Origin of the sequence: Rhodococcus sp. 1R11, from assembly GCF_004563845.1 — a bacterium.
Lineage (GTDB): Bacteria > Actinomycetota > Actinomycetes > Mycobacteriales > Mycobacteriaceae > Rhodococcoides.
In genome coordinates this window covers 1-57,671 of sequence record NZ_SPNG01000014.1, presented here as the reverse complement: position 1 = coordinate 57,671, position 57,671 = coordinate 1, and the positions used below count along the sequence as shown (strand labels likewise).

The window sequence follows — 57,671 nt, the reverse complement described above, 5'->3', positions numbered from 1 at the left end:
TTCGCGCCGGCCTTGGGGTGGCCGATCTTCTGTTCGAGCATGTCGTGCATCAGATCAGGCATGGCCCACATGCCCTTGCCGATCTGCGCCTTGCCCTGCAGGCCGGCCGCCAGCCCGGTGTCGACATTGAAGTCCTCGTAAGCGGCAATCCACTTCTCGCCCTTCATCACTCCCTTGCGAACGACGGGCCCTGCCTCCATCGAGGTGTGAATCTCGTCGCCGGTGCGGTCGAGGAAGCCGGTGTTGATGAACACGACCCGCTCGGACGCGGCCTGGATGCAGGCCTTGAGGTTGACCGTCGTGCGGCGCTCCTCGTCCATGATGCCGACCTTGAGCGTGTTGGTGGGCAGGCCGAGGACCTGCTCGACGCGGCCGAACAGTTCGGCGGTGAAGGCGACCTCGTCCGGTCCGTGCATCTTCGGCTTGACGATGTACAGCGAGCCCGTACGCGAGTTCGACAGCACGTTGTCCGGAGTCAACGAGTGCAGACCGGCGAGCGAGGTGAACAGCGCATCGAGAATGCCCTCGGGAACCTCGTTGCCGTCGGCGTCGAGGATCGCGTCGGAGGTCATCAGGTGGCCGACGTTACGGACGAACAGCAGCGAACGGCCGTGCAGCGTCAGCTCGGAACCGTCGACCGAGGTGTAGGTGCGGTCCTTGTTCATCGCACGAGTGAACGTCTTGCCGCCCTTGGAGACCTCCTCGGTGAGATCGCCCTTCATCAGGCCGAGCCAGTTGCGGTAGCCCAGAACCTTGTCGTCGGCATCGACTGCGGCGACCGAATCCTCGAAGTCCATGATCGTGGTGACAGCCGACTCGAGGAGCACGTCCTTGACGCCTGCTCCGTCGGTCTTGCCGATCGGGCTCTCGGGGTCGATCTGGATCTCGAAGTGCAAACCGTTGTTCACGAACAGGATGGCCGTCGGCGCATCGGGTGTGCCCTGGTATCCCAACAGCTGTGCCGGATCCTTCAGGCCCACGGTGCTGCCATCGGCCAACGTCACCGTCAGCGACGCGGCGTCGACGACGTATCCGGTGGTCCCGACGTGCGAGCCGGAGCTCAGCGGCAATGCCTCGTCGAGGAAGTCACGCGCGAACGCGATGACCTTGTCTCCGCGGACCTTGTTGTAGCTCGAGCCCTTCTCGGCTCCGTCGGTCTCGGGAATGGCGTCCGTTCCGTAGAGGGCGTCGTAGAGCGAGCCCCATCGTGCGTTGGAGGCATTGATCGCAAAGCGTGCATTGAGCACGGGAACCACGAGCTGCGGCCCGGCCGTGGTGGTGATCTCGGTGTCCACTCCGGACGTGGTGATCTGGAAGTCGGCGGGCTCGTCGAGCAGGTAGCCGATCTCTTTCAGGAAGGCCTTGTACGCTGCGCGGTCGTAATCGGCACCGGCATGTTCGCCGTGCCATGCGTCGACCTTGCCCTGGATCTCGTCGCGAACGGCGAGCAACGCCTTGTTCTTGGGAGCGAGATCGGCGATCACCGACGCGGCACCGGCCCAGAAGGTCTCCGAATCTACGTCGGTACCCGGCAGCGCCTCCTTCTCGACGAAATCGAATAGGACCTTGGCGACCTGAAGTCCACCAGCCTGCACACGATCGGTCATGAATTCCTCACTCTTTCCGGTCACGGACACCGGTGACGGTGTCCCCACGACAACGGTGTCGATGTTACTCGGCGGTAGGTCCGACGCCGAACCCGCCGCCGGTGAGCAGATTTCGACACCGATCCACCAGTGCCGAGCGTAGGGGAGCTGCCTTTTCCGACAGTTCTCCCTGAGCGCGAACGTACTCTGCTCGTCCAGCCGCAGTTTCGATTCGGATGGGATCGAGATGGTACTCGCTCAGGTCGTACGGACTTGCGCGCATATCGATCGTCCGAGCCTCCAACGCCAACTCGAAACAGTCGGTCACGAACTCGGAGTCGATCAGCGGACCCAATTTGTAGCACCACTTGTACAGATCCATCGACGCGTGTATGCAACCGGGCTGCTCGGACCCCATGCGCGACTCCGGGGACAACGCGAGTGCGTTACGCGGTACTGCATCCTCGGTGAAGAAGCGGTAGGCGTCGTAATGAGTGCACCGCAACGTCATCGAGTCCACCACGGCGTCGGTTCCCTCGTGACCGAGTCGCAGCGGGACCTGGCTGTGCCGCACTGCCGAGTCGCCGCCGCGGTAGACCATCGCCCATTCGTGCAGACCGAAGCAGCCGAGCAGGGGCGGTCGCTCCCGCGTAGCCGACAGCAGACCCAGAACGAACTCGATGCTGGGCCGGCGTCGCTCGAGCAGATCCGACCGCACCCTGAAGCCTGGACCGTCTGCAGTCTCGACCTGTTCGTACGAGGCGAACTCGGCGAAGTCACGCGCCCGATCGCCAGTCAGAACCGTGCCGTGGCCGGGGTTCCATCGGCGCAGCTGACCCGGGCGGTGGCTGTAGTAGGTGAACAGGAAATCCACCACCGGATGCACATTGCCGTGTCCTCGATCGACCAGATAGCTGCCGACGAGGTTCTCGACCCGCGCCGAGTGTGCGTCTCGCCGGACAGTCCACTCCGCCTCGGTCAGCGTTGCCGATTCGCCCATTCAGACGTTCCGCGGGGGACCGGCAGGTGCGGACTGACCGGGTCGGGGACCGGCAACACGGTGTGTCCCGTCTCGAACGGTGCCCACGAACTCCTCGACCAGATCCTCGAGCGCGACGATGCCGACCGTGGCGCCGGTCGCATCGTGCACGGCACCGAGGTGGCTGCTGGCGCGGCGCAGCTTCGTCAGCGCGTCGTCCAGCACGGTGTCGATGGACACCACGGGCAGGGCCCTGACGTCGCTGCGGGGAATGACGGTCTCCGGGCCGGCCGAATCGTCGGCCATGTCGTCGAGCACATCTTTCAGGTGCAGATAGCCCACCAGGGAACCGCTGGCATCACGTACCGGGTACCGGGAGAACCCGGTTTCGATGACCGCCCGTTCGACCGAACCGAGGGTCGGACCGAGAGTGTGATCCGGCCCGGACAGCTCGATACTCCGAACCTGATGCGAGGGAATCAAAACCTCGGCCACCGTTCGGCCCGATGTCTCGAGAGCCTGGCGCAGTCTGCGATGTTCCTCGGCGTCGATCAGTCCTTCCGAGCGCGATTCGCCGATCATCTGCGACAGCTCCACCGCCGACACCGACGAACTCAATTCGTCCTTGGGCTCGATCCGAAGCATGCGCAGCGTCAGGTTGGCACACAGGTTGTAGAACGAGATCAGGGGCAACGCCACCTTGATGAACATCAGGTGGATGGGCACGAGCACCATGGCAGTGTTTTCCGGGCCGGCGATGGCAATGTTCTTGGGCACCATCTCGCCGACGAGAATGTGCAGAACGACGACGACGGTCAGCGCTATGGCGAAGGCGATCGGGTGCAGGAACGAGCCGGGGATGCCGACGAGTTCCAAAGGCACCTCGATCAGGTGCGCGACCGCGGGTTCGGCGACGCGGCCGAGCAGAATCGAGCAGATCGTGATGCCGAGCTGTGCCGCGGCAAGCATCTGCGACAGATTCTGACCGGCCTCGATGACGCTCTGCGCTCGCTTCTTACCCTGTGCCAGCAATGCTTCGAGACGATCGCGGCGAGCTGAGATCAGTGCGAACTCGGCACCGACGAAGAAGGCGTTTCCGGCCAGCAGCAGTACTGCCAGGCCTACCCCGAGGAAGTCACCCATCGACCTCACCGTCCGATCGCAGACGCGCTAGTGCTTCTGCATCGACCGGGAGGATCAGGACACGATCGATTCGGCGGCCGTCCATTCGGATCACGCGCGCCATCCACCCGCCGTCGCCGTCGAGGACGTCATCCGTCGCCGGGGACGGTAGAAGCACGGCGTCCCCTTCTGTGGGAATCCGGCCGAGTTGCATCAATACCAGGCCCCCGATGGTTTCGTATTCGCCTTCCGGGGCCGAATAGCCCGTCGCCGACGCAACCTCGTCGATACGAAGCAACCCTGCACAGTCCCAGCCGTCGCCCGAACGAGCAACATCCAGTTCCGGCTCGTCGTGTTCGTCGCGCACGTCGCCGACGATCTCCTCGATCAGATCTTCCATCGTCACCATGCCTGCGGTGCCGCCGTACTCGTCCACCACGAGAGCCACCTGCATTCCGTCGGCTCGAACCCGTTCCATCACAGCGTCGCCGTCCAGGCTCGACGGAACGACCGGAACGTCGCGCGCCAGGGACTCGACAGTGGTGGACCGGCGGTCCGCCCCCGCCACCGTGAACGCATGCTTGATGTGTACGACGCCGACAGTGTCGTCCAGGTCACCGTCGACCACCGGGAACCGAGAGAAGCCCGTTCGCGCAGCGGTTTCGATCAGGTCGGCCACAGTCGCGTCGGTGGCGAGAGTCTCGATCTTGACCCGCGGAGTCATCAGTTCCTCGGCGGTGCGGTCGCCGAACTGCAACGAGCGGTCGACCAGTCGTGCGGTGTTCTCGTCGATCGAGCCCTGCTGTGCCGATGTTCGGACCAGCGATCCGAGCTCCTGCGGTGATCTCGCCGAACGCAGTTCCTCGGCCGGTTCGATGCCGAGCCGTCGGACGAGCCAGTTGGCGGACCCGTTGAGCCCGTTGATCGCCCATTTGAAGATCAAGGAGAACCCGGCCATCGCTCCTGCTGTGATCCGCGCGGTCGACATCGGTTTCGCAATGGCGATGTTCTTGGGGACCAGTTCACCGAAGATCATCGAGAACGACGTGGCCAAGATCAGAGCGACGGCGAGCGAGATGCCCGACGCGAGAGAGTCCGAGGCACCCAGCGCGGTGGTCACCGGCCTGATGAACCCTGCCAATACCGGCTCCGCGAGATAACCGGTGATGAGTGTGGTGATCGTGATGCCCAGCTGCGCGCCCGACAGCTGGAAAGACAGCGTCTTGTGAGCATGCAGAACCTGGCGCGAGCGTAGGTCGCCGTTCTCGGCCTGGGACTCGACCGCACTGCGCTCGAGAGCAGTGAGGGAGAACTCGGCCGCGACGAAGAGGGCAGTACCTGCCGTCAGGGCCACGAAGCCGATAAGGCTGACGATGGTGACAAGAGTGGCCACAGGTCAACGCCGCCGAAGTTGAGAGAGCAGTACCGCTCCGCTCGTATGCGGGGACCTGTCGAAATCGGTGTCGCCGGGTTTCTCTCCCGGCTCGATAGAGGATCCCTCCGATGTGGAACCGTCGTCGTGCTGCTCCGCAGTTGCCGAACCGGCAACCGAAATAGTGGGTGCCTCGGGCACCTGATTCCCTTCTGTCTGGTTCGCCTTGCGGCACACCGGCGGTGGGCCGACGCGTCGTCGCACCGCGCCGAGTCGTCCTTGTCGTCTCGGCGCGGGCAACGACAGCGAACGTCGTCGAACTCGTAGTGGGTGAGTCTAACCGTGTCGGTGCGTTACCACCCGGACGGCAGGGGGCGCCCTTCGGCAAATCCTGCGGCCGACTGGACCCCGAGGACCGCTCGTTCAGCCAACTCGGGCAGGGAACGGGCCCCGGCATAGGTGCATGTGCTGCGCACACCTGCGCAGATGTGATCGATCAGGTCCTCGACGCCGGGCCGATCCGGATCCAGTCGCATCCGGGAACTGGAGATCCCTTCCTCGAACAACGCCTTGCGGGCACGGTCGAAGGCCCCGTCGGTGGCAGTACGCGCAGCGACGGCGCGCTTGGACGCCATGCCGAAGCTCTCCTTGTATCGGTTGCCCGCCGCGTCGACGCGGAGGTCTCCGGGAGATTCGTAGGTTCCCGCGAACCAGGATCCGATCATGACGTTGGCGGCACCGGCAGCGAGCGCGAGCGCGACGTCGCGAGGATGGCGAACACCGCCGTCGGCCCAGACCGACGCACCGAGTTCGGCCGCGGCAGCCGAACAGTCGGCCACGGCCGAGAACTGCGGCCGACCCACGCCGGTCATCATGCGAGTGGTGCACATGGCCCCGGGGCCGACACCGACCTTGACGATGTCCGCACCCGCGGCCACCAGGTCACGGGTGCCCTGAGCGGAAACGACGTTGCCGGCGGCGAGCGGTACGCCGAGATCGAGCGAACGCACTTCGGCCAACGCTTCGAGCATTTTCTGTTGGTGCCCGTGGGCGGTATCCATCACCAGGACGTCGGCACCGGCCTCGACCAGTGCCGTCGCCTTCTTCGCCACGTCGCCGTTGATGCCGACCGCGGCAGCGATCCGCAGCCGTCCCGACGCGTCGACGGCAGGAGCGTAGATGCCGGTGCGGACGGCACCGGTGTTCGTCACCACACCGGCCAACGAACCGTCGTCCTCGACGACGATCGCGAGCTGGGCGTGGGCGGCCTCCATCAGCTCGAAGACCTCTTTGGGTGAGGCGTTGCGGGCCACCCGCACGAAGTCGGTCGCGGCCACCGAGCTGAGCCGAGCGAAGCGATCGACGTCCGCGCAGGCGCTCTCGGTGACGACACCGACGGGCTTGCCGTGCTCGACGATCACGACGGATCCATGAGCGCGCTTGTGCACCAGGGCGAGAGCATCGGACACCGAGGCGTTGGGCCCGAGAACGACCGGTGTGTCGGCCACGAGATCCCTGCTCTTGACGAACGCAACGGTTTCGGCGACGGCCTCGGTCGGCAGGTCCTGCGGAATGACGGCAATGGCACCGCGTCGTGCGACGGTCTCGGCCATCCGCCGACCCGATACTGCGGTCATGTTCGACACGACGATCGGAATGGTCGTTCCCGACCCGTCGACCGTACTGAGGTCCACGTCGAAACGAGAAGTGACATCGGTCCGGTTCGGGACGAGGAAGACGTCGTCGTAGGTGAGATCGTAGGGCGGCTGGTGACCATCGAGGAACTGCACGTTGATCGAGACTACCGGTCGGATGGACTTCCTGGGTTCGACGCCCCGTCCCGAGCGGTCGGTTCGGACGCGTTCGCAGCCTGCGTACGCGACAGCAGGACCGTCGTGACGATCATGACGGCCACGGCCACGACGATGACTGTCAGGGCTGCGCCCTCGGTTCTTATTCGCTCGTTCAGGACAGTGACTCCGACGAACGCCGCGCCGAGTGGTTCACAGATCGTCACGGCCGGCATCGACGCCGACAGCGGACCCACCTGGAATGCACGCTGCTGCAGGTAGAAGCCGACGACGCCGGATCCGATCAGCGTGTAGGTCTGCCAGGCCGTCAGCGCCTCGCCCGGGTTACCGTCGACGAGGTCGGTGACGTTCTTGGTCAGCGCAGCGGCCAGGCCGAACAACAATCCTCCCGCTGCACCGAGCAGTAGTGCCCGAACTCCCGGCGAGGTGAGCAGCAATCCGCCCGCGGCGGCGCAGCCGACCACGACGGCCACCGCGATCAGTGGAACGAGCCACTGCACGAAAGGCGCGTCGGTATTGCCCTCGCTCGGATCGCCCACCACGATGAAGACGGCAAGTGCCGCGGCCATCGCCACGGCGAGCGCCCAGGTGGTGGCGGGCAGTGTTCTCCCGACCAGCTTTGCCGACATCGGGAGGGCGAACAGCAGTGCTGTCACCAGCAGAGGTTGAACGATCAGCACCGAGCCGACCCACAGCGCGGCGATCTGAACCGCATAGCCACCGCCGTCTCCGAGGACGCCGACCCACCACCGCGGGCTGCGCACCAGTGCCGAAACGAGGGATTCACCTTCGGGGACGGACGCGGCCGCGCTCTGTTGCGCGACCGACGCGCAAGCGAACAGGAACGCCGAAATCAGCGCGAGTACGACCGCCGGCCAGGACGCGGTCACCCGCGTCGTCCTCTGCTACCGCCACTCCGCCGGCTCCCGGTGCCATCGCTCCGCCCACGCCTGCCCGGGGTACCCGTCCGGCCCGCACCACGCGCAGTTCGGGGGTCGGCCGCAGCACCGCTCGTCGTCGGTACCGGGGCAGGTAGCGGTCGACCGATCGGGGCGCGTGCGCCCGTCGGTCGACGCCACGCGGACTGGTCCAGATCGGTATCGACGACCGTGGCGGCAACTCCGGCCTCGTCGGCCATCGATCGGACGCGATCCAATTGGTCGTCCGTTGCCAGCGTCACGACGGTTCCGCGGGCACCGGCACGTGCAGTGCGTCCGGCGCGGTGCAGGTAATCCTTGAAATCGACCGGGGGATCGACGTGAACCACGAGCGTCACGTCGTCGACATGAACACCGCGGGCTGCCACGTCGGTTGCGATGAGAGCCACGGACGTTCCCTCGCCGAAGGCCGCAAGCGATCGGGTGCGGTGCGCCTGAGTCTTGTTGCCGTGCAACGACGATACCGGCACACCCAGCGCGAGGCACTCGTCGGTGAGTCGATCGACGGCATGGGTGGTCCGTAGGAACAGAAGTGTCTTTCCGTCGCGGTTGGCAAGCGCGGCAGCGACTTCGGTCTTTCGGGCCGCGTCGATTCGGAAGACGAAATGGGTCATGTCGGGTTCGCTGACGGCTGCCGCAGTGGAGTGCACAGCGGGGTCTTTCAGAAACTTCTCGACCAGCCCGTCGACCTCGCCGTCCAGCGTCGCGGAGAACAGCATCCTCTGACCGCGTGCCGGGGTGGCGGCGAGCAGTGACTCGACCTGAGGGAGGAAACCCATGTCCACCATGCGATCTGCTTCGTCGATGACGGTGACCTCGACATGCTCGAGTGTGATCGAGCGTCGTTGGAGGAGATCGATGAGCCGGCCGGGAGTCGCGACGACGATGTCGACTCCGCGCTGAATATCTCGGACGTTGCGTTCGAGCGGAACACCTCCGACGACGCCGACGGTTCGAAGTCCGAAGGTGGCACCGTGGATGTCGAGTACTTCACGAATCTGCAGTGCCAGTTCCCGCGTGGGGGCGAGAATCAACCCACGCGGTGCCGCAGGTGCGCTTCGCTTGCCGGCAAGGTGGACGAGAATCGGCAGTGAGAACGCCAGGGTCTTACCCGAGCCCGTGGGTGCGCGCCCGAGGACGTCCCGCCCGGCAAGGGCATCGGGGATCGCTGCGACCTGAATGGGAAACGGGTCGCGAGCACCTGCATTCCTGAGGGAGTGCACCAGAACGACGGGGAGACCGAGGTCTGCGAACGATCGAGTGGATTGACCCGGCATGGAGCTGACCTTACCGCCGGATAGACGACGCGCTCGACCGTTCTTGTCGGTACCGCACGCAATACTTGTCCTAGAACGTGAGTTCGAATGGAGTTCGAGACGCAATCTCCGCAGGGGTGGTTGCACGGCGAAGGTGGGGGAGTCATGTGCAAGATGTGCCGAGGGTTCGGCGTCGACAATCACATCGATGACGTGAGGGCAACGATCGAGACATTCGGGTGGGCGCTGCAGTACGTGGAATCGGAGGTCGATCGAGACGGAATTCATCCCGCGTTCTGCTACACGGTCGGTCTCACCGACCTGGGCAGTCCAGAAATCGTCGTGACGGGACGCGGGCCACGTGAATCCTCGATGATCCTGAACGCGCTGGGGACATCGGTGGCGTCGGGGATGTTGGACATCGAATCCGGAATCGGTTGTGCAGCAGCAGGATTCGATCTTCTGGCCATCGACGTACCGGATTGTGCGGACATCCTGTACGTCGCCTCCGACGTGTACGGCACGGGACGCTTCAGCGCCGTACAAGCCGTCTGGAGGGACCTCGAAGGTGCACTGCCATGGGAGGGAATTCCGTCGACGGTGGTGCAACCGATACTCGGTCCGGTGCCCTTCTGAGCGAGCGAGGACCGATCACACCGGTGGCACCGCACGAATGTACGCGCGGTGCCACCGGCGGGGACCGATGTCAGGCTTCGATCTCGGAGCGATCTCCACTCCACAGAGTGTGGAACTTGCCCTCGGAATCGGTGCGCTCGTAGGTGTGCGCACCGAAGAAGTCGCGCTGTCCCTGTGTCAAGGCTGCGGGCAGACGCTCGGCACGCAACGCGTCGTAGTACGAGAGCGAGGATGCGAACGCGGGCACCGGGATGCCGAGCGACGCAGCCGTGATGACGACGCGCCGCCAACTGTCGATCGCGTTCTCGATGGCGTCGCGGAAGTACGGCGCCAGGATGAGGCTCGGTAGTTCGGCGTTGTCGTCGTACGCGTCCTTGATGCGGTTCAGGAATCGCGCCCGAATGATGCAGCCACCACGCCAGATCGTGGCGAGATCGCCCGGATGCAGATTCCAATCGTATTCGGCGCTACCCGCCGCGATCTGATCGAAGCCCTGTGCGTAGGCGACGATCTTCGACGCGTACAGCGCCCGGCTGATGTCGTGGGTGAACTGCTCGGCATCGGTCGGCTTGTCGGCCAATGTTCCCGATGCGAGGCCGACAGCGGCCTTGCGCTGGGCCCGCGATCCCGACAGAGCCCGTGCGAACACTGCCTCGGCGATGCCGGTCACGGGCACTCCGAGATCGAGTGCCGCCTTGACGGTCCATCGACCGGTGCCCTTCTGCTCGGCAGCATCGACGATCACATCGACCAGTGGCTGCCCGGTCTTCGCGTCGACCTGGCGGAGGACCTCCGCAGTGATCTCGACGAGGTAGCTCTCCAGATCGCCCTTGTTCCACTCGGTGAAGACGTCTGCAACCTGCGCAGGCGAGTACCCGAGCGCGTCGCGAAAGAGGTTGTACGCCTCGCCGATGAGCTGCATATCGGCGTATTCGATGCCGTTGTGCACCATCTTGACGAAGTGGCCGGAGCCGTCGGGCCCGATGTGCGTGCAGCACGGCGTGCCGTCCACCTGCGCAGCGATGGACTCGAGCAACGGTCCCAATGCCTTGTAGGACTCGGCCGGACCACCCGGCATGATCGACGGGCCGTTGAGCGCGCCCTCTTCGCCGCCGGAAATACCGGCACCGACGAAGAGCAGACCGCGGTCCTTCATGGCCGCCTCGCGGCGGATCGTGTCGGTGTAGAGCGCGTTGCCGCCGTCGATGATGATGTCGCCTTCTTCCATCACACCGGCGAGTTCCTCGATCACCGCATCGGTCGGGTCGCCTGCCTTCACCATGATGAGCACGCGCCGCGGCTTCGCAAGCGCGGCCACGAACTCCTCGATGGTCTCGGTACGGATGAAGTTGCCTTCGGTACCGTGCTCGGCGATCAACGCGTCGGTTTTCGCGATACTGCGGTTGTGCAACGCGACAGTGTGCCCGTGGTGGGCGAAGTTACGCGCGATGTTGGAGCCCATGACGGCGAGTCCGGTGACTCCGATCTGAGCCAGTTCTATCTCTTTTGCTGCTGAGGTCATACAGACAGCTTTCCTTGCCGCGCGATTTCGCGCGAGCCAACCCCCTGGGTCGGGTGCGACGCCGGCCCACACGACGAAAAAGGTGCCGCATTCGCGAAGAATGCGGCACCTCGGGGTTCGAGCGACGAAGCCCGTCGAATCAGGACTTCGCCTCGAACGATCGATCAGTGGCTGCGTGCAGGCCCGTCGAAACCGTCGTACGAACGACGCTCGGTGCGGCTACGGAACCCACCCGACCGGTTCTCGTCCTGGCGCGGGGCAGAGGCGGGACGACGGTTGTCCGAGCCACGGTTGTCCGAGCCGCGACCTTCGTAGCCGCGACTCTCGGAGCCGCGGTACGAGCTCGAGTCGGAGCGACGCGGGCGGTCGCCCTGGTAGCCGCCTTCGCTGCGCGGGTTGGATCCCTGGTAGCCGCCGGTGCGGGGGCTCGATCCTTGGTAGCCGGTGCGGGGACGGTCGCCCTGGTAGCCGCCTTCGCTGCGCGGGTTGGATCCCTGGTAGCCGCCGGTGCGAGGGCTCGATCCTTGGTAGCCGGTGCGGGGACGGTCACCTTGGTAGCCGCCTTCGCTGCGCGGGTTGGATCCCTGGTAGCCACCGCTGCGGGGGTTGGACCCCTGGTAGCCACCGGTGCGCGGGCGGCTGTTGCGATCACGCGGGGTGGATTCTGCACGCAACGGCTCACCGGTCGGCTTCTTGGCGCCGGTGATGCTGTTGAGTTCGGCCGAACCGGGGGAGACGTTGACCGCGGTGGCCTTGACGCCGGCCATCCCGGTCAAACGCAGAACCTGACGACGCTGGTTGGGGAGCACGATCGCGACGACGGTGCCCTTTTCTCCAGCGCGTGCCGTACGGCCGGCGCGGTGCAGGTAGTCCTTGTGGTCGGCGGGCGGATCGACGTGCACGACCAGGTCGATTCCGTCGACGTGAATTCCGCGCGCCGCGACGTCGGTGGCGACGAGCACAGGAGTGCGACCGTTCTTGAATCGCTCGAGTACTCGGGTGCGCTGGTTCTGTGCCTTGCCGCCGTGCAGCGACTCTGCAGCGATGCCGAGGGCGCGCAGGCGATCGGTGATGCCGTCGCAGCCCAGCTTGGTGCGCGCGAACATGATGGTGCGGCCGCCTTCACGGGCACCGATTTCCGAGAGCACCAGATCCTTCTGGCCGCGGTCGACCATGAGGACGTAGTGGTCCATGGTTCGGACGCTGGCCTTGCCGTCCTGGGTGGAGTGCTCGACGTGGTCGGGCAGGAACTGGCGAACCAGTGACTGGACCTCGCGGTCGAGGGTGGCCGAGAACAGCATCCGCTGTCCGTCTGCAGGTGTATCGGCGAGTACGGCGCGCACCTCGGGCAGGAAGCCCATGTCGGCCATCTGATCGGCCTCGTCGAGCGCGGTGATCTCGATGGAGTCGAGGATGCAGGTGCCCTGACGCAGGTGATCTGCCAGTCGTCCCGGAGTGGCGACCAACACGTCGACTCCGCGGCGAAGCTGCTCGACCTGCTTGTTGAACGGGGTACCGCCGACGGCAGGCATGACCCGGAGGCCCTGTGCGTTGGCGTAGGGAGCGAGTGACTCGACTACCTGGAACGCGAGTTCGCGGGTCGGAACCAGTACGAGTGAACGCGGGCGCTTGGCGGCCGGTCGATCGGTGTGCAGCGACAGGCGCTGCAGAATCGGCAGGCCGAAGGCGAGGGTCTTGCCCGAACCTGTCTGCGCGCGACCGAGGACGTTCTTGCCGGCGATGGCGTCGGGAAGCGCCTTCTCCTGGATGGGGGACGGCACGGTGATCGAGTTACGAGCGAGAGCCGCGACGACGGCCTCGGGCAGACCGAGCTCGGCGAAGGTGAACGCCGGAGCCGCTGCGGGCGTCGGTACGGCCGTCGAGTCGGACTCGGGGGAAACGGTGGTATTGGAAACAGCGTTGGTCACGCAGTAAAGCCTCTCCGGATTGCGGGCACGCCAATAAGCCCGAAGCTGAGAGACCCGACGAGAAGGGAAACACGAAAAACAGCCAGAACACATTGATACGAGCCAGGGCACTGTCACCTGGCCATCGGTACGCAGGTCGAACCTGCATAAAGTGGGGCTGTTTGTGCCATTTCGATTGCTAGGTCGCGATGGCGACCGAGTTCTACTGTACGGGACGTACCGCCATTTGTTCACCCGGATGGGTGTGACCTGCGTGACCCCCCTACGTGGTGGCCCGCAATCAGCCGAGAAGCCTGCTCAGCTCCTCGAGCCACGGCATCGCGACGTAGATGGTCGGCAGCACGAGTATGACGACGGCGGCCAGATATGCCACGGCGGCGATCCGGACGTCGCTGCCCGGCCCGCTCAACCGCTGGACGCGAATGAGCGTGTGCGGTCCGCCGGCCGCCATGGCACCCCGCGGTGCGGTGGATCCGGCACACGTCACGAGTGCGCGAGCGAGAGGGGTGGGTCCGGTGACCTTGACCGCCGTGTCATCGGCCAGCAGCTCGACCAACAACTGAACGCTGCTCAGGGCGGACTTGCTACGAACGATTCTTGGGAACGCCTCGTTGACCGCGGTGAACGCTTCCAGCACGAGGTCGTGACGGGATCGTAGGTGTGATCGCTCGTGGCTGAGGATCGCGGTCACCTCCGCCTCGGAGAGGCTGGCGAGCGTTCCGCGGCTCAGCACCACCCGCTGCCGTAGTCCGGGCAGGCAATACGCAATCGGTTCCGCCGCGTCCAGAACCCGGATGTCTGCATCACGCAGGCCCCTGAACGGATTGTCGCTCTTGTCGGTCCGGTCGAGCAGATCGACCAACATGCGATGACGGGAGCGGCGACGGCGGGTACGCACCGCCACCTGAGCCACCGAGAACATCAGTTTCGCTCCGATGCCCAGCGTGATCGCGAGCACCACCACGTACAAGGTCCACAGAGGCAGGCCCAAGGCGTCGATTTCGTCGGTCGGAGCCGTGGTCGGTCGACCGTCGGGGCCCGGCACGAGCAGTAATCCGCCGATTGCGAGGCCGGAACTGAAGGCCGACAGCACGGCTGCGAGGGCGATGGCCTGCCACAGCACCAGAGCAGCGCGAGGCGACCGGTACGGCCAGCTCGCACGGGCGAGCATTGCCGGCACAGGCCCAGCCAGGATCAGCGCGAGTATTGCGAATACCAGCGCAGTGGTGGAGTTCATGTCCTCACTTACTACGAGGAGCCTCAGTCCGTCGGACGGCCTTCTGCAGCAGAAGGTGACTCTCTCGTCGATTGTGCCACTTCCAGCGCCGCGAGTGCTTCACGGAGGGCAGCGGCCTCATCTGCTCCGACCTGCCCCACGAAGTGCACGAGGGCAGCTGCGCGACCGCCCGAGGCCGGGGCCTGGGACAGCGCGTCGACCATCAGGCTTGCCACCAACTCGTCGCGGCCATGGACCGGGGCGTAGCGGTGCGCTCGGTCGTCGCGCTGCTGGACGACCAGACTCTTCTTCGCCAGACGCTGCAGGACCGTCATCACGGTCGTGTAGGCGAGTTCACGATGAGTCGCAAGGGCCTCGTGGACCTGACGAACGGTCTGCGGCTCCGTCGACTCCCACAGATGGTCCATTACTGCGCGTTCCAATTCACCAAGGCCAGCCATTCCTCCGAGTCTACGGCCAGTCCGACGCGGATGCGTACTACTCGTAGTAGTAACTGTCGTCCGGATGCTGTGGTCTCGGTCATAGCCGGGGTCGAGCGGCATCGGCGGGTCGTGACCGTGAGCGGGTGGGTACGCCTATTCTGTCGAGAGTTGGTGCCGCTGGGCCGAGTCGGAAAGATGAGTGGAGACCTCGCGTGAAGTGGTTCGATTCGCTGTCGTTGCTCGATGGGCCACTGCCGGTGATCGTGTCCGTGCTCGGCGCGGCCGGTGGACTGTGGTTGCTGGTCTCGAAGTCGCGTCGGTACGCCAGGCGTGCGCTGCCGATCGCCACCACCGCGGCGATCGTCGTCACGGCCATCGGCTACCTGCTGGTCGAGAAGGTGTGGCGTCCGTTCCCCGATCCGATCGAGATCTCGATCTACGTGTGGATCGGGGTGGGCGTGGCGGCCCTGTTCGCGCTCGTACCGCGCGCGATCGCGGCCCGCGGCGTGTTCGGCACCGTGGTGTCTGTGCTGGCGGCGGTCCTCGTGGTGGCAACGTCTGCTCTGCACGTCAACCTCGAATTCGATGCGTATCCGACCGTGGGAAATGCGCTCGGTGTCGAGTCGGCCGAGCGCATAGCGTTCTCGGACGTACCGCCTGCGGTCTCCGACACCGTCACCGGCACACCGCTGGAATCCGCCTGGTCCGCACCAGCCGACCTGCCTACCGCCGGCCGAGTCACCTCCGCCACCATTCCTGCCACCGCGTCGAACTTCACGGCGCGAGACGCCCAGATCTACCTACCGCCGGCCTATTTCGCCGACCCCCGTCCGCTTCTTCCTGTCCTCGTACTGCTCGCCGGCCAGCCCGGCGCACCCGAGGACTGGTTCAACGGGGGCAAGCTCGCCGAGACCATGGACAATTTCGCGCGTGAGAATGCCGGTCTGGCACCGGTGGTGGTCGTGGCCGACGGCACCGGCTCGTCCATCGCCAATCCGCTCTGCGTGAATTCGACACTCGGCAACGCGGCCACCTACCTCGCACGTGACGTTCCCGATTGGATCGACAACTCCCTGCAGGTGGATCGCAACCGTGCTCATTGGGCGATCGGCGGATTGTCCTACGGCGGAACGTGCTCGATACAGATGGCCACCAATCATCCCGAGGTCTATCCCACGTTTCTCGACCTGTCGGGTCAGCGCGAGCCGACCCTCGGCGATCGAGATCGAACCGTACAGCAGGCCTTCGGCGGCAACACGGCAGCGTTCACCGCGATCAACCCTCTCGACCTGCTGAAATCGCGTCGATACCCGGACTCTGCCGGTATTTTCGTCGTGGGGTCCGAGGACAAGGACTACCGACCGGGCCAGCAGGAGATGTACGACGCGGCGAAGGCCGCTGGAATGGATGTGCAGTACGTGGAGGTACCAGGGGGACACAGCTTCGCGGTGTGGTCCGAAGGCTTACGTCGAGAACTACCGTGGCTGGCTACGAGAACAGGACTGACGTCGTGAACACCGACGAGTCGGCGCGTCCGACCGAAGCGATCGATGCTGCGTCTCCGACGTGGATGTCCGAGAAGGTGGCCGTCGTGAGATCCGCCGCCAAGGCGACGATGCGGCAGTCGCGGCGGTTGTGGTCGCTGATCCTGTTCGGTGCCGTGGGTGCCCCGGTCAGCTTCACATTGCTCGCCGTGGTCTGGCTCTCGGGCATCTATGCCGTCGTGTCCGACGGCCGTGGTCAGGTCGACAGATACTTCGCAGTAGGCATCGTCCCGTTCGAGCACTGGCATCTCTGGACGCCGTTGACTTCGGGCCTGGCAGCGCCGAATATCGCGGGCTGCGTGGTGGCGACCGTTGCGGTGCTCCTCGCTGCTGCTCCGATCGAACGCCGTATCGGTTCCCGTCGGTTCGCGGTAGCCGCGTTCGTGACGCAGGTTGCGGGGTCGCTGTTCGGTCTCGGCCTGGCCGTGCTGGCTAAGACGGTCGACGAGGATTGGGGTTTCCGCCTGCACGTGGGTACCGCCGTGGGCCCGACGACATGGGTCTTCGGAGTTGTGCTGGTCGCCACGTCGCGTATGGACACGCTGTGGCGCAGGCGAATTCGCGTCGGAGTGCTGGCCCTGCTGGTGACCCTGGCCCTGTTCGGCGGGCATCTGCAGGACGTCGTTCGGTTGGCGGCAGCGGTCATCGGGCTGATCGTGGGACCGTGGATTGTCGGTCGCTCGGCCCGCGGTCCGAGATTGGCGGGAACGCAGCGTGAAGGACGTGTGCTGGTTGCACTGATCGTCGCTGCCAGTGCCCTCGGACCGGTGTTGGCGGCCTTGAGCCCCAACGCCGTGGGGCCGTTCGCGGTACTTCGCGACGTGGTACGCGGTGTGCCGTACACAGCTGCCGAGGTTCGTGAGATCTGCGCCGATTCCACGACCGACCCGGTGGAATGCCGCCGCGGGCTGCTCGACCTCAGGCTGGGCGGAGTCGGGCCGACGATCCTGAGCATCATGCCCTCGCTGTTCCTGTTGGTGGTCAGTGACGGTTTGCGCCGCGGTCGACGGTTCGCGTGGGCGATGGCAGTGGTCTCGCAGGTTGTTCTGCTCGCGCTGTCGGTGGCGAACTACGCCATCCGATTCCTCGAAGCCGGTGACGACGAATCCCTGTTCTACGGGCTGGAATCTCCCACTGCCTACCGCACTGCCGTGCCCTTCCTTCTGCCCCTGATCGTCCTGCTGGTCCTGATCGTCACTCGGAAGTTCTTCGACGTGTCGGCACCGGCTGGCACGTACAGACGCTGGGCAGCGTCCGTCGTGGCCGCCGTGGTAGGACTCGGGCTGATCTACTCGATCGGCGGCTATCTCGGTCGCGGCGGTTTCGCCGACTCGCCGTCCTTCGGCGGACTGCTGATCGATTTCCCGCAGAGGCTGGTTCCGCCGGTCTATCTGCAGTGGCTCGAGCCCGCCCTTCTACCCCAGAGCATCCCGACGACCCTGCTGTTCGAGTGGACCGGCGTCGTGTTCTGGGTCGTGGTGTGCGTGCTCACGATCAGCACCTTCCTCACACCGGTGTACGGCCCGGAAACCGATGCCACCGAACGGGCTCGCAGCGTGCTCATGTCGAGCAGCGGCTCGGCACTGTCGTGGATGACGACCTGGCGCGGAAACAAGTACTGGTTCAGCGCCGACGGCCGCAGCTACGTGGCGTATCGCGTCATCTCCGGCGTGGCTTTGACCACCGGTGACCCTGTCGGGCCGCGAGAATCGTTGCGAGACAACGTCGTCGAGTTCGCCGAGTTCGCGTCGAAGAACGGGTGGATTCCGTGTTTCTACTCCGTCACCCCGGCCGTCCGGCGTATCACCGATTCTCTCGGATGGGGTGGTATCCAGGTCGGTGAGGAGACCGTGCTCGACCTGGACGGGATTGCGTTCACCGGCAAGCGTTTCCAGGATGTTCGTACTGCGCTCAACCGAGCGAAGAAGGCAGGCGTCGTTGCGGAGTGGATTCGGTTTCCCACCGCTCCTCTGGCCATCACCGATCAGATCACCGCGATCTCCGAGGAGTGGGTAGCAGACAAGGGGATGCCGGAGATGGGCTTCACCCTCGGCGGACTCGAGGAGGTCGACGACGAGAACGTGCGATGCCTGATCGCCGTCGACGAGCACCGAACCGTTCACGGGGTCACGTCGTGGATGCCCGTCTACGAGGACGGAGTCATCGTCGGGTGGACGCTCGATTTCATGCGGAGACGGTCGGAAGGTTTTCGGCCGACGATGGAATTTCTCATTGCCTCTGCCGCCCTGCTCCTCGAGCAGGAGGGGGCCAGGTTCCTGAGCCTGTCCGGTGCACCTCTGGCCAAAGTCGACGAGAAGCAGCCCGAGCACGTGTCCAGTGCCGAGCAGTCGACGCTGTCCGGCTTGCTCGAACGGTTGCTCGATGTACTCGGGCGCACCCTCGAACCCGTCTACGGGTTCCGGTCGCTGCTGGCGTTCAAATCCAAGTTCCAGCCGCGCTACGAACCGATGCACATGACGTTCGCCGATCCTGCCGCGCTGCCCAGCATCGGCAACGCAATCGGCCGGGCCTACCTGCCCGACGTGTCGATCGGTCAGGGCTTCAAGCTCGTCCGAACGATGATCGAGCGGTGACGGTCTGCGTCAGACGGCCTGCGAGTCCGGTGTCCCGGAACGCCTGTCCGATTTCACCGGACCACCGACCGACCCGTACACGTGGCGGGTCCCGATCGGAACGATGAGAGGGCGATCCGACATGGGATCGTCGATCACGGCTGCCTCGAGTCCGAACACGTCGAGCAGGAGTTCCTCTGAGATGACGTCCTGAGGGCGACCGGACGTGACGATGGTTCCCTGCTTCATGACGATCAGCTGGTCGCTGTACCGAAGTGCGAGGTTGAGATCATGCAACACCATGACGATGGTGCGGCCGAGCTCCTCGTGCAGTCGATCGACGAGGTCGAGCACCTCGATGGAGTGGGCGAGGTCGAGGTAGGTGGTCGGCTCGTCCAACAGCAGGATGTCGGTGCCCTGCGCCAGCGCCATCGAGATCCAGGCGCGCTGTCGTTGACCACCCGACAGCTCGTCGACAGGACGGTCGGCGAGGTCGCCGACGCCGGTGAGTTCGAGTGCGTTGGCCACTTCGGCCTCGTCGTCCGAGCTCCACTGCCTGATCCACGACTGGTGGGGGTGGCGACCACGTGAGACCAGATCGGCGACGGTCAGTCCTTCCGGAGCCGTGGGTGCCTGCGGCAGCATGCCCAGGGTTCGCGCGACCTCCTTGGTCTTCATCGAGGAGATCGCCCGGCCGTCGAGCATCACGCTTCCGGCCTTGGGCTTGAGCAGGCGTCCGAGCGACCGCAACAGGGTCGACTTGCCGCAGCCGTTCGGGCCGATGACGGTGGTGATCACTCCGGTGTGAATTGCCAGGTCGAGGTGCTCGACGATCGTCCGGTCGCCGTAACCGAGGCTGAGATCGTCTGCGACCAAACGCGAGGCGTGGCTGATTGTCATACGGAAGCCTTTCGATTACTGCGCACGAGAAGGTACAGAAGGAACGGTCCACCGAGCGCAGAGGTGACGATGCCGACCGGCAGTTCCACCGGCAGGATCGTGCGGGCGATCAGATCACTGGCCACCACGAGCAGTCCGCCCAGCAATGCCGAGGCGATGATCGGCGGTCCAGGGGTTCGGAGCAGCCGCACCGCGATCTGTGGGGCTGCCAACGCGACGAACGCGATGGGTCCGGCCGCAGCCGTGGCAACGGCAGCGAGCGCGACGGCGGCAAGCAACATCACCGCCTGGCTGTGCTGCAACCGCACACCGAGTGATCGCGCGTTGTCGTCGCCCAGACGCAGTGCTCCGAGCGTGAACGTCGACACGATGGTTGCACCCCCGACGACGACGACGGCCACTGCCACCGGCCATACCGTCGACCAGTTGGCTCCGTTCAGAGAACCGTTGAGCCAGACCTGCGCACGCGACACGTCGTTGATGTCGGCACTGATCAGCAACCACCCGATCACGGCAGTGAGCATGGCGTTGACGGCGATTCCCACCAGGATGAAGCGAAAGCCGTCGACGCCTTTCCGCCAGGCGAGCGAGTAGATGGCTATCGCGGTCAGCACGCCGCCGATCAACGCTGCCAGTGGCAGACCGAGGGTGGCGAGCAGACCGCTGAAGGTACCGCCGCCGCCCAGCACGATCAGCGCGACGGCTGCGGCACTGGCACCGGCGGTGATGCCGAGAATGTCGGGGCTCGCGAGTGCGTTTCGAGAGATGGATTGCGTGATCGCCCCGGAGATACCCAGGGCTGCTCCGACGAGCAAGCCAGTCAACGACCGGGGCAGGCGTAGGTCCATGACGATGAACCGTTCGATCCGCGTTCCGCCGCCGAGCAGGACGTCGAGCACCTGGGGGATCGACAGCGGAAAGTCGCCGCGGCCGATGTTGACACACATGACGAGAATCAATGCGGCAGCCACGAGGACGGTGGTGACGACCATCAGTGGACGGCGGACGAGGGACACCCGGCCCAGGCGAACGCCGGGCCGCGCGGGCACGGTGCCGGGGCTGGCCGGTGTGGGGGACCGGAGTTCGGCGGTCACAGGCTCGCCAACTTTCTGCGGCGTACGAGTGCGATGAAGAACGGCGCGCCGAAGAGGGCGAGGACGATGCCCACCTGCAACTCGCCCGGGCGCACCACGACGCGTCCGATGACGTCGGCAATCATCAGCATCACGCCGCCCATGAGGCCGGCGTACGGCACGAGCCAGCGGTAGTCGGGTCCGGTCACCGCTCGGGCGATGTGCGGAACGACGAGGCCGACGAAGGCGATGGGCCCGCAAGCAGCAGTGGCCGCTCCGGTCAACAGAGTGATGGCCAGGATGCCGACCGTTCGGGTGACCGCGATGTTCGTTCCGAGGGATCGCGCGACGTCCTCGCCCAGGCTCATGACGTTCAGGCCCGGGGTGCTGGCGAGTGCGATCAGTACACCGAGAATCAGGAAGGGTAGAACCTGCCACAGCACGTCGAGCCCCCGGCCTGCGGCCGATCCGACCACCCAGAAGCGGTAGCCGTCCAGGCTCGTCTGGTCGAGCAACACCACGGCATTGGTCATCGCGGACAGGAAGAACGCGACGCCTGCGCCCGCCAAGGCGAGGTTGATCGGACTCGATCTGCCCGATCCGATGGACGACAGACCGAAGACCACGACGCTCGCCACCGCCGAACCGGCGAACGCGAACCACAGGTATTGGCTCGGTGAGGTGAACCGAAACAGATAGATGGCCATGACGACGAAGAACGCCGCGCCGGAATTGAGGCCGAGCAGGCTGGCATCGGCCAGCGGGTTGCGGGTGTGTCCCTGGATGAGGGCACCGGCGATGCCGAGGGCAATCCCGACCACCAACGCCAGCACCGTTCGGGGAACGCGCAGTGTCCGGACGATAATGTCGGTGTCCGTGCCGGTCGAATCGATCAGCGCATGGGCGATCTCGGCGAACGTCAGCGGCCGGGCACCGATGGCGATGCTCGCGAAGATGCCGGCGGCCAGAGCGACGACCAACACTGCCAAGCCGAGTAGTCTGCGACGGCGAATGGCGGCAACCGAACCATCCTTGGGAATGGGCTCGAAATCATCTGCTGCAGCCGTCTTTTCGCGAACGACCTCCGAAGTGGACCGCCCGATGCCGAACTGGCGAAGCAGAGCTCGACGGACACCGACAGGCCCGGTGGTGTCGGTGTCGCGGAGCGTCAGACTCATCCACCGTCTACCTGTGCTCTGCCCATCGTTGCCATCGCGGTAGCCGCGGTTCCAGACGAACAGGGCGACGGCCACCGACAGTGAAATGGCTCCGAATACGACACGGTCGGCCTGGCCACCGCCGTTGTCGTCGCGAAGGGCGTCGACGATCGACCATCCGATGAACAACGGCACGAGCACGATCAGCGCGTCGATCCCTGCCGCAGCGATGCGTGTACTCCACGGTGCGGGCCCGGTCGGCACGTCCTCGGTCCCGTATCGCTCGTCGGGCGAGCGACGCGAGCCGTGGGGGCCGAGTAGCGGAGCTGTGGTCACTGGGTCGTGACTCCTCGCTGGATCGAAGGGACAGGGTTTAGGTTACGGAACCCTTCCTCTCCGTGCGACACGAGGTAAGGGTAGCGGTGCCTGACTCGGCAGCCTGATCTGGTTAGGCTAACCTACATCCATTGGTCGACGGTGGGACGAGTTCACCGGTCACGAACAGAAGGAGCGTTCAGGTGTCAGTTGCAACTGCCGCATTCACGGGCTGGGCCGATGTGCACCGATTCTCGGACCGATCCGGTGGGCGAGCTCTGTTGGCCGAGTCGTGTTCCACTCTGCGCGCGCTCAATCCCGACTATCCGCGAATGTACGCGGTGGCCGCCATGGCCGACGAGGGCAAGCGCCGTTGGTGGCAGCTGTCGGTCGGTCTCGACGACGGCCGGGTCGAGCAGATGTACCGCCGTTCGCTCGAGGATCTCGATGTGCCGCACGCTGCGGCAGTGCAGGTGGCGACTGCGCTGATTCATGCTGTGGTGGGGCGGGTTGCAGCCCTGCTCGTGCTCGAGGCGCGTGCCTGGGATCCGGGTATCGACAACCTGTGGATCCATATGGACAGCGACGGCGGAATCGATTGGGCGGGTGTTGCATCCCCGATCTTGCGAGTGCTGCCCGAAGATTCAGCAGCCGGCGAGCCCGGAACCGTGACGTTGCCCTGTGAGCAGGCTCTTCTCGTCTGGACCGCGCATCGGTGCCTGACGTCCCTCGGGTCGGTCTATCGCGCGATCAGTGAGCGGGCTCCTCTGGATGCTCGCGTCTTCTGGGCGTTGGTGGGTGACGCAATCCTCGGCGCTTCGACTTACGTCCCGATTTTGGCCGGGACCGGCCCATCCGCCGCAACACGGCGCGGCCAGTTACTGCTCGACGCGATGGTCGCTGCCGGAGCGCCCGTGCGATCGAGAGTCGGAGTTCCGGGCAAACAACGGCTGCGCGCATCATGAAGGCCTTGCGTCAGAACTGAGGTTTGCCTATGCTAATTTCATACCAACGGACCGCGCCGGAGTCCTGAGGGCTGCAGTGACTCCCGGTCCTTGCCACGGTGGGCCTCTCGTTCGACTCGAACGAGAGGCCCACCGATTTTCTCGGGCGGAGTGTCGTGTATTTCTGGTCATGGGTCGACTGCAGTCGGCGAACATTCTCAGTACGCGACCGGAAGCGGAGCAATGACCGATTCGAATGGCACCACCGAAGCGAGCCCCTTCGAGACCCTCACCCCGGAACAGCTGACCGAACTCTGCGGCCGCGGATTCGACGGCGTGGTCGGATTGACCTACCGAGAAGTGACCGGCGACGTAGTTCGCGCAGAGTGGGATGTCACCCCGCAACTGCACCAGCCGGCCGGGATCATGCACGGTGGTGTCCTGTGTGCGGTGGTGGAATCGGTTGCCAGCATCGGTGGGTCGGCCTGGTTCGGTTCGCGCGGTCATGTGGTCGGGGTGAACAACAGCACGGACTTCCTGCGAGCAACGCGCTCGGGCACTCTTGCCGCGCACGGACATCCGATCCATCGCGGCCGCAGCCAGCAGCTCTGGCAGGTCGACATCTCCGACGACGGAGGACGCCTGATTGCGCAGGGCAAAGTGCGGCTGGCGAATATCGAAAACACAGCACGTCTGGGACAGTGAAGCCCATGACCGGACACGACGATGTCGTTCCCCCTTCCGCCGGCGGTGCGCTGAGCGACGACGCGTTCGACCGCCTCGAAGCACTCTTCGAGCCCATCGATGCCGATCTCGCACTGCACTATCCGGGAGACCGAATAGGCGGGCAGCCCTCCCACACTGTCTACGTCCCGGCGTCCGAGGCGTCCGAGAACGTCCCGGCCGAATGGGGAACCGCAGCCCTCCGCCTTCTCGATGCGCATCCCGAGGTCTTCGCCGAGCTCGGCACCGCCGGTGCTCTGACTGTCGTACGGGACCGGCTCGATGCGGCACCGATCCAGGACCTCAGGTTCGATTTCGAAGACGGGTACGGGTGGCGCTCCGATGCCGTCGAGGATCGCCACGCCGCGGCAGCAGGTGCAGCGTTGGCTGCGCTGGCCCGCGACACGGCGGGCCCGTCGTGGCTGGGCATCCGCGCGAAAGGCCTTGCCGCTCATGAGCGTCGGCGCGGCATTCGAACCCTGGAACTCGTCCTGGACGGGGCCGGGGGAGTGCCCGACGGTTTCGTGTTCACAGTGCCGAAACTCCGCGCGGTCGAGCAGGTGTCCGCCTTGGTCGCGTTGTGCGAGGAACTCGAGCGGGCTCACGGTCTTCCCGATCGGGCACTCCGTTTCGAGTTGCAGATCGAAAGCCCGCAGGCCGTGATCGGTGCCGACGGTACGACGACGTTGGCGCGTGCGATAGCCCGCGCGGATGGTCGCTGCACGTCGCTCCACTACGGCACCTACGACTACAGCGCGGCGTGTGGAATCACGTCGGCGCAGCAATCTCTGGCTCACCCGGTGGCAGACCATGCCAAGAACGTCATGTTGGTTGCGGCAGCGCAGACAGGTGTGTGGGTGTGCGACGGGTCCACCCAGGTGGTTCCGACCGGCAGCTCCGAACAAGTGGCAGCGTCGGCGCGGCGCCACTTCGATCTGGTGACCAGATCCCTCGAGCGGGGCTTCTACCAGGGGTGGGACATGCACCCCGGCCATCTTGTGACACGGTGGTTGGCCACGTTCGAGTTCTTTCGTCACGCGATGCCCGTCGCCGCAGCTCGGCTGGGCAACTACCTCGATCGTCGCGGCGGAGATGTGATGGACGAGCCGGCGACGGCGCAAGCTCTCGCGGGCGTATTGGTGCGGGGCCTGGACGCGGGCGCGTTCGCCGTCACCGAACTGCAGGACGTGGCTCCCGCTGTGGACCGAAATGTCCTGCGGGGTCTGCTCGATCGGTCGGTCACCGTGCCCTTGGGCTGACTGCGTGTCAGAATTGCCGAGCATCATCACCGATCGGACGGAGAACCTACATGCGGTTGTCTCCGCACGAGCAGGATCGACTGCTTGTCAGCTACGCCGCCGAACTTGCGCGGCGGCGCCGTGCTCGCGGCCTCAAACTCAATCACCCCGAGGCGATCGCGGTCATCACCGATCACCTCCTCGAAGGTGCTCGCGACGGAAAGTCCGTGGCCGAGCTGATGGCGTCGGGTCGAGAAGTGCTCACGGCCGACGACGTACTCGGCGGTGTACCCGAACTGCTTCCCGAGGTCATGGTGGAAGCGACGTTTCCCGACGGAACGAAACTGATCACGGTGCACGAGCCGATCTCGCCCGAGCGCGGAGACGGCCATCTGGTTCCGGGTCAGATCTTCACCGTCGCAGGATATATCGAGATCAACGACGGTGCCGAAGTGATCACCCTGACGGTGGTGAACGGCGGCGATCGACCGGTGCAGGTGGGAAGTCACGTGCATCTTCCTCAAGCGAACGCCGCCCTGCAGTTCGATCGCGATCGCGCCTACGGGTGTCGGCTCGACATTCCGGCAGGCACTGCCGTGCGCTTCGAACCGGGCATCGAGCAGACGGTGCAACTCGTGCCCCTCGGTGGGACTCGCGAGGTATACGGCTTGAGCATGACACCTCCAGGAAAGTTGGACAGCTGATGGCACGTATGAGTCGCAGTCGATACGCCCAGTTGTTCGGCCCCACGACGGGTGACCGGATTCGGTTGGCCGACACCGACCTTCTGATCGAGATCACCGAGGACCGAAGTGGTGGTCCGGGCAAGGCCGGCGAGGAAGCGGTGTTCGGCGGCGGCAAAGTGATCCGTGAGTCCATGGGCCAGTCACGTGCCACCCGGGCAGACGGTGCCCCGGATACCGTCATCACCGGCGTGGTCGTCGTCGATTACTGGGGAATCATCAAGGCAGACCTCGGTATTCGCGACGGTCGGATCGTTGCGCTCGGAAAAGCCGGCAATCCCGACACCATGAGCGGCGTTCATCCGGATCTCGTGATCGGACCGTCGACCGAGATCATCGCGGGCAACGGAAAGATCGTCACCGCCGGCGGCATCGATTGCCATGTGCACCTCATCTGCCCGCAGATCAAGGAAGAAGCCCTCGGCGGCGGCATCACCACGGTGATCGCTGGTGGGACCGGGCCCGCCGAAGGGAGCAAGGCAACCACCGTGACCCCGGGTGCCTGGCATATGTCCAGGATGCTCGAATCTCTCGACGACTGGCCGATGAACATCGTGCTGCTCGGCAAGGGCAACACGGTCAATCCCGATTCGATGTGGGAGCAGTTGCGCGGCGGCGCTTCGGGATTCAAGTTGCACGAGGATTGGGGGTCGACTCCCGCTGCGATCGACGCTTGCCTGCGAGTGTGCGACGAGGCGGGGGTTCAAGCGGCTCTTCATTCGGACACACTCAACGAGGCCGGATTCGTCGAGACAACGCTCGCTGCGATCAACGGCCGTGGAATACACGCATATCACACCGAAGGTGCCGGCGGCGGGCACGCTCCCGACATCATCACCGTTGCCGCGCAAGCACACGTGCTGCCCAGCTCGACCAATCCGACGCGTCCGCACACCGTGAACACGTTGGACGAGCATCTCGACATGTTGATGGTGTGCCATCACCTCAGTCCGAGCATTCCGGAGGATCTGGCGTTCGCCGAGAGCCGCATTCGGCCGTCGACCATCGCGGCCGAGGACTTGCTGCACGACATGGGAGCGATCTCGATGATCGGCAGCGACGCCCAGGCCATGGGGCGTATCGGTGAGGTGGTGCTGCGAACCTGGCAGACAGCTCACGTCATGAAGGCGCGGCGCGGATACCTGCCCGGGGACAACGGTGCCGACAACAATCGGGTCAGGCGATACGTCGCGAAGTACACGATCTGTCCGGCCGTGGCCCACGGTCTCGATGCGGAGATCGGGTCGATCGAAACGGGCAAGCTCGCCGATCTGGTGTTGTGGGATCCGGCCTTCTTCGGTGTGCGTCCGCACATGGTCATCAAGGGCGGCATGATCGCGTGGGCTGCGATGGGCGACGCCAATGCGTCCATTCCTACGCCGCAACCCGAGCTGCCGCGGCCGATGTTCGGAGCGTCACCGAAGGCCGCCGCTGCTACGTCGCTGCATTTCGTTGCGCCGCAAGCGATCGAGGACGGTCTGGCCGATCGCCTCGCGTGCGATCGTCGTCTCGTTCCGGTTGCGAACGTGCGCGGGATCAGGAAAGCCGATATGCCGCTCAACGATTCACTTCCGGAGATCGAAGTCGATCCGGACACCTTCACCGTGCGTATCGACGGCGAGGTGTGGAAGGAACAACCGGCGTCCGAATTGCCCATGGCGCAACGGTATTTCCTATTCTGATGGCCCTTGGATCCCTCTCGTCGACTGCGTTGTCGCACGTTGCACGTAGACAGGTCACAACCCTTCTCTCGCTTGCGGATTCGCGACTTCCCACCGGTGGGCACGTCCATTCCGGGGGAGTCGAAGAAGCGATTGCGTCGGGTTTCGTGCGCGACATCGACACCCTCGAAGCCTTTCTGCGTCGGCGAATTCGGACGTCGGGAGCCATCGCGGCATCCATCGCCGGCGCGGTGGTTCTCGGCTCACTGAATACGGATGCGGCGGACGTCGAGTGCGATGCTCGGACACCGTCGCCGGCAGTACGAGCTGCGTCGCGAGCTCAGGGTCGGGGGCTGCTCAGATTGGCCAAATCGACATGGCCGCATCACGATTGGCAGTCCATCGGCCGACGGCCGCATCTGGCCGTCGTCGCCGGGCATGTGGGACTCGCGGCCGGCCTGCCCGTCGCCGACACCGCAGCCGTGCAGGTATACATCACCATGACCGGCTCGGCTATCGCTGCGCAGCGTCTACTTGCACTGGACCCTGCCGAGGTTGCCTCGTGCACCATTCGGTTGGGAGACTTCTGCGACGAGGTGGCCGACGCCGCGTGCGCATCGCTCCCGGTTCTGATGGAGCTGTCCGATCCGCTGCTGGACATGTTTGCCGAAGCCCACGCCGTCCGCGATCGCCCATTGTTCGTATCCTGAATTCACCAACGCCGACACGGTTCTCGACCGCAGTACCGTTTTCTCGACCGAAGGAGATGTCATGCCCCCGCACCTGATCGACGGTGAGCCCCACGACCACGGGTTGGACCGACCCAAGCGCACGCGGGTCGCAGGCGATGCTTTGCGTGTGGGAATCGGCGGACCCGTCGGTTCGGGTAAGACCGCCTTGGTGGCCGCGTTGTGCCGCCAGCTCCGCGACGAGCTGTCTCTGGCCGTGCTCACCAACGACATCTACACCACCGAGGATGCCGACTTCCTGCGGCGGCACGCAGTGTTGCCGGACGAGCGCATCACGGCCGTGCAGACCGGCGGCTGTCCACATACCGCGATACGCGACGACATCACCGCCAACCTCGACGCGATCGACGACCTGATCGAGAACAACCCCCCTCTCGACCTGATTCTGGTGGAGTCCGGCGGCGACAATCTCACCGCCACGTTTTCGTCCGGTCTGATCGACGTCCAGATTTTTGTCGTCGACGTCGCGGGAGGAGACAAGGTGCCTCGTAAGGGTGGCCCCGGCGTGACGTTCTCCGACCTGCTCGTCGTCAACAAGACCGATCTCGCGCCGTACGTCGGTGCGGATCTGGGTGTCATGGAGCGCGACGCCGCGCAGGTGCGCGAGGGGCGTCCCACGGCCTTGATCTCTCTCACGGACGACCCCGCAGCAACCACGGTGCTCGGCTGGGTGCGTGAGCAATTGAAGGTCATCGCCGACGCCGACGCACACGACCACGCGCACTGAACGATGCACACCGAGCTCCGCATCGACGCGAGTCGTCGACGCAGTCCCCGCATCACGTCGGTCGGCGGACTTGCAGGTAGGCAGACGGGGCCCGACACCGTCCACCTGATCGGCACCGCGGCAACGCCTCTCGGCGGAGACACCATCAGCGTCAGGATCTCGGTGGCTGCCGGCGCTCGTCTGGACGTGCGCAGCGTGGCGGCTTCCTTGGCGATGCCCGGTGCGGCACAACGTCATTCGTCGGCGCACTGGCACGTCGAGTTGGGGGCGGGGGCGTCACTGGTCTTCGATCCCGAGCCGATGGTCGTCGTGTCCGATGCCTCTCATACGGTGCTCAATGTCATCGAACTGGAACAGGACTCCGATCTGTGGCTGCGTGAGCGCGTACAGATCGGCAGGCTCGACGAGGTCGCGGGACAGTGGGCGAGCTCGATGCACTGCGATGTGGGAGGTAGGCCGCTGTTGCGCCACCGAGTGGAACTGGGGGAGGGGACGGTGGCGCACGACGGGTTGTCGGCACCGATGTCGATGTCCAGCACGCTTCGCTATCCGGACAGCCGGGATTCCGAGGTCGATCTGGCGGGCGGCACCGTGCGGTTGGCCTTGGCCGGGGGTGGCTCGCTGAGTACCTCCGTCGGTCATCGCCTTCAGCCGGCCCGATAAATCGAGTAGGGCAGAAAGAAAGGGCTCCGTCCGACGATGTGCGTCGGGCGGAGCCCTTTCTGCTTCGCTTACCTTGCGGGTGCTGAGTGGATCAACCCGCTGCTTTTTCGCGTTCCTCTTCGACCTCGGCCGTCCGCTTGTTCACGTCGCCCGCTTTCTCGAGAGAGTTCAGTTGTTCGATGGCAAGCCGCGCGAACACCTGCTGCTCCGTCGATGCCATCTGAGCACGGCCTCTACCGAGGAACGTGACGAACCAGGAAATGACCGTGGTGATACGGCTGCGGTACCCCACCAGGTAGTACAGGTGCAGGGCGAGCCACATGAGCCATGCGATGAAGCCACCGAACTCGAGCTTGCCGACCTTGGCCACCGCATTGAAACGCGACACCGTGGCCATGGAGCCCTTGTCGAAGTACTTGAAGGGTGCTCGCTGGGTGGGGTCGTCCTGCCCCTTGACCGACGCCTTGATCAGCTTGGCCGCGTAGGTGGCACCCTGGATCGCACCCTGCGCCATGCCGGGAACGTCCTTGACCGACATCAAGTCGCCGATGACGAAGACGTTCGGATGACCCTTGACAGTCAGATCCGGCTCCACCAGAACTCGGCCGGCGCGGTCCGTCTCCGAACCCGACTGGTCGGCCAGCTGCTTGCCGAGCGGGCTGCCCTGCACGCCCGCGGACCAGACCTTGCACTGAGCCTCGATACGACGAGTCGTTCCGTCTTTTTCCTTGACGGTCAAGCCGTCGTTGTCGACGTCGGTGACCATCGCGTTGAGCTGGATCTCGACACCGAGCTTCTCGAGCCGTTCGGCTGCCTTGCGGCCGAGCTTCTCGCCCATCGGGGGAAGGACGGCCGGTGCGGCGTCCAGCAGGATGACGCGCGCGTCGCGGGGATCGATGTTGCGGAACGCTCCGTCGAGGGTGCGGTCGGCGAGTTCTGCGATCTGTCCTGCGAGTTCGACACCCGTCGGACCTGCTCCGACGACGACGAACGTCATCAGGCGGTCCTTCTCCTCCTGGTCGTCGGAGAGTTCCGCCTGCTCGAAGGCTCCGAGGATGCGTCCGCGCAATTCGAGGGCATCGTCGATGGTCTTCATGCCGGGCGCGAACTCGGCGAAATGGTCGTTACCGAAGTACGACTGCTGGGCACCGGCGGCCACGATCAGGCTGTCGAACGGGGTGACGGTGACGCGCTCGAGCAACTTGGACGTGACCGTCTTGGCTTCGAGATCGATGTTCAGCACGTCGCCCAGCAACACTTCGGCGTTCTTCTGCTTGCGCAGAATGACGCGGGTAGTGGGAGCGATCTCACCGACGGACAGAATGCCTGTGGCCACCTGGTAGAGCAGCGGCTGGAATAGGTGGTGGGTCGTCTTTGCGACGAGGGTGATGTCGACGTCGGCCTTCTTGAGCGCCTTGACGCCGAACAGACCTCCGAACCCGGAACCGATGACGACGACACGGTGGCGCTTCGATTCGACCGGTTGGATGCTCATTACCTGCTCCCTAGACGTTGCGATGTAGCCACAACGGTAGTCGCCCCGGGGCGGAGCGTCTCGCCAAGGGCCCAGCTACCGGTCGAGGTGCAGCTCTCACTGTCACGAGGAACTACGGGGCGGTCGCCGACCTCCTGGCCAGTTCCACCGTTGCAGCGCGCAGCTCGTCCGCGGAATCGATGGGCTCGGAGTAACCGACTCTGGTGTAGGCCACACCGCGCGGTGTGTGGACGTTCAGATCGAGGCCGTATCGATCTGCGGCCGTACACGTCGCCGAGGTCGCGTCCGGGTAGCCCCCCAGCTGTCGGGCCATCGCCAACAGTGACGTCGCATGGTCCGCGTTGAGGTGCTCGACGGCATAGGCCGAGGACGGGGACACGGGATCCGGGGACGCCGCGGAGTACGCGTCGGCCGTCGCCGAATCCATTCGGCCGTACCCGCCGACCCATCGCACCCGATGCACTCGCATGACCCAGAGCGTGAAGTCGCTGTAATCCACGTAGTACTTGGCGGCCGGCACCGCGTCGAGATGCGCTTGTCGTGCGGCAGTGAGCTCGGCTCCTGCCGGTCGCTCGACCACCCCGGCCAGCGTGATGCGGCCCGAGGCCAGCGGGTCCGTCTGTGACTGGGGTGCAACGATCGACAGACTCGCTCGCGGATCACCGTCGAGATTTCGACCATGCTCCGCCATCCGCGACACGCACAGCACGGGTGCGCCGTCGAGCAAGCCGTATGTCACGAACGACGCCCATGGATCGCCGTCGGCGGTCAGGCTGGCCAGCGTCGCGATATTGGTGGACGCAGCGATCGTGCGCGCCTCCTCGGCCGCCGACGGACGACGGTCCGCGACCACCGGAGACAGGGGAGGGGGAACGGACGGGGCGTCGCCGGGATCGCCGTGATCGAGTGCCATAGGCGGCAGTCTACGTTCGTCCCGGAACGAGATGGTGTGCGTGCGTGACCGCGTCGCCGATCAGCACGAGTCGAACAGAGCAACCCTAGGAGCGTCAGCCTAGCGGCCGCCGAACGTGATGTCCTCTGTGGTGACGGCCGATGCGGTTCGGCCGGGTGCGGTCTGGTTGTCCCAGTACAAGTTCGTGTGCGCGATGACCTGCTGCGGTGTGGGCAGGGCGGGGTCCGGCAGGTTCTCCGTCGTGTGGGCATCGCTGACCAGAGTCACGTCGTACCCGCGAATGAGAGCTCCATGCAGAGTCGATCGCACACAGAAGTCCGTTTGCGCGCCGGCAACCACCACATGCCCCACTTCGGCATCGGCGAGCACCTCCGCCAAGGACGTGTCCTCGAAGGCGTCTCCATGCTTCTTGTGCACCAGGGCGTCTCCGGCGTCGAACGGAAGTTCCTCCACAAGTTGCCAGCCCGGGCTGCCGGACACGAGCTCGTGCTCCGAGGAATGCTGCACCCAGATCACCGGTGTGTCGGTCTTTCGCGCTCGTGAGACCAGTCGCACTATGTTGTCGACGATGCGAAGCCGATCGTGGGCGGCGGCCATGACGTCGTTCTGGACGTCGACGATCAACAACGCAGTTGCAGGGCGGTCGGGCAGGGTGGTCACGTCGTCTCCATCGAGTATTCGGTTCTGGTCGGCTATCCGACGTAGGCGGCCAGGTGCTTCGCGGTCAGGGTGGATCCGTCCGCCACCAGATCTGCGGGGGTGCCCTCGAACACCACGAGGCCGCCGTCGTGCCCGGCCCCAGGGCCGAGGTCGATGATCCAGTCGGCGTGGGCCATGACGGCCTGATGGTGCTCGATGACGATCACCGACTTACCCGAATCGACCAGGCGGTCGAGCAAACCGAGCAGTTTGTCCACATCGGCGAGGTGTAGCCCGGTGGTCGGCTCGTCGAGTACATACACCCCACCCTTCTCGGCCATGTGTGTCGCGAGCTTGAGTCGTTGCCGTTCGCCGCCCGACAGAGTCGTCAGCGGCTGGCCGATCTTCAGGTAGCCGAGTCCGACGTCGTTGAGCCGTTGCAGAATCTTTTGTGCTGCAAGCAGTTTCGCCGGTCCGTCGGAGAAGAAATCCTCGGCCTCGGCCACCGACATGGACAGCACCTCGTCGATGTTTCGGCCGCCGAAATGGTACTCGAGTACCGAAGCTTGAAACCGTTTGCCCTCGCACACCTCACACGTCGTAGCAACGCCGGCCATCATGGCGAGGTCGCTGTAGATGACTCCCGCCCCATTGCACGTCGGGCAGGCACCCTCCGAATTGGAGCTGAACAGAGCGGGTTTGACCGCATTCTCCTTCGCGAAGGCTTTGCGGATGGGTTCGAGCAGACCCGTGTAGGTCGCGGGGTTGCTTCGCCTCGATCCGCGGATGGCACCTTGATCGACCGAGACCACATCGTCGGTGCCCGAAAGCGACCCGTGAATCAGCGAGCTCTTACCGGAGCCCGCCACTCCGGTGACAACGACCAGCACGCCGAGTGGAACGTCGACGTCCACGTCTCGCAGATTGTGCGAATCCGCCCCTCGAATCTCGAGTACCTCCGAGAACTCGCGAACCGAATCCTTGAGACTCGCGCGGTCGTCGAAATGGCGGCCGGTGACCGTATCGCTCTGCCTCAGTTGGTCGACGGTGCCCTCGAAGCAGACGTGCCCACCCGCACTGCCGGCACCGGGCCCCAGGTCGACGACATGGTCGGCGATGGCGATCGTTTCCGGCTTGTGCTCCACGACGAGAACGGTGTTTCCCTTGTCCCGCAACTGCAGAAGAAGGTTGTTCATCCGTTCGATGTCGTGGGGGTGGAGACCCGTCGTCGGCTCGTCGAACACGTAGGTGACGTCTGTCAACGAAGAGCCGAGATGTCGAATCATCTTCGTACGCTGCGCTTCTCCGCCCGACAATGTGCCCGACGGCCGATTCAGGCTCAGGTAGCCGAGGCCGATCTCCACGAACGAGTTCAGGGTCTCGCTCAGCGTGGTCAACAGCGGTGCCACCGACGGTTCCTTCAGGCCTGCGACCCATGTGGCCAGATCGCTGATCTGCATCGAGCAGGCGTCGGCGATGTTGATGCCCTTGATCTTCGACGATCGTGCACCCTCGTTGAGCCGCGTTCCGTCGCATTCGGGACACGTGGTGAACGTGATCGCACGCTCCACGAACGCCCGGATATGCGGCTGCATCGCGTCGACGTCCTTAGAGAGGAACGACTTCTGGATCTGAGGGATCAGGCCCGAATAGGTCAGATTGATGCCCTCGACCTTGATCTTCGTGGGCTCTCGATACAGCAGATCGTCGAGCTCTTTCTTCGTGTATTTCGCGATGGGTTTGTCGGGGTCGAAGTAACCGCAGCCGCGAAAGATTCTGCCGTACCAGCCTTCCATGCTGTAGCCGGGAATCGTGATGGCGCTCTCGTTGAGGGACTTGCTCGCGTCGTACAGGGCGGTGAGGTCGAAGTCGCTGACCGAGCCGCGTCCCTCGCAGCGCGGGCACATTCCACCGGTGACGGAGAAGGACTTCTTCTCGGTGGTCTGACGGCCTCCCTTGTCCACCTTGTAAGCGCCTGCACCGGAGACCGATGCCACGTTGAACGAAAAAGCCTGCGCAGAGCCGATGTACGGCTTTCCCACTCTGCTGAAGAGAATGCGAAGCATGGCGTAGGCGTCGGTGGCGGTGCCGACCGTCGAGTGGGGATTGGCACCCATTCGCTGTTGATCGACGATGATGGCCGTGGTGAGCCCGTCCATCACGTCGACGTCGGGCCGCGCGAGAGTCGGCATGAAGCCTTGAACGAAAGCGCTGTAGGTCTCGTTGATCATGCGCTGGGATTCGGCCGCGATGGTGCTGAAGACGAGGGAACTCTTACCGGATCCGGAGACGCCGGTGAACACCGTGAGGCGTCGCTTGGGAAGTTCGACGCTGATGTCGGCTAGATTGTTCTGCCGCGCGCCCTGTACTCGAATCAGATCGTGACTGTCGGCGGCGTGCGCTGCCGATTTCTGCGTGACCTTGGTCGTCGCCATGCTCGCGGTGTCTCCTGATCGTCACGGCAACCGAAACCGAGAAGGTCGATTGCACCGAGGTATGTGTGCGATCACGCTAGTCGTATCGGAACGCGCATGCTTCTCGATTCCTGATCGATTCCTGTCACCGCCAACGCATGGGTCAGACGCTGCAGATCTGCGGCGGACGATTCGAGCAACGGACGTCGCACCGTGGCTTCCGCCAGCACCCCGATGGCGACCAAGGCTGCCTTCGCCATGATCGCTCCCTGCGTGGTGCGCATGACGGCATCGACGAGAGGAAGTAGCGATCGTTGTATTGCGTTCGCTCTGGTCAGATCGCCGGAGCGGACAGCGTCGGCGAGATCGGCGTAGCGGTCGGCGACGACGTTGCCGACCACACTCACCGAACCCGTTGCACCGCAACACAGATAGGGCAGTGTGAGTTCGTCGATACCGCAGTAATAGGCCAGGCCGGTTTCAGCCATGACGTTCATCGCCTCGTACAGGTCGCCTTTCGCGTCCTTGACCGCCGTGATCGAGGTGTGCCGCGAGAGTTCGACCAGCGTCGACGCCTCGATCGGCACGCCGGTCCGAGTCGGCACGTCGTACACCATGACCGGGAGCGCTCCGGCATCGGCGATGGTGATGATGTGATCGGCGATGCCGGCCTGCGTGGGGCGCGAATAGTAGGGGGCGGTGACGAGCAATGCGTCGGCCCCTGCATCGGCGGCACGTCGCGCCGACTCGATCCCGGCGGAGGTGTCGTTGGTGCCGACACCCGCGATCACGCGCAGGGCGTGGCCCGAGAATTCGCGCGTCGCCGTGATCAGATCGGTCTGCTCACGCGGCGTGAGAGTCGGCGCCTCCCCGGTGGTGCCGGCGACGACGACGCCGTCGCACCCGGTCGCGAGCAAGTGGGTCAGCAAGGCATCCGTGCCGGTGCGGCTCACCTGCCCATCGGCGTTCATCGGTGTGCACATGGCAACCACGTTGGTGCCGAACGTCGACGTGGCCGAAGGAGTGGACATGTTCATCGTCCGAGTGTGAGCCCACACGACCGTCTCGGTCCAGCGATGTAATTTCGGCATTATTGCGTACCGTTGCTTCATGATCGATGTCAATGCACTCCACGCGCTGCGTGCAGTTGCCGCCCTGGGCACGCTGACGAAAGCGGCCGACGAGCTCGGCTACACCTCGTCGGCCGTCTCGCAGCAGATCAAACGGCTCGAACGCCAGGTCGGAACGCCGGTACTTGCGCAGGCGGGTAGAGGTGTTGTGCTCACGCCGGCCGGACGGGCAGTGGTCGACTCCGCGGACGAGGTGTTTCACGCTCTCGAGCGGTGTCTGGAGTCGGCGAGATCGGCAGACGAGGGTGCCGCGCGCGGGGTGGTACGAGTGGTCGGATTCTCCACTGCGATCCGCGGTCTGCTTGCACCTGCACTCGCGACCCTGAGCGCTCGCTATCCCGACCTCACCGTGCAGATCGGGGAGGAGGACCCGGATCGGGCGCTGCACAGTGTGCATTCAGGAGCAGCTGACCTGGCGCTGGTGCACGACGCCGACGGAGTTCCCGCAGTGGCTCCGCGCTCGATCGTTCGGCGATCCATTCACACCGACCACGGCGATGTCGTCATGAATCGAACCCACCCCCTCGCCGCAGGGAAGTCTCCACTGACACCGGCGGGCCTCGCGACGTACCCGTGGGTGACGAGCCCGGCGGGCACGGTGTGCCACCAGTGGTTTCGTCGATTGTTCGCGGACACGTCGCGCGAGATCGACGTTCGGCACCTCGTCGACGACTTCTCCACTCAGCTTTCCCTCGTGGAGGCAGACGATGTGTTGGCACTGATTCCCCGTCTTGCGAGACCGCCCCTGGGCCCGGCGCTCGTGGCGGTCCCGCTGGCGCGCGCCCCCGAGCGAGAAGTGCATGCCGCGTGGAGGCGCAGCGCCGATGCGAGTCCGGCGATCCACGCCGTGCTGGATCTACTCGATTCGCTCGCGCTGCGACGAGGTCAAGATGACGAGTAGACCGGTGGCTCGCGTCATGGCCACATACGTGTCGACCACACCTGCGATGCCGGAGCCGAAAGAATCCGGGTCGATCAGAACGACCAGATCGAATTCCAGACCTTTTGCGAGCTGTGGTGTCAGCGAGCTGATTCGATCGGACTGCGGAAAAGTAGGATCACCGATCACGCATGCGGTTCCGCCGGTCGTCGAACCGAGCCAATCGGCGAGAACCGTCGAAAGTGATGCGACGTCACCGTATTCGACCGGCACGCCGGTTCTGCGTATCGACGTGGGAACGTTCGCGTCGGGCAGCGCCGCCCGGATCACCGGCTCGGCCACGTCCATAATTTCCTGCGGCGTCCGGTAATTCACGCCGAGAGCGGCGACGGTCACCTCGTCGATACCTACTCTTTCGAGCCGATCCGGCCACGTCTCGGTGAAGCCCCGACGAGACTGCGCCCGGTCTCCGACGATGGTGAAACTCCCAGCAGGACATCGCCGAATCACCATCTGCCACTGCGCATCGGTCAACTCCTGAGCCTCGTCGATCACAATGTGCGCGAACGGACCCGCCAGCGGATCCGTCGGATGGTCCTCGAAGCCGGACGAATCGACGAGTGCATCCCGAATTATCTCCTGACGGAATTGCGCGGCCATCATCTCGTCGTCGTCGACCGCCATCAACTCGTCGACGACACTGTCCATTCGCGAGCGTTCGATCGCAGCAGATAGCGATCGACGTCGTTGTCGTAGAGCATGTTTCGGATCGCCGAGTCGCGCCCGTGCCGCGTCGAGCAGAGGTAGGTCGGCCACAGTCCAGCGTGTCGCATCAGCGCGTCGAAGTGCTCGAATGTCGTCCGCGTCGAGCCAGGGTGCGCATGTGCGCAGGTATGCCGGAACGGTCCACAGGTCCGCCACGAGGTCTGCGGCATCGACGATCGTCCACGAGCGTTCCAGGACGTCACGCAGATCCTCGTTCAGTTGCAGCGACTGCCGAAATTCTTCGCGGGATCCCTGTGCGGCAGTGCGATCGGTCACGATGGTCGTCAGTAGGTCCCAGATCAGCTCGCGAGCCTCGTTGTGCGGCGTACCGGGATCTGGCGCACCGAATGCCTCCACCCAGTCGTTCGGGGTCAATACAAATGTTCCCCAGTCTGTTTCGACTGTGACGTCGTGGGTCGGTGGTTGTTCGTAGAAGGCAACAGCCGCCTCGATGACCGCGTCGACGTCGAGGTCTTCCTTGAGCCGCGCCGCAACAGGATCGGTTTCGTCGAGCGCATGCGTCCCTTCTGCGACGAGGTCTCGCAGGGTGCATGTCCGTACTCCCTCCTCGCCGAGACTGGGGAGTACGCCCGAGACGTACGCGAGGTAGGGCTGATGCGGACCGATGAACAGTACTCCGCCGCGGTTGTGCCCTATTCGTGAGTCTGCGTACAGCAGGTACGCGGTGCGGTGAAGGGCAACAACAGTCTTCCCGGTTCCCGGGCCACCGTCGACCACCAGTGCCCCGTGCGCGTCGGCTCGAATGATCGCGTCCTGATCCGCCTGGATCGTGCCCAGTACGTCACGCATCCGAGGTGAGCGCTCGGCACCCAGACTGGCGATGAACGCGGACTGATCGTCCAGCGCGGCATTGTCGTCCAGAGACGTGGGATCGAAGACCTCGTCCCAGTAGTCGGTGATGCTGCCGTTCGTCCACCGATAGCGGCGACGGCACTTCAGCCCCATCGGGTTGGCATGGGTTGCACCGAAGAACGGCTCGGCAGCGGGGGAGCGCCAGTCGACGAGCAGTTGCTCGCCCGCATCGCCGAGCAAGCCGGTACGCCCCACGTATATCGGTCTGTTCGAGTCGATGGGGACGAACCTCCCCAGACACAGATTGGCACCGTAACGATTCAATTGGCGCAGTCGCCCGTTCAATCGGTGAATCTCGAAATCACGTTCCATCACCTCCTGTCCCATCCGCCCGGATGACTTCTGGATGGCGTTCAATCGAGCGATCGTGTCGGAACGTGACTTCTCGATGCTGGCGGTGATCGCCGAAAAGTGCTGTCGGTCATGACCGATGAGCGTGGGTTGGCGCTTCGGTGCGAGCCTGTCGGGGAGGTCGAAGACATGAGGCGGCACTGATTTCACGGGACTCCGATCCGATGGTGCGGGTGTGCAGCGAGCCATTCTGAACCCTCCACGGGGTCTTGCCGCAAGACCCCGGGTGAGCTATACATTGAAAGTGGAAAGAGAGCGAAGCTTCTTCTCCGCATCACGCCGCAGACGCCCGTTGCGTGTTCTGCGCGGATTACTTCCGTTGATCGGCACAGGCGTATTGGCCGGCGGAGCCGTTCAGCTCGGTTTTGTGACCGGCGCACGGGTCGACGATCACGGCGGTGAGGTCGGCGCTGCTGTCGCTCTGATCGGCGTGACATGTTGCGTAGCGCTTCTCGCGTGGGGTTGGACCGGATTGTGTGCGCCCCCGAAGGCGCTCGCGGCGGCCATCTCGACCGGGGCCCTGGCGTTCCTCACCACGGCGCTGACCATTTCCTTCGTGGCAACGCCTTACGACGCGATCGTGTGCGGACACTCATCGGACTTCTGCGGACTGGGAGTGCTTCAGGTGGTTCCGACTGTAGGGGCGGTAGCGCCATGGACCGTCGCCGGAATCCCCGGCCTACTTCTCGTACTCACGGATCGGCGTGCACGACGCGTATCAAACGATCAGACGGTCAGCCCGCCACCGCGGTGAAGCTCGAGTCGGTCGATGACGCCGCCGAACAGGCTTCGTTGCACTGCTTCGTCGGCGAAGTAGCTGTCGATGTGCAGGGGTTCGAGTCTGGGGTGCGCGTCGAGGTGTTCACGAATGACCGGTACGACAACATCGGGCGTGAGCACGAATCGCTCACCACCGAGGTCGGTGATGGTCGCTCGGCCGCAGCTGTCCCAATCGTGGACGTTGGACCAGTGGCGGATTCCGCAGCCCTCGATCGCTTCGATCAACAGTCGCTGCGCGTAGGGCATCACAATGGTGCAGTTTGCGCGCACCGCCGCAAGGCCCTGCCGATACGCGACTCCGTAAGCCCGAGCTGCGTGCTTTTCGACGTGGTTCCTGGTCATGAGAGTTCCAATCGCATTGTGCACCAGCCCCGCGCGCCGCTGCACCGGTCGGAAATCATGAACACGGCGTGACGTAACTGAACGTTCTTCATCGCAGATCCGGGCGGACCTTGCCCCTGAAGCGCTGACGGAGGCGGCGCGGGTGCCTTCTGCAGCTGGGGTGGCTATGCGAGTAGCTCTGATTCGGCACGCTATCACGAAGCGAAGTGACGGGGGGGTCACTCAGAAGGCAGCAGCAGATCGGTGATGGCCGCGGCGCTCATCGGACGTCCGAGCAAGAATCCCTGAGCTACGTCGCATCCTGTTGCGGCGAGTGCCTCGAGTTGTTCTTCGGTTTCGACGCCTTCACCGACGACTGTGACGTCGAACGCGCGGGCGAGTGCGACGATCGCCGAGATGATTGCCCTGGCGCGGACGGCGGGCAACCGGGCCACGTATGACTTGTCGATCTTGAAGCTCTCGAACATCGGGTACCGGTCCAGATACGACATGGAACTGTGCCCTTTGCCCATATCGTCGAGGAGCAAGGACACACCCATTGCGTGGAGCGCCGAAACGGTATTCGCCACTCGTTCGGTGTCTGCGACCCACACTGTTTCGGTCACTTCCAGACCCAATGCGTTCGGTGGTAGGCCGGTGTCTGCCAGGACAGTGGCGACCTGCGTCGGAAACTCGTGATCCCGCAGTTGGAGCGCACTGACGTTGACGCGCACCACGACGTCGGAGAATGCGCGCCATCGCACCGCGTCGTTGCACGCGACGCGGAGCGCCCATGCGCCCAATGGTGTTGCAAGACCCGTTCTCTCGGCGACAGCGACGAATTCGGTCGGCTCGACAGGACCGAGAACGTGATGATTCCAGCGGGCGAGCGCCTCGACTGCAACGACCTCACGTGTCGAGATGTCCACCAGAGGTTGGTATGCCATGGTGAGTTCGTTCGAGTTCAGTGCCGCCCGTAGGTCGACCGACAGCGATCTGATCCGGTCGGCGTCGTACAGGTCTGCGGGGTCGAACACTGCATGGCCGGTTCCGCTGTCCTTAGCGCGATACATTGCTAGATCTGCACGGTGAATCAGCTCATGCCTTGTCGAATTCGATTCGGAGACAGCGACACCGATGCTGGCACTGAGTGGGATGGGGACGTCCTCGGCAGCAAACGGTTTTGCGATGGTTCGGGCAATGCGTCGCGCGATCTCCTCCGCTCGTTCCACTGTGCGTACCCCTTCGCAGATGATCAAGAATTCGTCCCCGCCGAGACGAGCAATGGTGTCGGTCGCGCTCGTTGCGGACACCAGTCGCTCCACGAATTTCACCAGCGCCCTGTCTCCGGCGTCGTGGCCCAGGCTGTCGTTGATGATTTTGAAGTCGTCGATATCGAGCAGAAGGAGGGCCAAAGTATCGGACTGAAAGCGTGCCCGAGCCAGAGCGGTGTCGAGGACGTCGTAGGCGAAAGTGCGATTGGGCAACCCGGTGAGTGCGTCGTGGGTGCTGCGCCGTCGGAGTTGGCTTTCCAGTTCCATTCGTCGAAGTGCCGCGGAGACGATACCCGCGACGGAGCTGAGGAACGAGACTTCCTGTTCGCGATACAGCCGTGCTTCCACACTGTGGATCGAGAGGACTCCCCAGGCGTCTCCAACCGCAGTCATGATCGGTACTGCCACACCGCTGCGCAGTCCGAGCTCCGCCATCGTGTCTGTACGAAACCGGCTTTCGTCGCCGCGGTTGCTGCAAATCACTGGCTGTGCGTGAGCGAGTGCGTACCCGGTCATGGAGCCGTCGCCGGAAGGAACGTCCAGACGAATACCGAGCGAACCGCTCGCGGCATCCATGGTCAAATAAGGATCGGTTGAATTCTCGAGGTGCGCGATGGCGGAATTTCCCACACCTATCAACGTGGCGGCAGTGTCGGTGGCTGCCGTCAACAGCTCCGACAGCTCGGCGACGACTGCGAACCGACTGAGATCGGCCAGGGCTTTTTGTTCCTGTGCGTGTCGGCTGGCGATAACAGCATCGGCCGCCATCCTCGCACTACGTTGTTCGACGGTGTGTCGATGTCGGATGATCGAGGCAACGACGTCAGGTCGGCCGTCCGGGGTGTGAACGACGTATGCCGAGACCACGACCGGGATACCTGCACCGGTCCCGTGATGGCGTAGTTCGCAGTAGCCGTCCCACTTTCCCTCGGACCGCAGCGCCGTACCGATCCCTTCGGCATGCTCGCGGCCTTCAGCAGTGAGAAAATCCAGAGCCGGCAGTTTCGATGCCTCGGCCCAGTCGGACACGCCGATTAGTTTCAGGCCGGCAGGGTTGATGTGGAGAACTGTGCCCGCCAGGTCGGCGAGTGCAACGAAGTCCGGCGAGCGCTCCAGAAATCGCCGAAGAGACACCACATCGTCGGCAGCGTCGAACATCGGCCCTCCGATCCGCGTCGCTCGGTGTTCGAGCGGGGTTGAGCCAATGTTATTCGGCCACCTAGTTCGATGGGTTCGAACACGGGCGGGCTGTAACCCAATTGTCAGAAGCGTTGCACGAACAGATACCAGTCGCCGTCGAACGGCTCGAAGTTGATGTCTCGATCCGGTAAGGGTTCGTCGAGTGGCGGGGCGACGTCGGGGAATCACCCCAGACCGATCGAGTCGATCAAGCCACCCTCCATGAAGAACAGGCAGCCATCATCGACGGGTTGGGTACGGCTGACCGTGTAGAGACCAATTCTTCTGTCGTACGCCGCCTTCGGACAGTCGACAGCGGTTGCGGTCGAAGACTTCTCCGATACCGAGAACGCGAGCTTCGACGGGACCGTAATACAACTGGGCCAGCGATACATTTTCCGATTTGGACCCTCTTCGAGAACCACGTGCTGGCGAGTCGGATGTCTTCACCAATCGTCTCGGCAATTCCGCAGGAATTCGGAACGTAGAGAAGCTCCGATGACCCGTCCGCACCAGCGTCAGAAGATCGATTTCATTGCTAGCCTCGCCTTCATGGTCATCGACGAGTGGCTGCTCGATTCGGATCCAGCGATTCGATGGCAGGTCTTGCGGGACCTGCACGACGCGCCGCTTGCTGATGTGGCGAGAGAGCGCAACCGAATTGTGCACGAAGGCTGGGGCGCGCGCTTGCTTGCTGCACGCGACCCGAACGGCCTGTGGGCCGGAGGTGCCTGCTTCCCATCGGGTTTCGACGGCGATTTCTCAGGAGGGCAGCCGTGGACGTCCACGCTTCATACGTTGACGTTGCTGCGCGAGATGGGTGTCGACCCGGACGCCGGTGAAGTACGCACCGCCATCGAGGCGGTGCGCCGGAATTGCCGGTGGGAGCACGCAGGCCAACGGTTCTTCGACGGTGAGGTCGAGCCCTGCATCAACGGGAGGACCGTCGCCGTAGGTGCATATTTCGGAGTCGACGTCGACGCGATCGTCACCAGACTGGTGAAAGATCAGCTCGCCGACGGCGGCTGGAATTGCGAGGCCGAGTACGGATCGACTCGCGGGTCGTTTCACTCGACGATCTGTGTGCTCGAAGGGTTGCTCGAGCACGAACGAGCCACGGGCGGCACTCCCGCGTCGGTTGCCGCACGCCACCGAGGCGAGGAGTACCTTCTGGAGCGCCGGCTGGCCAGGCGGGTGAGCACGGGGGAGCTCGTCGAACCGAACTGGTTGCTTTTCTCTTTTCCGACCTGGTGGCATTACGACCTGCTTCGCGGAGTCGACTATTTCCGAATTGCTGGATCTTTCGTCGACCCGAGGTTGACGGGGGCAATCGAACACATCCGGTCGAGACAGTGTGACGACGGCACATGGCTGCTGGACAGAACTCACGCCGGTGCGGTCCACTTTCCGATGGAGAATGGCGAGGGGCGTGCGAGCAGGTGGAATACCCTGCGCGCCCTGCGAATCATGAAATGGTCCGGATTGGAGACATTGTGACAATCCGCGTGTGAGCCGGCAACCGATCGAGCGGCGAAAACCTCTGTGCGGAAATCGGTTCGGTGAACCGATGCCGAATCCGCCGAGTCTTCGGAATTCTCGTGCCAGAGGGTTCCCGGATCGGACCGGACTGGTCAAAATAGTGTGGTGTCGGGGATCGAACACAACCAGGTGGATCGAGCGGGTTCCGCAGGCGAACCGGCTTCGGTGTTATCGGTCGCTGATCCCGGCGAACCCACTGCGCTCGCACACCGGATGGCTGCGCACCTGCCGCAACACTTACCGATGGTCCGTGGTTTCTGTCTACTCTGTGCTCGGGCCGTGACTGGCGCTGTGGATGGATCACCATCGGGAAGCGGCCTCGTCTGTCGACGTCTGCCGCGCGCCTGGGCTCCCACCGAGCCGAGGAGAACCATGAGCCGCACCCCACCGCGTGATACTGCCGATTCTGCTGCTCGTAAGACGGGTGGATTGCTGCCACCGATCACGGCAGGCGTGGTCTCGGCCTTGGTTGGGTTCACCAGTTCGTTCGTCGTAGTCCTCACCGGCCTGACAGCGGTAGGAGCGAACCACGAGCAGGCCGCGAGCGGCCTGCTCGCCGTCAGCGTCGTCATGGGCCTGGCCTGCATCGTCCTTTCCTGGCAGACTCGGCTGCCGATCACCGCCGCCTGGTCCACCCCCGGCGCGGCCCTGCTCGCGACCACCGGCACCGTCGATGGCGGTTGGCCCGCCGCGGTGGGGGCGTTTTTGGTCACGGGGGTGCTGATCTTCCTCACCGGTTTGGTACCCCAGCTCGCGGCGCTGGTCACCCGCATCCCCACCTCGCTTGCCCAAGCCATGCTCGCCGGGGTCCTCCTGCAGCTCTGTCTCGGCCCGGTCACCGGGTTGGCTGTGAACCCGATCGCTGTCGCCCCGGTTGTCCTGACTTGGCTTGTTGCACTTCGGTTCTCGCCCCGTTGGGCCGCGCCCCTCGCCTTTCTCGCTGCCGCAGTCGTCATCGGCATCACGGTGGCAGCCGGCGATACCACGGTGGGCCCGGCGGACCTGCTACCTCGGGTCCATTTCACGTCGCCGACGTTTACTGTCGCGGCTCTCGTCGGGATTGCACTTCCGCTGTACCTCGTGACCATGGCTTCTCAGAACGTCCCGGGTGTAGCGGTCATGGCCGGTCTCGGCTACCAGGTTCCGTGGCGGCGATCGATGGTTGTGACCGGCGCAGGCACCCTGCTCGGTGCGACCGCCGGCGGGCATGCGATCAACCTGGCGGCAATCAGCGCCGCCTTGGCTGCCGGGCCGGACGCGGGTGTGGATCGCACTCGCCGATGGATTGCAAGTCTGACTGCGGGAATCGTCCTGATGTTGCTCGGCGTGGCGTCGGCGTCGTTCGGCACACTCGTTGCACTTGCCCCCGTCGGTGTCATTGCCGCGGTCGCCGGACTCGCCCTACTCGGGACACTCGCCGCGTCGTTGACCGCCGCGTTCGCTGACCCGGTAGAGCGAATCCCCGTCGTCATCACTTTTGTGACCGCCGCGTCCGGCACAGTCATCGTCGGTGTCAGCGCTGCCTTCTGGGCGCTCCTGGCCGGGCTGGCTGCACGCTTGCTGCTGGGCAAGCCACCGGTCCGCCGCTTGACGTCCTCGGTAACAGCGTGAGTCGACGGGGCGCCGGGGCGAGTGTCGGTCATGAACACCGGTGTGCCGATCCGGTATTGACCTTCCCCCTGGGGGAGGCATCACCGTGGTGTCATGACCACAGAATGGGATGCACTCCCGGACAACGTGAAGAAGTTCATGACCGCCCTCGACGCCCGACAGGGCGCTCGCGCGATCACCGTGTTCACCGCAGATGCCGTCGTGACCGATGAGGGTCATGACCACTCTGGCCGCGACGAGATCGAGGCCTGGCTGACCGCCTCGGTCAATGAGAGTGAGTACACCTACACATCGGAGTTCACGGGAGCGACCGCGACCGGCACGACCGCCGACGTCACGCAGCACCTGGAAGGCAATTTTCCCGGGGGAGTCGTCGACCTGCACTACCGTTTCACTCTGGACGGCGCGCTGATCAACCGGTTGGTGATCGAGCCATGAGCAAGCGATGGTTCATCACCGGTGGCACACCAGGCGGCTTCGGCATGGCGTACGCCGAGGTGGCTTTGGGCGCGGGGGACCGCGTGGTACTCACGGCGCGGCGTCCAGGGGAACTGGCGTCGTGGGCCGATCGGTACGGTGACCGCGTTCTCGTCGTGCCCATGGATGTCACGGACGCGGCACAGGTACTGCAGGCGGTACGAACGGCCGAAGAGCATTTCGGCGGTATCGACGTGCTGGTCAACAACGCCGGTCGCGGCTGGTACGGATCGATCGAGGGAATGGACGAAGCCTCGATCCGGGCAATGTTCGAGCTGAATTTCTTTGCAGTACTATCCGTTACGCGAGCCGTGCTACCAGGAATGCGCACCCGCAGAAGTGGGTCGATCGTCAACGTATCCTCAGTGGCCGGACTTCTGGCGGCGGTCGGATTCGGCTACTACAGCGCTACGAAATACGCGATCGAAGCCGTCACCGACGCTCTGCGCCAGGAGGTTGCCGAGCACGGCATCTCCGTGTTGGCGGTCGAACCAGGGGCTTTCCGCACCAACGCCTACGCTGGATTCGCCGACGAGCCTGTCGCGGAAGCGATTCCGGATTACCACGACATGCTGGAACAGGTTCGTGCCGATTTCGTCGACATGAACGGGGTGCAGCCGGGCGATCCGTATCGTGGTGCCCGTGCGGTGATCGAAGCGATGGCTCAGGACCCGCCGCCACGCCGACTGATCCTGGGCAACAGCGGGTACGACGCCGTGATCGGTGCGCTGGAACAAAACTTGGGCGACATCCGGTCGAACGAAAGGCTGTCTCGTAGCGCGGATTTTCCGGAGTAACCGAGTTGGTGGAGCTCGCTGATTCTGCCGCGGCTGCACGAGGGGACCGGTGAGATCCAGCGGTTGATCGTCGGAGGCGGACTGATGAGAGCCGAACAGAAGCGCACTTCGTGAAGCATGCCAGGCGTAGGCTCCTGGCATGTCGTTCAGAATCCTTCGCTCCGACCACGTCGGCTTCGCCGTCGGTTCCCTCGATGACGCCCTTCGGTTCTGGATTGATGGTCTCGGCGCGGTCCTCGAACGCACCGGCGAGATGGGTGGAGAGTTTCTGGGAGAGGTCACCGGAGCGCACGGGGCTACAGTCCGGATGGCGGTGGTATCCGTTGCGGGGCAGACGATCGAACTGCTGGAATATCGCAACGTCCAGGGAGAGCAGGGATCCTCTCGACCACACGATCCTGGTTTCGCGCATCTTGCCTTCGAGGTCGACAACATCGACGCGGTCCTGACGCGAATCGCGGACTTCGGGTGGACGGCGCAGGGAACTCCTCAACCTATTGCCGGCGGGGCAAAGGTGGGCACCCGCGTGATGTACGCGGTGGGTCCACACGGAGAGACGATCGAATTCATGGAGCCGCCGCAGTGACAACCGATTACCCAGGTCGATCGAACGTTCAGAACCTTACCTGACATAATGTTCATTATCGGCAAACTGTCGACCTGCAGTTCTTTGAGATCGACTCGTAGTTCGCTGCAGCTCAAAGACTTTCCTCGTCGCAGTCGATTCGGCCGAAGCTCTTCGTTGTCTGAAGTCTGCGTCGACGTGACGCGTCCGCGGTATCGAAATGCTTGCGGGGAAATGTGTCGGGCATCCGGTGAGCAGCTGTCGCAGCCGGCCCGCTGACTGCCCGGCGTCATGGGATCCGCGCACTGCTGACCGGACGGCACCCTCTCCCTCTCTGCTCTTCTTCACCGTTGTTTCGTCACAGTGACGAAACAACGGTGAAGAAGCCCAGTCTGATATCTACTGCCGCTTCGGCCGAATGTGCTGGCTACCGTATACGAACTCTGGTTAGAGTTCGTTCGATGGACGCCTTTCTCGAGACATCCCGTCGTCGGAACTTCCACCGCCGAGTTGCTGCCACCGTACTGATGGCCCTCATTGCACCGTTCGGCCTCGTCGGCTGCTCCGACGATCCGTCCGGCGGAGGTGCCGACTTCGAGGGTTTGGCCTCGGGTCAGCGTGTCTACGACGGAACGGGTTTTTCGTTGGATCCAGCGCAGACCGCGGACATCCAACGCCAGTTGGAGAACTTGAAGTCCGACACCGGTGCGGACGTGATCGCGTACGTGCGTGAGCTCGACGCGGACCCCGACGACACGTTGGATCAGGTCGAAGACCTGCAGCAGAGATGGGTGTCCCTGACGGGCGTCGACCAGGACACTGCAGGCGCAATCCTGATCAACCGGGAGCCGGGAAAGATCGACGAGGCTCGCGCGGGCATCTTCGTCGGCTCCACGTACGACGACGGTAACGTTCCGCGGGACGAACAAGAGGCCATCATCGAGGACGCACTGATTCCGCCGCTGCGAGATGGAGATGTCGCAGGCAGCCTGACCGCGGGCATAGATCGCCTGGCGTCCGACATTCGCAACGGTCCGCCGGTGACTGCCTTGGACAGATTCGCCGACGGTCCAGGCTCGACCTGGCTGCCGTGGGCCGGTTCGGTGATCGCGCTTCTCGGGCTGCTTCTGGTGGGAACGGTGTTTCGGGGCCGAGCGAAACCGACTGTCTCCCAAGAATATCCGACGACGGTTCGACCGGACCAGGCCACCGATGCAGCGTACGCGACCGCCCTGGTGCACCGCAGCGCGCAGCCCAGCGGCGTACCGGGGACCGTACTGGCGCTTGCCACCGCCGATGCGCTCACCTTCGAGCAGGACAAGAAGCCGGGAAAGGTCGACAAAGGGACAGTCAAGATCAGGCTTGTCGACCGAACCCGTGCCCGCGGCGAGGTTCAACAGGCGGTCTGGTCGATGCTCGCCGAACGAGCCGAGGACGATGTCGTATCCGGCGACGAGTTGAAGAAGATCGCTCGAGGCCCCGGTGCAACCAAAGAACTCGTGGAGAAAACACTGCGGGACAGCGGATTCGTTGCCGACGGCTCAGGTCGACGCCGGACAGCGTTGGCCGGTCTGGGCGTACTCGGCGGCGCTCTCGCGATCGGAGGAATTGCCGTGGCGACGTCGGGTGCACCGACGATGTGGCTCGCGGTGGTGTTGTCGGGCCTTCTCTTCGTTGCAGGACTGTGGACGGCGATCGCCTACTCACGCTTCTCGGTCGCGGGCCTGGACGCCTCTCGCCCCTGGGAGGCGTACCGCGACGGACTGAAGCAGGCCGCCAAGGACAACGACGAGTCGGTCGATCTGAACGTAGCCCTGCCGGACATCGTTGCGTTCGGTTTGGCCCCGTTCTTTCGGAAACGACTCGAGGCCGCAACCGACCCCGGGAGTGACACGCCGCTACGAGCCTTCACATCACCCGCGGATGCCGACTATGCGGCGGGTGTCCCGGTGGTCCTCCCCTGGTCTGCGTTCTCCGGTGTGTTCGTCTCCAGCAGTAGCGGATCCGTTGCGTCCGGTGGAGGTGCAGGTGGAGGAGGCGGAGCGGCAGGCAGTACCTGACGACTCCCCCATACGTTTCCGGCGACCGCCTCCATCACTCGCACCGCTGGCCTATCCGGTGTTGTCCGGTGTACGCGGCTCGTCGGGCTCGCAGTCGGTGCGATCATCGATGTATTCCGGGGTCGAATGCCCCACTTGGTCGGCCAGTTCCAATCCCGCGCCGGCGTAGACGTTGAAGGCGATATCGACGCCCTGGTCTTTTGCCCACTGCACCTCGTCGTCGTACCGTGCGACCGCCGCCACTGTTCCGCCGAAGCCGGACTCTCGCAGACACGCCAGTGCAGTGACGTTCGCACCGTGCCGCGGCATGGCGAGCACCGCGATCCGGACGGAATCCGATCTGCGTAGTCGGTGCCAGAAGTCGAGGTCGGTGGCATCACCCTCGATGACACGCAGTCCCTGCTCGGCCAGTCGACGGATGCGCGGGCCGTCGTAGTCGACTCCGACGACGTCCAATCGGTAGTGCTCGTTCAGTCGCTGGTAGGCCGCGAACCCCACACGCCCCATGCCGATGACGACGACTTCGGCGTCGCCGGCATCACCGGGGCGTTCCTCGGGGTGGAGGCTCTGCTCGTCCTGGACGGGCAGCCGGCTCGCCACCTTCTCGACCATCAGGTGGCCGCGGCCATTGACCAGCGCGGACACCACGAAACTCAGAGCCACCGCGATCGACATCTCGACCAACCACGTGGATTCCAGCAGCCCGGTCGTCACTCCGACGGAGACGACGATCAGACCGAACTCCGAGTAGTTCATAAGACTCAGTCCTGCGAGCAGGGCCGTCCGATACCGAAGTTTCATCGCGGCGAACAGCGCTACGTAGAGCACCGATTTGAGCGGCAGAACGAGCATCATCAGCAGAGCGACAACGAGACTGGGCACATCGGGTAATCCGGACAGACCTATCGAGACGAAGAAGCCCACCAACAGAAGTTCCTTGAGGTGGAACAGAGACCGTGCGAGTTCGGACGACGCGGAATGCGAAGCCAACAGGACACCGATGATCAAGGCACCGAGGTCACCTTTGAGGCCCAGCGTCGAGAACAGTGCGTACCACGGAACCAGAGCCATCACGATGCCGAACAACGACTGCATCTCGCCGTGCCCCAGCCCGCTCCAGATTCTCCGAAGAATTCGCGTGAGCGGCCACAGCAGCACGAGGGTGAAGGCCCATGGGCTGGGCAGAGAACCGCTGGTGACCGTCAGGAATACGACGGCAACGATGTCCTGCATGACGAGGACGCCGATGGCGACGCGGCCGTAGAGCGCATGCGACTCCCCCCGCTCCTCGAGTACCTTGACGACGAACACGGTGCTCGAGAACGACATGGCGAAGGCCAGGAGTGCGATGGTCGTCAGGCTTTGCCCGGACAGCATGGCCAGGCCGGCCACGGCGGCCAACCACAACACCGTGGTACCGAGCGCGACGCTGATCGCGAGATGGACCGACGTGGTGAGCCAGACCTCGCGGCGCAACAGAATGCGGAGATCGAGCTTGAGGCCGATGGCGAACAACAGCAGCGTCACCCCCAAGTCGGCGAGCAGGTCCAGCTGCGGCACCTCACCGACATCGAGAGCGTTGATGACGAACCCAGCCGCCAGAAAGCCGACCAACGGAGGAAGTCGCACCGCCATCGCGAGTCCGCCGAGCCCGAATGCGATGACGAGATAAATCGCGGCAACAGTCATGCTCGGTCTCCTCGGTCACGGATCGATCGGTCCGCTGCCGCGTCGACGACGTCTTTGCACCCAGCCGGAACGAGCAAAGTAACCCGCGGAGTAGGAAATTGCAGGACAGATGGAATCCAGGGACGACAACGGCGACCGACGACGTCGAAGCGTCGTCGGTCGCCGCAGACCTCACACGGTCTCGATGCCCACGTCGGAGCGGGTCAGAGCTCGAACTCGGCCGGGTCGATTCCCACTGCGAAGCATGCGTTGCGAACGGCGGCCTTTTCGTGGTCGTCGAAATGCCCGTCGGCACCGCCGATGATGATGCCGATCTGGATCACGGCACGGGCCTGGTCCGGCTTGGACTTCAACTTCCCGATCGTCGCGGTGGCCTCGACCTTTCCGAAGTCGAAGTCACCCTGCAGCTTGTCGCAGTACCAGTCGAACTTCTGGCGGAGCTCATCGGACTCGAAGACGCGGAGAGCTTCGTTTCCGGCGATCAGCGCTGCCGTCTTCTGCCGCTCGGCCGGATCGATCGCGCCGTCCGCGGCGGCGATGAGAGCGCACATCGCCATGCTGCCGTTGGCGAACTCCTTGTTCTTGAACTGGCTGGTCTTGGTCTGCAGCTGCCCGTTCAATTCCTGTGCTTTGGACTTGAGTTGATCCCAGAACGCCATGGAGCTCCTCTGTGTGTCTTTGCGTCCGCGCAAGACGCGCGTGCGTCGCCCATTGTCCACGGAGTCGGTGAACAACGACGGGAGCGATGTCGTCGACCGTCGCGCCGCACGAATGACGACCAGCGAGGAGCCCCGGAAATACTCAGCGCAGCCGCTCGGCATCGTGTGCTTTCGCCACGAGCTCGATGCACAGGCGCTGCAGTTCGTCGGCGGCGGCACCTTCTGCCACTGCGGTGCTGACGTCCTCGGCCGCACAGCGCAATTCGAATGCGCGATCCGCAACGGCCGACGCCTCCTCGGCGGTCAGCACGACGGCGTCCACGGGAATGGACGTCCCCTTGACGGCACTGCGCTGCTCGTACGCACGTTGTCTGCACGACTGTCGGCAGTACCGTCGTTTGCGACCTGTGCCGACATCGTCGATGGGACGTCCGCACCACTCGCACGTCTGGTTGCGACGGGTTTTCACGGACATGGTCGCTCAGCCTACTTTGCCGGCGAGGTAAGATGCCTTGATCTGCGCGGGCGAGCCGGGAACGAACGGACGCACGACGACGTTGTAGATCAGTGGGTGGACGACGAAGCTCGGCCGCGCCGAAACCGGCCGGTGGAATCGGCGCACATACCTACTATCGATGGAGAGGACTTCACTATGGCAGATCGTGTACTTCGAGGTAGTCGACTGGGAGCCGTCAGCTACGAGACCGATCGTGATCACGATTTGGCACCCCGCCGCGTGGCTCGCTATCGCTGCGACAACGGTGAGGAATTCGACGTCCCGTTCGCCGACGACGCCGAGATTCCCGGTACGTGGGCGTGCCGCAACGGGCTCGAGGGTTCTCTGATCGAGGGCACCGCGCCCGAGGCGAAGAAGGTCAAGCCTCCCCGTACCCACTGGGACATGCTCCTCGAGCGCCGTTCGGTGGATGAACTGGAAGAGTTGTTGAAGGAGCGTCTGGATCTGCTGAAGGTCAAGCGACGCGGAGCCTGATCCCTCGCCCGATGCACCGCCCGATTGGAAACAATCCGGCGGTGCATTTTTTTGGCCAGTTGGAGAACCCGAAGATTATTTTTGGGTAATTGCTGTGATTATTGTCGTTTATGGTCCGTTTTCTTCGAGTTTGGGTGGCGCGAAAACGGGTGAAGGTGACACCATCGAACATCGCGTGTAGTCGGTTACCGGATCTGCGACAGTCGCGGTAACAAAAGTCGCTTGCAACCGATAGTCATCAGCACCGTAGTCGTCGAAAACAGGGGGGCATCAACTCGTGAGTCAGGGTTCCGATCAGTGTCTGCACGACGATCCGCGGACGGCGGCCGACTCGGATTCGGACGCACGCAGTGCGGTCGGCGAGCAGAAGTTGGCGGAATTGCGCCGCGAATTGGACGGGATCGACGAGGTGCTGCGTGCAGCCGTGCGTGACCGTATCGACGTCTGCGTACGGGTGGCACACGTCAAACGCGAATTCGGTATTCCCATGATGCAACCGGGTCGGGTGGGCGTGGTGACCGAACGGGCTCGTGAGTTCGCGTCCGCGAACGGATTGTCGCCCGACTTTCTCGAAGAGTTGTACAAGTCGATGATTGCCGAGGCGTGTCGCGTCGAGGATCTCATCATCGATTCTCCGGGGCCAGAATCTGGCTTCGAGGGCGAACGATAGAGGTACGTCGATGACGATCAGAACCCTCCTTGTGGACAATTACGACTCGTTCACCTACAACCTGTACAGCCTCCTCGCCGAGGTCAACGGACGGCCGCCGACCGTGGTCAAGAACGACGTCGCGTGGTCTTCACTCGATTTCGCCGCGTTCGACAACGTCGTGATCTCGCCCGGTCCCGGCCGCCCGGACGTCGAGCAGGACTTCGGCATCAGTGGCCGAGTGATAACCGAGTCCGGTCTCCCGATTCTGGGTGTTTGTCTCGGCCATCAGGGGCTGTGCCACCTCTTCGGGGGCGAGGTCGATCTGGCCCCCACACCGATGCACGGCCGCATCACCGACATCACGCACACTGGGGTCGACCTGTTCGAGGGGATCCCCTCGCCGTATTCGGTGGTGCGCTATCACTCTCTGGTCGTCACCCGGACTCCCGCCGACTTCGAGGAAGTCGCCTGGACCCCGGACGGTCTCGTGATGGCAGTGCGTCATCACAGCAAGCCGTTGTGGGGAGTGCAGTTCCACCCCGAGTCGATCAGCACCGAATACGGGCGTGAGTTGCTGGCAAACTTCCGCGATCTGACGCTTGCGCGATCGAGCGCAGCGAATGCGGCGGGTACCCACGATTCGATGTTCACCATCGAAACCCGAACCATCGAAGGCGATTTCGACTCCGAGCGTGTGTTCCAGACGCTGTTCGCGCACGACACCAAGAGTTTCTGGCTGGACGGAAGCGCCGCACTCGAGCCCGAGTGCCGATTCACCGTCATGGGCGATTGTTCCGGGCCACACGCCGAATACGTGACGTACTCGGTGGCCGAGACGATGGTGACCGTCGAGGGGTCCGACGGCACTACAGAACACGTTCACTCGACGTTCTTCGACTACATCGACGCCCAACTCCGCCGCCGAGCCACTCCCCCGCGGCACGATCTTCCCTTTGCATTCGGACTGGGCTACGTCGGCTACCTCGGGTACGAACTCAAGGCCGATACGGGCGGGCAGCTGGTGCACACCTCCGCGACCCCCGACGCCTCCATGGTGTTCTCCGATCGGGCGTTGGTGTTCGACCACGAGGCCGGCACCCTGTACTTGATGGGGTTGGCGGATACCCCCGGAGATCCGGTACTCGCGCAGTGGTTCGACTCGGTCACCACAACGCTGAGTGGGCTGTCCGAGAAGGCGCAGACCGTGAGCGCGCCCAGTGGGACACCTGCGTCCGGCGCTCCACTACTCGGAGCGGAGCTGTCCCTCGAGCCACGGCTGAGGCACGACCGCACGCATTACCTCGACCTCATTTCTCAATGCCTCGCCGAAATTCGTTCCGGTGAAACCTACGAGGTCTGCCTGACCAACACCGCCACCGTGGCCGGTTCCATCGACCCCGCGGCGACGTACTCCTACATGCGGGAAATCAATCCCACCCCGTACAGTGCCTTCCTGAATTTCCCCGATGTGTCGGTCCTGAGCGCCTCCCCCGAGCGATTCCTGCGTATCGACGCCGACCGTATCGTCGAGTCCAAGCCCATCAAGGGAACTCGTCCGCGTGGGGCCACCCCCGAAGAGGACAACGCACTCAAGGCCGACCTCGTTGCGAACGAGAAGGACAAGGCCGAGAATCTGATGATCGTCGATTTGGTGCGCAACGACCTGGCTCAGGTGTGCATTCCTGGCTCGGTGCACGTGCCTAAGCTGTTCGACGTCGAAACCTATGCTCCCGTACATCAATTGGTCTCTACGGTTCGCGGCCGGCTGCGTGACGACGCGTCGGCTGCCGACTGCATCGGGGCGGCGTTCCCCGGCGGCTCGATGACCGGCGCTCCGAAGATTCGCACGATGGCAATCATCGACAAGCTCGAAGATGGGCCGCGCGGAGTGTATTCCGGTGCGATCGGATACTTCTCGATCACGGGCACGGCAGATTTCTCGATCGTCATTCGCACGATCGTGGCGACCGAGCACGAGATCACGTACGGCGTCGGAGGCGCGATCGTCGCACTGTCGGATCCTGACGAGGAGTTCGAGGAGACGATGGTCAAAGCCGTGTCGATGCGTCGAGCCCTCACGGGCCGCACAACGAACAACGGGTAGAGCGCACGCGCTCTACCCGTTGTACTACATCCCCCGGCCAGAGGCCGTCGTGCTCTACGCAGTGGTGAAGTACTCGAACACCGCAGGCTGAGCTTCGGGGTTGGCGTTGTTGATTCCGATGACCGTGCCGGCGACCGTACCGATCACGGTTCCGATGATGCAGCCCGAGATGAAGTTCGGGAAGATCGAGACGCAGCCGATGGCGAAGCCGAGGCCCGCACCGATGGCCGTGCCGACGCCGCCGCCGTTGTTCCACCCGATGGCGAGCTGGTTGACCATGTTGTCGAAGGCTTGCTGCTTGGTCTTTGCACCGGCGACCTCAGCGACAGGGACTGTCTGCGGGGTGAGAGTGAGTTCCCGGCCTTCGGCACCGATCAGGGGCGCAATGGAGTAGACGGTTCCGTTGATCGAGTACTCCAGCGGGATCGACGCCACCGTGGAGCCGGCCTGGTCGACGATCGACACCGTCTCGCTGGTCGCATCGACTCGGAAGAGACCGGCGTCGAGGATGGTCTTGACGGTTCCATCCGGGTTGACCGACGTCTGGTAGTTCATCGAGTCCGACGTCGGATCCGCTACGGCCTGGCCTGCGCCGGTGGCTACGGCTGCGGTCAACGCCACTGCGACCGTTGCTGTTCTGATCAGTTTCACTGTGTCCCCTGGTAGTAGTGATTCGCATTCGACCACTCGAGTATCGAAAGCCGATGGTATTCGAGCGAGTGCTCTTTCACGGAAGAACACTCGGAAACGTTATGGATATGTATTGCCCAGATGTGCGTCGACAACCGGACCGATCACCGAGACAGCATCGGGATTGGTCATTTCGTTATGGAAAACGTCGACGCCGTGGATGACGATATCTCCTGACACGTACGGTCGCCATTCCTGTGGTGACCGAACAATTCCGTCACTCGCGCCTTTCGTTGCAGAAAAGAACAAAACATTTCCGTCGAACACGTCCGGGATGAACTCGGCCATGATTCGCGTCGAGTTCTCGAATCCCGCATTGATTCTGCGTAAATGATCCGCCGTGACACCGGTCGTCTGCCCCAGGGATTCGTCGAGCAGTTCGACACCACGTTCGTAGGTCAACGGCTCGGACGATGCCTGAGCAGTCAGATCCAGCCCCAGACCCGCGAGCAGGTTCTCGACGCTCAGCTCACCATCGGCCGTCTCGTCGTGGCCGTCGACGTAGCTGTCCAGCAACGCGAGAGTCTGCACTTCGCTGCCGGTGCTGCGTAGTTCCACGGCGATCGCGTGGGCGAGCGAACCACCGAGCGACCACCCGAGCAGGTGGTACGGGCCGACTGGCTGAACGGCCCGGATCTCGTCGGCGTACCGGTGCGCGAGGTCTCGAATCGAGCCGAACGTCGTGCCCTCCACGATGCTAGGCAACTGCAGACCGTAGACGGGACGGTCATCACCGATCTGAGACACGAGGCCCGCATATCCCCACGACAACCCGATTCCGGGATGCACGCAGAACAGCGGCTCCTTCGAGCCTGTGCTGCGCAGTGGGATGACCACGCCGAACACCGAATCCAGCTGTGCACCAGACGAATCGACGTCCGACGCGACTCGAGCCGCGAGCCCTGCCGGAGTCGGATCGACGAACAACGCCTGCAGCGGGACGCGAACTCCCACGGCGTTCTCGATGGCCGGGCCGATCTTGGTTGCCACCAGCGACGTGCCAC

At 64.2% G+C, this 57,671-nt stretch carries 50 protein-coding genes and 1 riboswitch (1 of these 51 running past the window's edge); of the genes, 22 read left to right on the top strand and 28 right to left on the bottom strand.

The features are described 5' to 3' along the window. From E4P29_RS21685 to E4P29_RS21655, 7 genes are all read right to left on the bottom strand, one after another. A protein-coding gene (locus E4P29_RS21685) for a malate synthase G (RefSeq protein WP_135047169.1) crosses the window boundary here: on the bottom strand, positions 1-1,607 show its 5' portion. It extends 568 nt beyond the left edge of the window; only the first 1,607 of its 2,175 coding nucleotides appear in the window; the start codon lies at positions 1,605-1,607; the stop codon falls past the left edge of the window. A gap of 64 nt (positions 1,608-1,671) precedes the next feature. Then, complete coding sequence (locus E4P29_RS21680) at positions 1,672-2,586, bottom strand: 3-methyladenine DNA glycosylase (RefSeq protein WP_135047168.1); 915 nt, start codon at positions 2,584-2,586, stop codon at positions 1,672-1,674. Then, positions 2,587-3,708: a hemolysin family protein gene (locus tag E4P29_RS21675; protein WP_135047167.1), complete on the bottom strand. Its 1,122-nt coding sequence runs from the start codon at positions 3,706-3,708 to the stop codon at positions 2,587-2,589. Then, positions 3,701-5,080, bottom strand: coding sequence for a hemolysin family protein (locus E4P29_RS21670; protein WP_135047166.1), 1,380 nt, complete (start codon positions 5,078-5,080; stop codon positions 3,701-3,703). Before E4P29_RS21670 ends, E4P29_RS21675 begins: the two co-directional genes overlap by 8 nt. Before the next feature lie 332 nt (positions 5,081-5,412). Continuing rightward, a complete protein-coding gene (locus E4P29_RS21665; RefSeq protein ID WP_027497156.1) occupies positions 5,413-6,849 on the bottom strand; it encodes a GuaB1 family IMP dehydrogenase-related protein in 1,437 nt (478 codons plus the stop codon). Between the two features lie 11 nt (positions 6,850-6,860). Next, positions 6,861-7,760, bottom strand: coding sequence for a DMT family transporter (locus E4P29_RS21660; protein ID WP_135047165.1), 900 nt, complete (start codon positions 7,758-7,760; stop codon positions 6,861-6,863). After that, positions 7,757-9,085 carry a DEAD/DEAH box helicase gene (locus tag E4P29_RS21655; protein ID WP_135047164.1) on the bottom strand — a complete coding sequence of 443 codons (1,329 nt, stop codon included), beginning with the start codon at positions 9,083-9,085 and terminating at the stop codon, positions 7,757-7,759. The genes E4P29_RS21660 and E4P29_RS21655 overlap by 4 nt, the downstream gene beginning before the upstream one ends. Before the next feature lie 144 nt (positions 9,086-9,229). On the opposite strand from E4P29_RS21655, the gene E4P29_RS21650 reads away from it, so the two are divergent. Continuing rightward, positions 9,230-9,700 carry a DUF4262 domain-containing protein gene (locus tag E4P29_RS21650; protein WP_135047226.1) on the top strand — a complete coding sequence of 157 codons (471 nt, stop codon included), beginning with the start codon at positions 9,230-9,232 and terminating at the stop codon, positions 9,698-9,700. 70 nt (positions 9,701-9,770) lie between these two features. Here E4P29_RS21650 and gndA read toward each other — a convergent pair whose 3' ends face one another. From gndA to E4P29_RS21630, 4 genes are all read right to left on the bottom strand, one after another. Beyond that, a complete protein-coding gene (gene gndA / locus E4P29_RS21645; RefSeq protein ID WP_135047163.1) occupies positions 9,771-11,222 on the bottom strand; it encodes an NADP-dependent phosphogluconate dehydrogenase in 1,452 nt (483 codons plus the stop codon). A gap of 164 nt (positions 11,223-11,386) precedes the next feature. Then, positions 11,387-13,048, bottom strand: coding sequence for a DEAD/DEAH box helicase (locus E4P29_RS21640; protein ID WP_167735580.1), 1,662 nt, complete (start codon positions 13,046-13,048; stop codon positions 11,387-11,389). 382 nt (positions 13,049-13,430) lie between these two features. Then, on the bottom strand, positions 13,431-14,387 hold the full coding sequence (locus E4P29_RS21635; protein WP_135047161.1) for a M56 family metallopeptidase: 957 nt from the start codon (positions 14,385-14,387) through the stop codon (positions 13,431-13,433). 23 nt (positions 14,388-14,410) lie between these two features. After that, complete coding sequence (locus E4P29_RS21630) at positions 14,411-14,827, bottom strand: BlaI/MecI/CopY family transcriptional regulator (RefSeq protein ID WP_135047160.1); 417 nt, start codon at positions 14,825-14,827, stop codon at positions 14,411-14,413. A gap of 194 nt (positions 14,828-15,021) precedes the next feature. On the opposite strand from E4P29_RS21630, the gene E4P29_RS21625 reads away from it, so the two are divergent. Next, the gene (locus E4P29_RS21625) at positions 15,022-16,323 is read left to right on the top strand and encodes an alpha/beta hydrolase-fold protein (protein WP_135047159.1); all 1,302 of its coding nucleotides are present in this window, start codon (positions 15,022-15,024) and stop codon (positions 16,321-16,323) included. A 101-nt stretch (positions 16,324-16,424) separates the two neighbouring features. Next, entirely contained in the window at positions 16,425-18,947 is a 2,523-nt protein-coding gene (locus E4P29_RS21620) for a DUF2156 domain-containing protein (RefSeq protein WP_245154451.1), read from the top strand. 9 nt (positions 18,948-18,956) lie between these two features. Here the strand turns inward: E4P29_RS21620 and E4P29_RS21615 are convergent, their stop codons facing one another. The 3 genes from E4P29_RS21615 to E4P29_RS21605 are packed head-to-tail and all read right to left on the bottom strand — an operon-like array spanning position 18,957 to position 22,392. Next, entirely contained in the window at positions 18,957-19,826 is an 870-nt protein-coding gene (locus tag E4P29_RS21615; protein ID WP_135047157.1) for an ABC transporter ATP-binding protein, read from the bottom strand. Next, a complete protein-coding gene (locus tag E4P29_RS21610; RefSeq protein ID WP_135047156.1) occupies positions 19,823-20,920 on the bottom strand; it encodes an iron chelate uptake ABC transporter family permease subunit in 1,098 nt (365 codons plus the stop codon). The genes E4P29_RS21615 and E4P29_RS21610 overlap by 4 nt, the downstream gene beginning before the upstream one ends. Then, complete coding sequence (locus E4P29_RS21605) at positions 20,917-22,392, bottom strand: iron chelate uptake ABC transporter family permease subunit (RefSeq protein WP_135047155.1); 1,476 nt, start codon at positions 22,390-22,392, stop codon at positions 20,917-20,919. The genes E4P29_RS21610 and E4P29_RS21605 overlap by 4 nt, the downstream gene beginning before the upstream one ends. Before the next feature lie 221 nt (positions 22,393-22,613). On the opposite strand from E4P29_RS21605, the gene E4P29_RS21600 reads away from it, so the two are divergent. The 8 genes from E4P29_RS21600 to E4P29_RS21565 all read left to right on the top strand — a co-directional run bounded on the left by E4P29_RS21600 (position 22,614) and on the right by E4P29_RS21565 (position 29,819). Then, the gene (locus tag E4P29_RS21600) at positions 22,614-23,336 is read left to right on the top strand and encodes a hypothetical protein (protein WP_245154450.1); all 723 of its coding nucleotides are present in this window, start codon (positions 22,614-22,616) and stop codon (positions 23,334-23,336) included. Between the two features lie 222 nt (positions 23,337-23,558). Beyond that, complete coding sequence (locus E4P29_RS21595; RefSeq protein WP_135047153.1) at positions 23,559-24,020, top strand: PaaI family thioesterase; 462 nt, start codon at positions 23,559-23,561, stop codon at positions 24,018-24,020. A 5-nt stretch (positions 24,021-24,025) separates the two neighbouring features. After that, positions 24,026-25,297 (top strand): aldolase/citrate lyase family protein, encoded by a 1,272-nt coding sequence (locus E4P29_RS21590; RefSeq protein ID WP_135047152.1) that lies wholly within the window; start codon positions 24,026-24,028, stop codon positions 25,295-25,297. 50 nt (positions 25,298-25,347) lie between these two features. After that, positions 25,348-25,980 carry an urease subunit gamma gene (locus E4P29_RS21585; RefSeq protein ID WP_135047151.1) on the top strand — a complete coding sequence of 211 codons (633 nt, stop codon included), beginning with the start codon at positions 25,348-25,350 and terminating at the stop codon, positions 25,978-25,980. Continuing rightward, positions 25,980-27,701, top strand: coding sequence for an urease subunit alpha (locus E4P29_RS21580; RefSeq protein WP_135047150.1), 1,722 nt, complete (start codon positions 25,980-25,982; stop codon positions 27,699-27,701). The genes E4P29_RS21585 and E4P29_RS21580 overlap by 1 nt, the downstream gene beginning before the upstream one ends. Continuing rightward, positions 27,701-28,390 carry an urease accessory UreF family protein gene (locus E4P29_RS21575; RefSeq protein ID WP_135047149.1) on the top strand — a complete coding sequence of 230 codons (690 nt, stop codon included), beginning with the start codon at positions 27,701-27,703 and terminating at the stop codon, positions 28,388-28,390. The genes E4P29_RS21580 and E4P29_RS21575 overlap by 1 nt, the downstream gene beginning before the upstream one ends. 61 nt (positions 28,391-28,451) lie before the next feature. Then, positions 28,452-29,156, top strand: a complete 705-nt coding sequence (gene ureG, locus E4P29_RS21570) for an urease accessory protein UreG (protein ID WP_032370566.1) — start codon at positions 28,452-28,454, stop codon at positions 29,154-29,156. Between the two features lie 3 nt (positions 29,157-29,159). Continuing rightward, positions 29,160-29,819 (top strand): urease accessory protein UreD, encoded by a 660-nt coding sequence (locus E4P29_RS21565; protein ID WP_135047148.1) that lies wholly within the window; start codon positions 29,160-29,162, stop codon positions 29,817-29,819. A gap of 91 nt (positions 29,820-29,910) precedes the next feature. Here the strand turns inward: E4P29_RS21565 and E4P29_RS21560 are convergent, their stop codons facing one another. From E4P29_RS21560 to dapA, 5 genes are all read right to left on the bottom strand, one after another. After that, the gene (locus tag E4P29_RS21560) at positions 29,911-31,314 is read right to left on the bottom strand and encodes an NAD(P)/FAD-dependent oxidoreductase (RefSeq protein WP_032366182.1); all 1,404 of its coding nucleotides are present in this window, start codon (positions 31,312-31,314) and stop codon (positions 29,911-29,913) included. 112 nt (positions 31,315-31,426) lie between these two features. Next, positions 31,427-32,227: a DUF2470 domain-containing protein gene (locus E4P29_RS21555; protein WP_135047147.1), complete on the bottom strand. Its 801-nt coding sequence runs from the start codon at positions 32,225-32,227 to the stop codon at positions 31,427-31,429. Between the two features lie 99 nt (positions 32,228-32,326). Beyond that, complete coding sequence (locus E4P29_RS21550; RefSeq protein WP_135047146.1) at positions 32,327-32,887, bottom strand: isochorismatase family protein; 561 nt, start codon at positions 32,885-32,887, stop codon at positions 32,327-32,329. 32 nt (positions 32,888-32,919) lie between these two features. Then, a complete protein-coding gene (locus E4P29_RS21545) occupies positions 32,920-35,301 on the bottom strand; it encodes an excinuclease ABC subunit UvrA (protein ID WP_135047145.1) in 2,382 nt (793 codons plus the stop codon). Positions 35,302-35,372: 71 nt separating this feature from the next. Continuing rightward, positions 35,373-36,317 (bottom strand): 4-hydroxy-tetrahydrodipicolinate synthase, encoded by a 945-nt coding sequence (gene dapA, locus E4P29_RS21540; RefSeq protein ID WP_135047144.1) that lies wholly within the window; start codon positions 36,315-36,317, stop codon positions 35,373-35,375. A 73-nt stretch (positions 36,318-36,390) separates the two neighbouring features. Between dapA and E4P29_RS21535 the strand changes: the two genes are divergently transcribed. Beyond that, positions 36,391-37,311 (top strand): LysR family transcriptional regulator, encoded by a 921-nt coding sequence (locus E4P29_RS21535; protein ID WP_135047143.1) that lies wholly within the window; start codon positions 36,391-36,393, stop codon positions 37,309-37,311. Here E4P29_RS21535 and helR read toward each other — a convergent pair. Next, positions 37,267-39,429 (bottom strand): RNA polymerase recycling motor ATPase HelR, encoded by a 2,163-nt coding sequence (gene helR, locus E4P29_RS21530; RefSeq protein WP_135047142.1) that lies wholly within the window; start codon positions 39,427-39,429, stop codon positions 37,267-37,269. The genes E4P29_RS21535 and helR overlap by 45 nt on opposite strands. A 94-nt stretch (positions 39,430-39,523) precedes the next feature. Here helR and E4P29_RS21525 point away from each other — a divergent pair, with 94 nt between their 5' ends. Continuing rightward, positions 39,524-40,033 (top strand): hypothetical protein, encoded by a 510-nt coding sequence (locus E4P29_RS21525; RefSeq protein WP_135047141.1) that lies wholly within the window; start codon positions 39,524-39,526, stop codon positions 40,031-40,033. Here the strand turns inward: E4P29_RS21525 and E4P29_RS21520 are convergent. Beyond that, on the bottom strand, positions 40,006-40,401 hold the full coding sequence (locus E4P29_RS21520) for a hypothetical protein (RefSeq protein WP_135047140.1): 396 nt from the start codon (positions 40,399-40,401) through the stop codon (positions 40,006-40,008). The genes E4P29_RS21525 and E4P29_RS21520 overlap by 28 nt on opposite strands. Positions 40,402-40,619: 218 nt before the next feature. Continuing rightward, complete coding sequence (locus tag E4P29_RS21515; protein ID WP_135047139.1) at positions 40,620-42,812, bottom strand: EAL domain-containing protein; 2,193 nt, start codon at positions 42,810-42,812, stop codon at positions 40,620-40,622. 519 nt (positions 42,813-43,331) lie between these two features. Between E4P29_RS21515 and E4P29_RS21510 the strand changes: the two genes are divergently transcribed. The 6 genes from E4P29_RS21510 to E4P29_RS21485 all read left to right on the top strand — a co-directional run bounded on the left by E4P29_RS21510 (position 43,332) and on the right by E4P29_RS21485 (position 49,882). After that, entirely contained in the window at positions 43,332-44,330 is a 999-nt protein-coding gene (locus E4P29_RS21510) for a squalene cyclase (RefSeq protein WP_245154443.1), read from the top strand. Positions 44,331-44,641: 311 nt separating this feature from the next. Then, a riboswitch (ZMP/ZTP riboswitch) is annotated at positions 44,642-44,729 on the top strand. 15 nt (positions 44,730-44,744) lie between these two features. Beyond that, on the top strand, positions 44,745-45,983 hold the full coding sequence (locus E4P29_RS21505; RefSeq protein ID WP_135047138.1) for a benzoate/H(+) symporter BenE family transporter: 1,239 nt from the start codon (positions 44,745-44,747) through the stop codon (positions 45,981-45,983). A gap of 93 nt (positions 45,984-46,076) precedes the next feature. Then, positions 46,077-46,421, top strand: coding sequence for a nuclear transport factor 2 family protein (locus tag E4P29_RS21500; RefSeq protein WP_032387419.1), 345 nt, complete (start codon positions 46,077-46,079; stop codon positions 46,419-46,421). Continuing rightward, complete coding sequence (locus E4P29_RS21495; RefSeq protein ID WP_135047137.1) at positions 46,418-47,257, top strand: SDR family NAD(P)-dependent oxidoreductase; 840 nt, start codon at positions 46,418-46,420, stop codon at positions 47,255-47,257. The genes E4P29_RS21500 and E4P29_RS21495 overlap by 4 nt, the downstream gene beginning before the upstream one ends. A 139-nt stretch (positions 47,258-47,396) precedes the next feature. Then, a complete protein-coding gene (locus E4P29_RS21490; protein ID WP_027497124.1) occupies positions 47,397-47,843 on the top strand; it encodes a VOC family protein in 447 nt (148 codons plus the stop codon). A gap of 440 nt (positions 47,844-48,283) precedes the next feature. Next, on the top strand, positions 48,284-49,882 hold the full coding sequence (locus E4P29_RS21485) for a TPM domain-containing protein (protein WP_135047136.1): 1,599 nt from the start codon (positions 48,284-48,286) through the stop codon (positions 49,880-49,882). 51 nt (positions 49,883-49,933) lie between these two features. Here E4P29_RS21485 and E4P29_RS21480 read toward each other — a convergent pair whose 3' ends face one another. From E4P29_RS21480 to E4P29_RS26100, 4 genes are all read right to left on the bottom strand, one after another. After that, positions 49,934-51,571 (bottom strand): cation:proton antiporter family protein, encoded by a 1,638-nt coding sequence (locus E4P29_RS21480; RefSeq protein WP_135047135.1) that lies wholly within the window; start codon positions 51,569-51,571, stop codon positions 49,934-49,936. 203 nt (positions 51,572-51,774) lie between these two features. After that, positions 51,775-52,230, bottom strand: a complete 456-nt coding sequence (locus E4P29_RS21475) for a TerB family tellurite resistance protein (protein ID WP_135047134.1) — start codon at positions 52,228-52,230, stop codon at positions 51,775-51,777. A 142-nt stretch (positions 52,231-52,372) separates the two neighbouring features. Continuing rightward, positions 52,373-52,705 carry a hypothetical protein gene (locus tag E4P29_RS21470; RefSeq protein ID WP_027497121.1) on the bottom strand — a complete coding sequence of 111 codons (333 nt, stop codon included), beginning with the start codon at positions 52,703-52,705 and terminating at the stop codon, positions 52,373-52,375. A 6-nt stretch (positions 52,706-52,711) separates the two neighbouring features. Further along, positions 52,712-52,852 (bottom strand): hypothetical protein, encoded by a 141-nt coding sequence (locus E4P29_RS26100; protein WP_155290166.1) that lies wholly within the window; start codon positions 52,850-52,852, stop codon positions 52,712-52,714. A 30-nt stretch (positions 52,853-52,882) separates the two neighbouring features. Between E4P29_RS26100 and E4P29_RS21465 the strand changes: the two genes are divergently transcribed. From E4P29_RS21465 to pabB, 3 genes are all read left to right on the top strand, one after another. After that, complete coding sequence (locus tag E4P29_RS21465) at positions 52,883-53,221, top strand: RNA polymerase-binding protein RbpA (protein ID WP_027497120.1); 339 nt, start codon at positions 52,883-52,885, stop codon at positions 53,219-53,221. Positions 53,222-53,498: 277 nt separating this feature from the next. Then, positions 53,499-53,891 carry a chorismate mutase family protein gene (locus tag E4P29_RS21460; RefSeq protein WP_135047133.1) on the top strand — a complete coding sequence of 131 codons (393 nt, stop codon included), beginning with the start codon at positions 53,499-53,501 and terminating at the stop codon, positions 53,889-53,891. Between the two features lie 10 nt (positions 53,892-53,901). Then, positions 53,902-55,977 carry an aminodeoxychorismate synthase component I gene (gene pabB, locus E4P29_RS21455; RefSeq protein ID WP_135047132.1) on the top strand — a complete coding sequence of 692 codons (2,076 nt, stop codon included), beginning with the start codon at positions 53,902-53,904 and terminating at the stop codon, positions 55,975-55,977. A 54-nt stretch (positions 55,978-56,031) separates the two neighbouring features. Here pabB and E4P29_RS21450 read toward each other — a convergent pair whose 3' ends face one another. Together E4P29_RS21450 and E4P29_RS21445 are read right to left on the bottom strand one after the other, a co-directional pair. Continuing rightward, positions 56,032-56,628: a hypothetical protein gene (locus tag E4P29_RS21450; RefSeq protein WP_135047131.1), complete on the bottom strand. Its 597-nt coding sequence runs from the start codon at positions 56,626-56,628 to the stop codon at positions 56,032-56,034. Positions 56,629-56,727: 99 nt separating this feature from the next. Continuing rightward, positions 56,728-57,671: alpha/beta fold hydrolase (locus E4P29_RS21445; protein ID WP_135047130.1), on the bottom strand; the 944-nt coding region annotated here is incomplete at its 5' end.

Excerpts from the sequence above, each read along its gene's own strand:
- E4P29_RS21680 (WP_135047168.1), bottom strand. The coding sequence starts at position 2,586 with ATGGGCGAATCGGCAACGCTGACCGAGGCGGAGTGGACTGTCCGGCGA.
- E4P29_RS21675 (WP_135047167.1), bottom strand. The coding sequence starts at position 3,708 with ATGGGTGACTTCCTCGGGGTAGGCCTGGCAGTACTGCTGCTGGCCGGA.
- E4P29_RS21655 (WP_135047164.1), bottom strand. The coding sequence starts at position 9,085 with ATGCCGGGTCAATCCACTCGATCGTTCGCAGACCTCGGTCTCCCCGTC.
- E4P29_RS21650 (WP_135047226.1), top strand. The coding sequence starts at position 9,230 with ATGTGCAAGATGTGCCGAGGGTTCGGCGTCGACAATCACATCGATGAC.
- gndA (WP_135047163.1), bottom strand. The coding sequence starts at position 11,222 with ATGACCTCAGCAGCAAAAGAGATAGAACTGGCTCAGATCGGAGTCACC.
- E4P29_RS21635 (WP_135047161.1), bottom strand. The coding sequence starts at position 14,387 with ATGAACTCCACCACTGCGCTGGTATTCGCAATACTCGCGCTGATCCTG.
- E4P29_RS21630 (WP_135047160.1), bottom strand. The coding sequence starts at position 14,827 with ATGGCTGGCCTTGGTGAATTGGAACGCGCAGTAATGGACCATCTGTGG.
- E4P29_RS21620 (WP_245154451.1), top strand. The coding sequence starts at position 16,425 with ATGCGGCAGTCGCGGCGGTTGTGGTCGCTGATCCTGTTCGGTGCCGTG.
- E4P29_RS21615 (WP_135047157.1), bottom strand. The coding sequence starts at position 19,826 with ATGACAATCAGCCACGCCTCGCGTTTGGTCGCAGACGATCTCAGCCTC.
- E4P29_RS21595 (WP_135047153.1), top strand. The coding sequence starts at position 23,559 with ATGACCGATTCGAATGGCACCACCGAAGCGAGCCCCTTCGAGACCCTC.
- E4P29_RS21590 (WP_135047152.1), top strand. The coding sequence starts at position 24,026 with ATGACCGGACACGACGATGTCGTTCCCCCTTCCGCCGGCGGTGCGCTG.
- E4P29_RS21585 (WP_135047151.1), top strand. The coding sequence starts at position 25,348 with ATGCGGTTGTCTCCGCACGAGCAGGATCGACTGCTTGTCAGCTACGCC.
- E4P29_RS21580 (WP_135047150.1), top strand. The coding sequence starts at position 25,980 with ATGGCACGTATGAGTCGCAGTCGATACGCCCAGTTGTTCGGCCCCACG.
- E4P29_RS21575 (WP_135047149.1), top strand. The coding sequence starts at position 27,701 with ATGGCCCTTGGATCCCTCTCGTCGACTGCGTTGTCGCACGTTGCACGT.
- ureG (WP_032370566.1), top strand. The coding sequence starts at position 28,452 with ATGCCCCCGCACCTGATCGACGGTGAGCCCCACGACCACGGGTTGGAC.
- E4P29_RS21565 (WP_135047148.1), top strand. The coding sequence starts at position 29,160 with ATGCACACCGAGCTCCGCATCGACGCGAGTCGTCGACGCAGTCCCCGC.
- E4P29_RS21560 (WP_032366182.1), bottom strand. The coding sequence starts at position 31,314 with ATGAGCATCCAACCGGTCGAATCGAAGCGCCACCGTGTCGTCGTCATC.
- E4P29_RS21555 (WP_135047147.1), bottom strand. The coding sequence starts at position 32,227 with ATGGCACTCGATCACGGCGATCCCGGCGACGCCCCGTCCGTTCCCCCT.
- E4P29_RS21545 (WP_135047145.1), bottom strand. The coding sequence starts at position 35,301 with ATGGCGACGACCAAGGTCACGCAGAAATCGGCAGCGCACGCCGCCGAC.
- dapA (WP_135047144.1), bottom strand. The coding sequence starts at position 36,317 with ATGAACATGTCCACTCCTTCGGCCACGTCGACGTTCGGCACCAACGTG.
- E4P29_RS21535 (WP_135047143.1), top strand. The coding sequence starts at position 36,391 with ATGATCGATGTCAATGCACTCCACGCGCTGCGTGCAGTTGCCGCCCTG.
- E4P29_RS21520 (WP_135047140.1), bottom strand. The coding sequence starts at position 40,401 with ATGACCAGGAACCACGTCGAAAAGCACGCAGCTCGGGCTTACGGAGTC.
- E4P29_RS21515 (WP_135047139.1), bottom strand. The coding sequence starts at position 42,812 with ATGTTCGACGCTGCCGACGATGTGGTGTCTCTTCGGCGATTTCTGGAG.
- E4P29_RS21510 (WP_245154443.1), top strand. The coding sequence starts at position 43,332 with ATGACCCGTCCGCACCAGCGTCAGAAGATCGATTTCATTGCTAGCCTC.
- E4P29_RS21505 (WP_135047138.1), top strand. The coding sequence starts at position 44,745 with ATGAGCCGCACCCCACCGCGTGATACTGCCGATTCTGCTGCTCGTAAG.
- E4P29_RS21500 (WP_032387419.1), top strand. The coding sequence starts at position 46,077 with ATGACCACAGAATGGGATGCACTCCCGGACAACGTGAAGAAGTTCATG.
- E4P29_RS21495 (WP_135047137.1), top strand. The coding sequence starts at position 46,418 with ATGAGCAAGCGATGGTTCATCACCGGTGGCACACCAGGCGGCTTCGGC.
- E4P29_RS21490 (WP_027497124.1), top strand. The coding sequence starts at position 47,397 with ATGTCGTTCAGAATCCTTCGCTCCGACCACGTCGGCTTCGCCGTCGGT.
- E4P29_RS21485 (WP_135047136.1), top strand. The coding sequence starts at position 48,284 with ATGGACGCCTTTCTCGAGACATCCCGTCGTCGGAACTTCCACCGCCGA.
- E4P29_RS21480 (WP_135047135.1), bottom strand. The coding sequence starts at position 51,571 with ATGACTGTTGCCGCGATTTATCTCGTCATCGCATTCGGGCTCGGCGGA.
- E4P29_RS21475 (WP_135047134.1), bottom strand. The coding sequence starts at position 52,230 with ATGGCGTTCTGGGATCAACTCAAGTCCAAAGCACAGGAATTGAACGGG.
- E4P29_RS21470 (WP_027497121.1), bottom strand. The coding sequence starts at position 52,705 with ATGTCCGTGAAAACCCGTCGCAACCAGACGTGCGAGTGGTGCGGACGT.
- E4P29_RS21465 (WP_027497120.1), top strand. The coding sequence starts at position 52,883 with ATGGCAGATCGTGTACTTCGAGGTAGTCGACTGGGAGCCGTCAGCTAC.
- pabB (WP_135047132.1), top strand. The coding sequence starts at position 53,902 with ATGACGATCAGAACCCTCCTTGTGGACAATTACGACTCGTTCACCTAC.